This is a genomic window from Hoeflea sp. IMCC20628, assembly GCF_001011155.1.
In the GTDB taxonomy this organism is placed as follows: Bacteria; Pseudomonadota; Alphaproteobacteria; order Rhizobiales; family Rhizobiaceae; genus Hoeflea.
The window spans coordinates 4,549,290-4,602,812 of the sequence record NZ_CP011479.1; the positions used below are offsets into that span (position 1 = coordinate 4,549,290).

Here is a 53,523-nt window from a genome sequence, read left to right on the forward strand (position 1 = left end):
GCGTGGCCAGGGGTGTCGACGATGTTGATGCGGTTACCCTTCCAATCCACCGAAGTGGCCTTGGCGAGAATGGTGATGCCCCGCTCTTTTTCGATGTCGCCCGAATCCATCGCGCGTTCCTGAACGCGTTCGTTTTCGCGGTAGACACCGGACTGCTTGAGCATTTCGTCGACGAGCGTGGTTTTGCCATGGTCAACGTGGGCGATAATCGCAATATTGCGCAGGGACATAGGTAAGGTCTCATTCTGGAGAATACAAAAGCGCCGGATGTGGATCCGGCGCCGGCCGGCAAACGCCGGAATTCGTGCGGCTTATACAGGGTTTTTCGCAGTTGCGAAAGAGGTTATGACCACAGAGCTGCTCTCTCGTCAAGAAAGGGCGCAGATCGCCCTCTCTGATCATATCATACCGGTCACGTAACAAATGCCCGGATCCCGCTGACCGGATCAATTGTGATTTTTCAGCGTTTGCCGCCGGCCCGATCCGTCAGATCCGGCTCAGGCCAATCCACGCTTTTCAAGCATCGCCGTGGCGTCGGGCATGCGGCCGCGGAAAGCCTTGTACAGCTCTGCCGGATCGCGCGATCCACCGGCCGAATAGACATAGGAGCGCAGCTTTTCGGCGGTTTCCGGGTCAAACGGATCGCCGGTCTCCTCAAAAGCAGCAAAGGCGTCGGCATCGAGCACTTCCGACCACATGTAAGAATAGTAGCCAGCCGAATAGCCTTCGCCAGAGAACACATGCAGGAAATGCGGGCTGGCGTGACGCATGGCAATGGCCTCGGGCATGCCGAGTTTCTTCAGCGTGTCAGCCTCGAATGTTGCCGGATCGGTTTTCTCGCCGGCGGTGTGCCAGGCCATGTCGACCAGCGCGGAAGCCGTGAATTCGACAGCGGCAAATCCGGCATTGAAGGTTTGCGCCGCAAGCACCTTGTCCAGAAGCGCGCGCGGGATCGGCTCATTGGTCTTGTAATGCCGCGCGTGTTTTTCGAGAATTTCGGGCACCGTCAGCCAATGCTCAAACAGCTGTGATGGAAGTTCGACGAAGTCGCGGCTGACCGATGTGCCCGACAGCGACGGATAGGTCACGTCCGACAACATGCCGTGCAGGGCGTGGCCGAATTCATGAAACAGCGTGCGCGCATCATTGAGGGACAGCAATGCTTCCTGCCCGGCTGCGGGCTTGGCGAAGTTCATCACATTGGTGATGATCGGCACTTCACCGGTTGAACCGTCCGGCATGGCCAGCTTGTGCTGGCTTCGCATGCCGCTCATCCAGGCGCCGGAGCGTTTTGAGGGCCGGGCGAAGTAATCGGCGATGAACGTGGCGATCATCTTGCCGCCGCGATCGGTCACCTCAAACACCCGAGCATCGGGGTGTGGACCACGGATATCCTTGCGTTCGGTCATCGTGATGCCGAAAAGCCGGTTTGCCACATCGAAACAGGCTTCGATAATCCTGCTCAGCGGGAAATAAGGCTTGAGCTCGGCTTCGGAAAAGTTGAAGCGGCGGGCTTTCAGCTTCTCGGCGTAATAGCGCCAGTCCCAGGCGGCCACTTCATGGTTGCCGCCTTCCTCGGTGATCAGCTTGGCCAGCTCGGTGCGATCGGTGTCGGCATGGGTGACGGCGCGGGCCCAGACATCGCCAAGCAAGGCTTCGACTGCTTCCGGCGTCTTGGCCATGGTGTCGTCGAGCTTGTAGGCGGCGTAGCTGTCATAGCCGAGCAGCAGGGCTTTTTCCGTGCGCAAGCTGATGATCTGTGAAATCAGCGCGGCGTTGTCGGTCTCGCCGTCGGTGCCGCGCGCTGTCCAGGCCTTGAAGGCGATTTCGCGCAGATCGCGACGTGCGCTGGTGCTCAGGAATGGCTCGATGATCGAGCGCGACAGGGTGACGGCATATTTGCCCTTGTGGCCGAGGTCTTCGGCAACGGCTGCCATGGCAGCGCGCAGATCATCGGACAATCCGTCCAGATCGGCGCCATCATCGAGCAGCAGGAGATAGTTCTTCTCATCAGCCAGCACATTCTGGCCGAACTGCGCCCCGAGACCGGCGAGCTTCTCGCCAACTTCAGCCAGCCGCGACTGTCCGGCCTCATCGAGTGCTGCGCCTGATTTGACGAAGGATTTCCAGATCCGCTCCAGCACGCGGTCCTGTTCCGGCGACAATCCGATCTCGGCACGCTTCTGGTAAAGGCTGTCGACGCGCTCGAACAGCGCCTTGTTCATGGCGATCTTCGAGTAATGCCGCGACATGCGTGGCGCAATGTCGCGTTCCAATGCCTGAATGGCATCATTGGTGTCGGTTCCGGCCCGGTTCCAGAACAGGCTTGAAACTTTCGACAGCTTGTCACCAGCCAGCTCCAGCGCCTCAACCGTGTTGGCGAAGCTCGGCGCCTCGGCATTGCCGGCGATGGCCTGAATGTCCGCATCATGCTCGGCAAGTGCTGTGTCAAATGCCGGTGCAAAATCCGTGACTGCGACTTTTGCGAATTCCGGCAGACCGAGCGGTCCGGTCCAGTCGAATACGGGTGAAGCAGGTGATGTCATGAAAGGCTCCTTGTTAAGGCAACATGTAGGCCCGGAGGCGGCTTCGAACAAGACGACGGGCAAATGCAAAGCCGGGCGCGCAAAACAAAACGGGCGGGACCTTGGCCGGTCCCGCCCGTGATTTTCAATGCTGTCTTCGAATTCAGCTCTTGCGGTTGCGCGCTGCCAGTGTCCGCAGGCGCAGCGCGTTCAAGCGGATGAAGCCTTCCGCATCCTTCTGGTCATAGGCGCCGCGGTCGTCCTCGAAAGTGACCAGAGCATCGGAATAGAGCGACTGGTCGCTTTCGCGGCCGGTAACCATAACATTGCCCTTGTAGAGCTTGAGGGTGACTTCACCCTCGACATGTTTCTGGCTCAGATCGATGGCCGCCTGCAGCATTTCGCGTTCCGGCGAGAACCAGAAGCCGAAATAGATCAGCTCGGCATAACGCGGCATCAGCTCATCCTTGAGATGGGCTGCGCCGCGGTCGAGCGTGATTGATTCCATTGCCCGGTGGGCAGTCAGCAGGATGGTGCCGCCGGGGGTCTCGTAGACGCCGCGTGATTTCATGCCGACAAAGCGGTTTTCGACCAGATCAAGACGGCCGATACCATTGTCGCGGCCATAGTCGTTGAGTTCGGCCAGGATTGTCGCCGGGCTCTTGCGGACGCCGTTGATCGAGACTGCGTCGCCCTGTTCAAAACCGATCTTGATGATCGTTGCCTTGTCGGGCGCGGCTTCCGGCGAAATCGTGCGCATATGCACATATTCGGGTGCTTCGACAGCCGGATCTTCCAGCACCTTGCCCTCGGATGAGGAGTGCAGCAGGTTGGCGTCGACCGAGAACGGGGCTTCGCCCATCTTGTCCTTGGCCACCGGGATCTGGTGCTCTTCGGCAAACTTGATCAGATCGGTACGGCTCTTGAAGGACCAGTCGCGCCATGGCGCGATGATCTTGATGTCAGGGTTGAGCGCATAGGCCGACAGTTCGAAACGGATCTGGTCATTGCCCTTGCCGGTGGCGCCGTGGGCGATGGCGTCAGCGCCGGTTTCATGGGCGATTTCCACCAGCCGCTTGGAAATCAGCGGCCGGGCAATAGAGGTGCCGAGCAGGTAGACGCCTTCATAGACGGCATTGGCGCGGAACATCGGGAAGACGAAATCGCGGACGAATTCCTCGCGGACATCTTCAATGTAGATGTTCTTGTCGGGGATGCCGAGCATCTCGGCCTTCTTGCGCGCCGGCGCCAGCTCTTCGCCCTGGCCGAGGTCGGCGGTGAAGGTAACGACTTCGGCACCGAACTCGGTTTGCAGCCATTTGAGAATGATCGAAGTGTCCAGACCGCCGGAATAGGCGAGAACGACCTTCTTGACGTCCTTGTGCGATGCCATGAATTGCTCTTTCTGTCTTGAAGCTTTGCCCCGGAAAGTTTTGAATTTTCAGGGGCCCTGAATTTTGCCGCACTTTTAGCGGGTTTGCAGCGCCATGCAAGGGTTAAGCCCGCTGCTGTGGAGCCAGCTGCAGACCACTGTGTTTGACGGGTGGTTGTCTCACGCATTATCTGTTCAACCAAACATTGAAGTAAGAGGGAGGCGGACATGGCTGATATTCAATCGGTGATGGACAAGGACAAGGTTGCGGTGGTGACGGGTGCCGCATCCGGCATCGGCCTGGCCGCAGCCAGGATCTTTGCTGCGCGTGGCATGTGCGTCGTGCTGGTCGACAATGACCGGGACAGGCTGGCAGAGGCCGAAAAGGCCGTGGCGGCACATTCAGCTAATCCTGCCACCGATATCGTGTCGATTGAAACCGATGTCAGTGATCTTGAAGCTGTCGAGGCGCTGGAGCGGGCGGTGCTGGAGCGGTTCGGCCGCGTCCACCTGCTGATGAACAATGCCGGCATCCAGCCCGGCAGCAGCGTGTTCGGGCCGCAGGCCAACTGGGACAAGGTGCTAAGCGTCAATCTCGTCGGCATCATCAATGGCAGCCGTGTATTCGGGCCTTGGCGACATTGTAAGCGGGATCGCCGGGCGGCGTGGTGATGCCCTGCTTGGAGCCGGTATTGATGATCATGCCGGGGTGAAGGCTTTCACCGAGGCGCTTGAGCATGAGTTGCGCAACACATCTGATTGCCAGATCAGTGCCCATCTGCTGATTCCGGGGTTTGTCTACACGCCGCTGACCTCACGGGGCCGGAGCGAAAAACCGGACGCGGCCTGGACGCCGGAACAGACCGTCGATTTCATGATCGACAGCCTGGAAAAGGGCGATTTCTACATTCTGTGCCCGGACAACGATGTCGACCGCGCCACCGATGAAAAGCGCATTGCCTGGGCCGCTGGCGACATCATCGAAAACCGCCCGCCGCTGTCGCGCTGGCACCCGGATTATGCGGAGGCGTTCAAGGACTACCTCAAGACCTGAGTAGGCTCCGGGAGCTTTCTGCCGCGCCGACCGGATCGACAAGGGTCTGCCTATCACATGAAAGGATTGGCAGCCCGGCCAAACCCGCCTACAAATCCCGCATTGCTGTTTCGAGCCATAGGGCTGCCCATGACTTTCGTCCCTGATCTCTCCACCCTGCTCGCCTTTTTCGTGGCCTCGATCGTGCTGGCGATCACGCCCGGGCCGGACATGACGTTGTTTGTATCGCGCGCACTGTCTGATGGGCGGGCTGCGGGGTTTGCCTGTGTCGCAGGCGCGATGAGTGGAATAACGGTGCACACACTGATGGTGGCGCTGGGGCTCTCGGCGCTGGTGGTGGCGTCGCCGGCAGCATTTTTCGCGCTCAAGGCAGTGGGTGCAGCCTATCTTATGTGGCTTGCCATTCAGGCCATCCGCAAAGGTTCCAGCCTGACGCTGCCGGTATCAGGTCCGTCAGGTCGCGGCGCCATGGCGAATTGGGCGCAGGGGCTCGGGGTCAATCTGCTGAACCCGAAGATCATCCTGTTTTTCATGACCTTCCTGCCGCAATTTGTCGCGGCATCCGATCCGCATATCACCGGCAAGCTGATTTTTCTGGGTATGTTCTTCGTGGTGGTTTCAACGCCGATTGTCATCGGCATCGTGTTGGGTGCCCACGGACTGGCAGGCTGGCTGAAGCGCAAACCGCAGGTGATGCGGATCGTGGACTATGTCTTCGCTGCGGTGTTTTCGGTTTTTGCGCTGAAGATCTTGCTGGCCCAAAGCCGCTGATCAGCTCTCGACGTTCTCGACATCTTTCGAGCTGGCGCGTTCGCTCGGCAGCCAGCGGCCGGCATTGCGTCCTGTAAAAAGCCAGTAGACGCTGGCGCCGATGATGCCGCAGGCGATGTTGATTGCGATCAACCGTCCCGGTTCGATTGATGCGGCTGAACCAGAGTTCATGCGTGTGACGAACGGCACGCTGGTCACCGCCAGCGCGATGACACCACCGGCCAGCGCGTAGCTCAGCCAGTCGCGCCGCCGCCAGAATTCGAAGATTGCGATGACGACAAGGGCAGGCAGCAGCACCGCGCGGGCAAACAGGCTGGAGACACCGATCACGCCGATCACCAGGGTCACGGTGAGCTCAAGCTCATTGATGCGGCCGAAATCCTCGGGCACCACCAGCCGGGCCAGAAAGGCGTAGGCGAGCCCTGCCGCCAGACAGCCGACGAAGAAGCCGAAGGCGATGGCAAACATCCGGACGAGAAGGCGGAGAATATCGCTCATCTGGTGCGTCAGTCGGCGCCGTGGCCGGCAATCATCACCGCTTCGAGCGCCAGGCGGTCGGTCTTGCGCATCCGCTCCGATTCGCTCTTGAGCTGACCGCAGGCGGCCAGAATGTCACGGCCGCGCGGCCGGCGGATCGGCGAGGCATAGCCATTGGCATTGATGAAATCGGCGAATGTTTCGATCGTGTCCCAATCGGAGCACTCATAGTTGGAACCGGGCCAGGGATTGAACGGAATCAGGTTGATCTTGGCGGGAATGCCCTTGAGCAGCCGCACCAGTTCCTTGGCGTCGGACAGGCTGTCATTGACGCCCTTGAGCATCACATATTCGAATGTGATGCGCCGCGCATTGGAGACGCCGGGATAGGTCCGGCAAGCGTCGAGCAGTTCCTTGAGCGGGTATTTCTTGTTGATCGGCACCAGTTCATCGCGCAATTCATCGCGCACAGCGTGCAGCGAAATCGCCAGCATGACGCCGATTTCTTCGCCGGTGCGAACGATGCCCGGCACCACGCCGGAGGTCGACAGGGTGATTCGACGCCGCGACAGGGCCAGCCCGTCGCCATCGGCGGCAATCAGCAGGGCTTTCTTGACATGGTCGAAATTATACAGCGGCTCGCCCATGCCCATCATGACGATATTGGTGACCTTGCGGCCTTCGGTCGGCACGATTGCGCCCTGCGGTGTATCCCGGTGCGGAAAGTCGCCGAGCTTGTCGCGGGCGACGAGCAACTGCGCCAGAATTTCTTCGGCGGTCAGGTTACGCACCAGCTTCTGGGTGCCGGTGTGGCAGAAGGTGCAGGTTAGCGTGCAACCGACCTGGCTGGAAATGCACAGCGTGCCGCGGCCTTCCTCGGGAATATAGACAGTCTCGACCTCGACCGGACGGCCGGCGCCGCGCGGGGGAAACCGCATCAGCCATTTGCGGGTGCCGTCATTGGAGATCTGCTCTTCGACAATTTCCGGACGTGCAATGGTAAACTTGGCATCAAGCTGCTCGCGCAGGTCTCGCGAGATCGTGTGCATGTCGGCAAAATCGGACGAGCCGCGCACATAGAGCCAGTGCCAGATCTGGTTGACCCGCATCTTGCGCTGACGCTCGGGCACGCCGGCGTCGGCCATGGCGGCGACCATCTCCTCGCGGTTCATCCCGACAAGCGTCGGCTTGCCGTCCATCGCCTGGTTGGTGGCTGGCGGGGTCGAAGGCCGCACGGGACGCGCGGAAGGGTCTGTCAGATCTATCGTGGCTGGCATCGGAAGTTGGTGCTCTTGTTGGATAAGAACCGGGCTTTATCAGGTTTCGCCGGGTTCGTCACCATCAGCGCCGTTCACAAGGGCTCACAGCACCGCGATTGTGGCACCCGCCGCCGTTTCAGCCGCTGCCACAGCCGTGCAAACACGCCAGGCGCCGTGTGGCGGACAACCGGGCAGGCCATCTCGTGATGCCGCGTGAGCTCGCGGTCCACCATGCTGGCCTGTCGCGCGCCTGCATCCGCCCAGGGTCCCAGTCTGTGGGCCATCAATGTTGCGTGATCATAGTAGCTCATGGGTCTTGTCCTGTTGAGTTCAGGCATTTTTTGCCACGACACTGCTGACACCCTGTTGTCAGTGGATGGTGCTAGAGTGTCAGCAGTGTTGTCGAGGATTTGCAGATGCACCGTTCAAACCGCCTGTTCGAAATCATCCAGATTCTGCGGTCTGCCAGCCGGCCTATGACGGCTGAGGTTCTGTCCGGAAAACTGGAAGTCTCGGTCCGGACGGTCTATCGCGACATTTCCGCACTGCAGATGATGAGCACGCCGATCGAGGGCGAACCGGGCATCGGCTATGTGATGCGCCGCGGCTATGATCTGCCGCCGCTCAATTTTGATCTTGAGGAGGTCGAGGCGCTGCGCGTCGGGCTGGCATTGTTGTCGCGCACCGGCGACAGCGCCCTGTTGCGGGCCGCCGGCCGGATCCACGAAAAGATTGACGCGCTGCACGGCCCGGCTGACTGGCTGCAGGTTGCGCCCTGGGGAGCGCCGCCGGATGATCCGGCCAAGGGATGCGTGTCCGTGTCGGTACTGCGCGATGCGATCCGCAACGAACGCAAGCTCGAGCTGACCTATCAGGATGAACAGCGCTGCCAGACCATCAGGACGGTGCGGCCGCTGGCGCTGGTTTACCACCTGGAATGCGTCATGCTGGCGTGCTGGTGCGAGTTTCGGGCGGCGTTCCGGCATTTCCGCACCGACCGGATTTACGGCTGTGAGCTGCTAGAGGACAATTTTGCCGGACAGGGCGATGTGCTAAGGGCGATGTGGCCTGATCTCAATCGCTGGGACGCCGCGGCCGCGCTGCCTGCCAACCCGGTTTGATCGGCGGATCTCCGCGCCTCAACGCAAAAAGGCCGGTTGCCCGGCCTTTCTGAAATTGTCGGATGACTGCAACGGCTTATTTGCAGCTTGCAATCTGGTCGAGTGCGGCGGTCACGCCCTTCAGCGAATAGCTGTAGGAGGTGTCGGTGCCGCGGCGCGAAACGGCCTTGACCGTCATCGAGCTGCCGGCCTTCATTGCCGCAACCAATTGCGGTTCCTGGGCGGCGTTTTCCACCCAAGCCGAATTGCCGCGTGTAAACAGGCTGAAGTTACGCCCGTCGACATTGACAGTGACCTTCGATGATTCCTGCAGCGGATAGCCCATCATGGCATTCGGTTCGTAGCTGACATTCTGGCCTGGCCGCTGTGAGATCAGGAAAAACATATCGCCATGGTCAACATTGGTCGGTGCAGAACTGATCGGCAATGACAGCACATAGCAGACCTTGCCGCCGGCTGAATCGTACGAATACGCTCCCCAGGCATCAAACTGCTTTATTCTGGTCGGCGATTGCGCGGCGGCGGCGGCGGTCAAAACGAATAACGCCGTCACTGCGGTTGCGATTGTCTTCCCAAACATAGCTTTCCTACCGGTTCTTAATCTGATTCTCTGGACCTCTGGTCCTGACAGTTCCCGCTCGTTGCGAGGTGATTGTTTCATTTTGACTTAATCCTGGTTACCAAACCGTCAATATCGCCCACGTCATTTGGCAAGCTTGTCGCAGGCGCGGTTGGCCGTGTCCCTTACTCACCGTTTGTAACAACCTGAATCTGGCAACAGTTTGACCTTTGTAAAATTCCGTGTCCGTGTTGATATGATGGCAACGGGGTGGCATTTGGTTACCACCATGCATAGGGGCCGTGCAGTCTTAGATGTCGGATGAGTTGAAAATGCGGTTCGCCCGTCTCGCAGAGGCGGTTGCCGTCAGGCGGGATCAGAAGGCTTTTGCCGAACTTTTCGATTATTTCGCACCGCGGCTCAAAGCCTATCTGCGGCGGCTCGGCATGGAACCCTCCCAGGCCGAGGAAATGACCCAGGAGGTCATGATCGTGCTCTGGCACAAGGCGGCGCTGTTTGATCCGGTCAAATCCTCGCTCGCAACCTGGTTGTTCCGGGTGGCGCGCAATCGTCGCATCGACGCGCTTCGACGCGACAAATCGAGCCTGCTCGATCCGGACGATCCGGCATTGCAGCCCTCGCAGCCCGAAGCAGCCGACGACGCAATGGACGCCGAGCACCGCGACGAGCGGGTTCGCAAGGCGATGCTTGATTTGCCCGAAGAACAGGCTTTGCTGGTCCGGCAGGCATTTTTTCTGGGAAAGTCGCACAGCCAGATCGCCGATGACACCGGTTTGCCGCTGGGCACGGTCAAATCGCGCATCCGGCTGGCATTTTCACGGCTGCGCCGGACTCTTGAAAATGATGATGGCGACATGACATTGCATTGAGGCGTCAGACGCAGTCGCAGGCTAACGGAGATTCCGCCGTGTAAGCCGGTCAGTCCGGCTTCTTGTTGGCGGCGAAATTAGCCAGTGATGTGCGGGCTGCAATCCGGTGCGCTTCGGTCAGGTTCGAGCGCACGGTGGCAATGGCGAGAGACAGCACCGCAATATCATCGGAAAATCCGACAAAGGCCAGAATGTCCGGGATCGCGTCCATCGGCATGATGAAATAGGCCAGCGCGCCAAACAGAACCGCCTTGGACTTGCCCGGCGTTCTTGGGTCGAGCGCGCAATAGTAAGATGCCACCACATCCTCGGCGAAAGGGATCTGCCCGGCAGCCTTGCGAAAGGTGCGCCAGAACCCGGCCTTGATCGAGGTTTCGTCCGCACCTGCGCCGGTGTCGCCGGTTTTCTGACCCGGCTCGAGGATTTCGCCTTCCAGAGTGGTCATGCTGTGTCCTCCGTGTTTCATCTTGCATTATATGGCTATTTGCCCGGCCTGCTTCAATACCGGGGCATTCCGAGCAGCTTTCGGTTTTGGCGCGTGTTTTTGCCGAAAACCGGTTCCCGCTTTTCGGAACACGCTTTAATGCCCGGAACTGCCGACGATGCGGTCCATGGCGATGGCCAGATCGAAATCCAGAGCGGTCAGGCCGCCGGCATCATGGGTGGTCAGCCGCACTTCGACGGTGCGGTAGACGTTCTTCCACTCGGGATGATGATCGAGCTTTTCCGCCACAAGGGCTGCTCGCGTCATGAAGCCGAAGGCCTCGCTGAAATTGGCGAATTTGAAGGACTTCGACAGCGCTGTCTCGCCCGCGTCGATTTCCCAGGAAGAAACTGTGGCAAGCAATTCGGAAATGGCTGTGCTATCGAATTTTTGGCGCTTCATGGCGTCCTCCAGGATTAACAGGGCAAGTTCACAATGGAACCTAACGCATCGGATGGCGGAAAAAAGGTGCAAATTTCGGTTCTTTTTGTCTGCATGGGCAATATTTGCCGTTCACCCCTGGCCGAAGGCATCCTGCGGCGTGGCCTTTGTGATGCCGGACTTGCGGAACATGTGCACATCGATTCGGCCGGAACCGGCAATTGGCATCAGGGCGATGCGCCTGACCCACGTTCGGTTGCCACAGCCGCCAATCACGGCATCGACATTTCCGCCCAGCGGGCGCGAACGGTGGTGCCGGAGGATTTTGATCGTTTTGACCTGATCCTGGCGATGGACCGCTCCAATGAAGCCGGTCTGATGGCGCGGGCGCCCTCTTCGAGGCGGGACAGGGTTTTCCTGTTTCTCGAGTACACGCTGGCTGGCCGTGCCGATGTGCCTGACCCCTATCATGGCGGCGCCACCGGTTTTGAGGACGTCTATCAGTTGTTGCTTGAGGGCTGTAGCGAGCTGGTCCCCAGGCTCGGCAGGGAATTGCGCCAGCCGAGCGGATAGGCTTCCTCGACGATATAGGGGCCGCCGCCGACCGAATCACGTGATGACATCACCACGAATCGCCCGACTTCGAAGGGCAATGTGCAGAAATTGCCGCGGCCGCCCAGATATTCGACCACATCGCCCACCCGCGGATTGCGCAGCCGTGCCAGCGAGACATGCGGCGCGAACCGGCGCGGATCCGGCGGCAGGCCGTGGCGCTGGCAGATCCGCTCGATCTCGGCCTGCAGTGCCTTGAGTTCATTTGACGGAGACACGCCGGCCCAGATCGAATGCGGCCGCTTTGAGCCGAAAGACCCCATGCCTGATAGCGATAGTGAAAAGGATGACCGGTCGATCCGGTCGAAGGCGCTGACCAGTTCATCGGCGGTGGGACCGTCGACGTCTCCGATAAAGCGCAAGGTGATGTGGTAATTCTCGACATCCATCCAGCGTGCGCCGGGTAGTCCGCCGCGCAACAATGACAGCGACATGGCTGCATCGCGCGGGATCTCGAGAGCGGTAAAAAGCCTTGGCATCGCTGTTTCCCCCGAATCGTCGGATGTGCCCAGCGAATCACGACATGGCCGTCAGGGCAAGTTCCAAGATCAAGGGTTTTGACCGCCAAAATGCCCTATGGGTTCTTGATCTGCTCAATGAACTGCTCCGCCACAGGCAGGATGTTTTCAACCATCTTGTTGATTCCACTTGCATTCGGATGCATGCCGTCAGGCAATTGCAGGGCTGAATTGCCGGTCACCCCGTCGAGAAAAAAAGGATAGAGCAAAAGTTCATGCTCGCTGGCCAGTTCGGGATAGATCGCATTGAACGCCGTTTCATAGTCGGTGCCCAGATTGGGCGGGGCGAGCATGCCGGCGAGCAGCACCGGAATGCCGCGTTCCTTGAGCCGCGAGATCATTGCCTCGAGGTTTTCACGGCTGGTTTCGGGCGGCAGGCCACGCAGTGCGTCATTGGCGCCGAGTTCGAGAATCACGCCGTCAACACCGTCGGGGATCGACCAGTCGAGCCGCGCCAGGCCGCCGGATGTGGTGTCGCCCGACACTCCGGCATCAATGATTTCAACATCGTGCCCGCGTTGTTGAAGTGCCGCCTGCAATTGTGCGGGGAAGCCTTGATCGCCTTGCAGCTGGTAACCTGCCATCAGGCTGTCGCCAAAGCCGACCAGCTTCAATGGAGCTTCGGCGAAGGCGCGTTCGGGCATGGAAACCATGCCCAGTGTCAAAAACAATGCGGCCGCCAGTCCGGCAATCGCATGGGTCAAACCTTTAAATTGCATGGCAAGGGTCCTAAGTGCTCGTGATCAACTGGCTCGCGCCCGCCTGTTTCTTTCATATAGGATGTTCATCCCGTGTCTCAATCCATTGCCGAACCCATTGTCACACTCAGGCAGGCTCATCTGACGCTGGGCAAGGGCGCGTCGTCCGTACATGTGCTCAAGGGCATCGACATCGATATCGCCGCGGGCGAATCAGTCGGCATCGTCGGACCGTCCGGATCGGGAAAATCTACGCTTCTGATGGTGATTGCAGGGCTCGAACGGCTGGATTCGGGAGAAGTCAATGTCGCAGGCAATGCGCTGCATGGGTTGAGCGAGGATGCGGTCGCGGCTGTGCGGGGCCGCTCGATCGGCATCGTGTTCCAGTCATTTCATCTTATTCCCAACATGACGGCGCTCGAAAACGTCGCCGTTCCGCTCGAGCTGGCTGGCAAACCCGACGCTTTTGAGCGGGCGCGGGCGGAATTGATCGCGGTCGGCCTCGGTGACCGCCTGACCCATTATCCGGGCCAATTGTCTGGCGGCGAACAACAGCGCGTGGCGATTGCCCGGGCACTGGCGCCGGATCCGGCGCTGATCGTGGCCGATGAGCCCACCGGCAATCTCGATGGCGAAACCGGACGGCAAATCACCGACCTGTTGTTTGCCAAGCAAGCCGAGCGCGGCACGACCCTGATGCTGGTGACCCACGACGTGACGCTGGCGGCGCGCTGCGACCGGCAGATTGCGGTGCGGTCGGGCCGGATTGTCGGCGAGGAAACCTCATCGGCCCAGTCCTCCAGCAAGGTCGTGGCCTGATGGCCGCGTCATCTTCGCAGACTGGTACTCAAACCGGGGCAAACCGTCTGCGGCTCGGGCTTGCCGCCCGTCTGGCGCTGCGTGAATTGCGCGGCGGCCTTTCCGGGTTCTACATTTTTCTCGCCTGCGTGGCGCTTGGCACCGGGGCGATTGCCGGGGTCAATTCGGTCTCGCAGATGATGACCGGCTCGATTGCCTCGGAAGGCAAGACCATCCTGGGTGGCGATATCCGCTTTGAAATCGACAACCGTGACATCGGTGAAGTGGAACGGAGCTATATTGACGGGCTTGGCACCGTGTCGGAAGGCGTCAACATGCGCACCATGGCGCGAAAGACCGACGGCTCCGACCAGTCGCTGGTCGAACTGCGCGCCGTTGATGAGGCCTATCCACTGTATGGCGCCTTCGAGACGATGCCAGCGATGCCGATCGAGGCGGCATTTGCTGCCGAGGATGGTGTCTATGGCGCAGCCGTCGCGCAGATCCTGCTTGATCGTCTCGGCCTTGAAGTTGGCGACACAGTGCTTGTCGGCCAGGCCAGCCTGCAGATCCGCAGCGTCATTGCCACAGAGCCCGATGCGCTGTCGGAAGGTTTCGGCTTTGCGCCGCGGCTGATGATGTCACGCGATGCACTTGATCAGGCCGGTCTTCTGCGCCCGGGCAGTCTGGTGGAGTTCAGCTACCGGGTGCGGCTTGCCGATCAAGCTTCTGCCGCAGAGCTTGCGGGTTTGCGCGATCAGTCGACCGAGCGCTTTCCCGATGCCGGCTGGCAGATTCGAACCAGCCAGAACGCGGCACCCTCGCTGACCCGTAATATCGAGCGTTTTTCGCAATTCCTTACCCTGGTCGGCCTCACGGCGCTGATCGTCGGCGGCGTCGGCATTGCCAATTCGGTCCGGGCCTGGCTCGACGGCAAGCGCGGCGTCATCGCCACGCTGAAATGCGTCGGCGCGCCCGTCAGACTGGTGGTGGCGATCTATCTGATCCAGGTGATGCTGATTGCCGGTTTCGGGGTGATTCTGGGGCTGCTGTTCGGCGCCGCGACCCCCTTTGTTGCCGCTGGCGCGCTGTCCGGCGTGATCCCGATTGCGGTCGAGGCGTCATTCTACCCGGCGTCGCTGGCCATTGCCGCGGGCTTCGGGCTGGTGACGGCGTTCGCCTTCGCCGTGCTGCCACTGGGCCGGGCCGGCGAGGTTCCGGCGACGGCGCTGTTTCGCCAGCAGGGGCTTGAGACAAACGGGCTGCCACGCTGGCCCTATCTGCTGACCGCGGGTCTCACACTTGCTGCACTGGGCGCGGCTGCGATCTGGTTTGCCGATGACCGCCGCATTGCCATGGTGTTTGTTGCCGCCGTGATTGCGGCCTTCGTGGTGCTGCGTCTGGTCGGGTTTGCCGTGCAGGCAATAGCCAGAAGGTGGCCTGCTGTCCGGTCGACGCCGCTTCGGCTGGCGATCGGCAATATTCACCGCCCCGGCGCGCTGACCCCTTCGGTGGTGTTGTCGCTCGGTCTGGGTCTGGCGCTGTTGGTGACATTGGCGCTGATCGACACCAATCTCAGGCGTGAACTCTCGGGAAACCTTCCGGAGAGGGCGCCAAACTTCTTCTTTGTCGACATCCAGTCCAACGAGATCGACGGGTTCGAGAAAGTTGTCACCGATCTGGCACCGGGCGGTAAGGTCATCAAGGTGCCGATGCTGCGCGGTCGCATCACCCAGCTCAAGGGTGAAGACGTCAATGCGGAGAATGTGCCGGCCGAAGCCCGTTGGGTGCTCCGCGGCGATCGCGGCGTCACCTACGCCAAGAATCTTCCGGAAAATTCGAAACTGGACGCCGGTACATGGTGGGCGCCGGATTATGAAGGCGAACCTCTGGTTTCGTTTTCGGCCGAGGAAGCGCGCGAAATCGGCCTCGATGTCGGCGACAGCATCACCGTATCGGTGCTCGGGCGCTCGATCACGGCGAAAATTGCCAATCTGCGCGAAGTCGAATGGGAATCGCTGTCGATCAATTTCGTCATGGTGTTTTCACCCAACACGTTTGCCGGCGCGCCGCATTCTTGGATGGCGACATTGTCCGATCCGGGTGCGGATGCTGCGCTCGAGGGTGAGATTTTGCGCAGCGTGACCCAGGCCTATCCGACGATCACCAGTGTCAGGGTCAAGGATGCGCTCGAGCTTGCCAACCGGCTGGTCGGGCAGATCGGCATTGCCATCCGTGCCGCAGCACTTGTGGCGCTGGTGGCGTCGGTGCTGGTGCTGGCCGGGGCACTGGCCGCCGGAAACCGCTCCCGCATTCACGATGCCGTGGTTCTCAAGACGTTAGGCGCGACAAGGGCGACGCTGATTCGTGCCTATGTCTATGAATATGGCCTGCTCGGGCTGGCCACTGCCATTTTCGCGCTGGCTTTCGGTGGCGTGGCGGCCTGGTTCGTGGTCAGCCAGATCATGACACTGCCGTCGAAGTTCATGCCCGACATCGCGCTGGCAACGCTTGCTGGCGCACTGATCCTCACCGTCGGCATCGGATTGCTGGGCACCTGGCGTGTGCTTGGACAAAAAGCCGCACCGGTTTTGCGGGAACTTTGAGGTCCAGCTGACGGGTTTATTAAGCAAACACATAGGTTTCGGCGAAACTTGGACCACAAGGGGTCTTGTCGTGGGCGCTGATCATGCTCATATTGTAAGGCAGGCATGCTGGAGCCCCACAGCGGCGCCTGGGATCTTGAACCCGACACCGTAACCAACATCGGGGCTTATAAAGAGGAAAACATGGCTGACCTTCGCAATTCGAATGTCCGCACAGCAAACGGCGCCTATGCGGGTGCCGACATTGATGCAGGCCTTCGCGCCTACATGCTGCGCGTTTACAACCTGATGGCACTGGGCCTCGGCATCACCGGTGTCGCAGCCTATGCGATCGCAATGTTCGCAACCACCAATGATCCGGCCGCTGCAGTTGCAACGCTGGGCAATGGCAAGATGCTGACCGGCCTTGGCGCCGCGCTCTATGGCTCGCCGCTCAAATGGGTGGTCATGCTGGCTCCACTCGGGATGGTGTTTTTCCTGAGCGCCCGCATTGAAAAGATGAGCGTCTCTGCTGCGCAAACCACTTTCTGGGTCTTTGCCGCAATGATGGGCGTCTCGCTGTCGTCGATCTTCCTGGTCTACACCGGTGCATCGATCACCCAGACGTTCTTCATCACCGCTGCTTCTTTTGGTGCGTTGTCGCTTTACGGCTACACCACCAAGAAGAACCTGTCGGCGATGGGCTCGTTCCTGATGATGGGCCTGTTCGGCCTGATCATCGCCATGGTGGTCAACATCTTCCTGCAGTCGCCGATGATGGAATTCGTCATCTCCGGTCTTGGCGTGCTGATCTTCGCAGGTCTCACCGCCTATGACACTCAGCAGATCAAGTCGATGTATTACGAGAGCGACAGCCACGACACGGCTGGCCGCAAGGCTATCATGGGCGCGCTGCGCCTGTATCTCGACTTCATCAACCTGTTCATGTTCCTGCTGCACTTCCTCGGCAATCGCGAGTAGTTCTCGGAACAGATCAATCTGATCAGGAAAAGGCGGTCTTCGGGCCGCCTTTTTTGTTGGCTGTGATCCGGTGGGACGATACACGGGTGGCCTGACCCATTTGGACCGGTGCCCATGATCATCCGCGACCCCACGCCAGCAGACCTGCCCGAGATCACCCGCATCTATGCCGACAGCGTACTTTACGGCGTCGCCAGCTACGAATTGCTCGCACCCAGCCAGGCGGAGATGGCGGAGCGGATGGCGGCGATCACAGACAAGGGCTATCCCTATCTGATCGCCACAGACGATGAGGGCGGGGTGCTGGGCTATGCCTATGCCTCGGCGTTCCGGACGCGCCCGGCCTATCGCTGGCTGGTGGAGGATTCAATCTATCTGGCACCCGAAGCGCGCGGCCGGGGCGTTGGCGGGGCTTTGCTCGAAACCTTGATCGGTCGGTGCGAGGCGCTCGGATTCCGGCAGATGATCGCAGTGATCGGCGGCGCCCACCCGGCCTCGATCGCAGTTCATCAAAAGGCGGGTTTTGTCAGCTCCGGCATGATCACCGGCTCCGGTCACAAACAGGGCCGCTGGCTTGATACCGTCTTCATGCAGAGGCCGCTGGGTCAGGGCAAGGCAACCGATCCGGACCCGACGATTTATCCCGGCACATTGTTCGGCGGGTAACGCTATCAACGGACCACGCGCGGTGCCTTGTCGAAATATCTCAGTACGGTTTGCAGTTCGTGGCCGCGTTTGAGCACCACGCCGGCGGCCGAAATGATGGCGAAGGCGCCCTGCTTGCGAGCTCGGGAGGGGTCTTTTTCGATGCGGTAGAGCGGCACTTCGCTGGTGCGGCGAAAGGCGGAGAAAATTGCCCGGTCGCGCAGATGGTCTATGGCGTAATCGCGCCATTGGCCCTCGGCAACCATCCTGCCGTACACCTGCAGGATGCGATCCAGCTCGCGGCGCTGGAATGTCACCGGCTCTGGCGTGTTACGGCGGCGGTGTTCAGACAGGTCAACTGTCGCGGCGCTGCCGCCCGCACTGCGGCTCGCTGAGTAATCCGCCCCGTCAGCCATTATGTGGACTGCAAATCATTGCTCATAAGTCCAGTTTGCCTGACACAGTCGCAAATTCAAGGCTGGCGGCGGATTTTCCAGCGTCTGTCGCTTTTCAGGACAATCCCGCGTTGCACCATCACGAAACGATTCACCTCGTTGCGGTTGTTTACCGTGTTCAGGGGTGAAACCGGACACCGGCATAATTGGGCCGCATTTCCGCCAAATCCGCGCCCGATTTGGCGGCAATTGTTGCCGCGTTGCCTCAGACGGTTCGAACCGGGGACTTCGATTTACAGCCCCCCAGCCCCCCTCGGGGTTCCCGGAACGGATCTTTCGCAAGCGTTCGGTCTCTGATCGTAACTGATTTGATGATTGATGCGCCTTGCAGCTTCAGGCCGTTCCCGCGACTGATGCGTGAGGCAGCCCCCTATCAACTGGACCGGCTTCATGCCGGTCCTTTTTCGTATGGTGTGTCTTTTTACGTGGAAGCATCCGGTTCGATCATGGCGGCTCCAAGAATACGTCCTGGCGAACCGTCCTCGCCGACCACTTGCAGCAATATCGCGCAGCCGCGCCCGGGGTAGGCGGACATGACCGATACGGGCAGTATCAGGCTGAGTGCCTCTCCGTCCCACATTCCGATGGTTTCCATGTCCCGCACACTGTGGTGATAGGTGATCGAGCGGCCGCTGTTTTCGCCGCGCTTGATGTTCACCTCGGTGGCGTCATCGAAATAGACCGCAACGATGTTAGCCTTGCCTTCGCCCGCACCGACCGAGATCTTCAATCCGACCGAGTCGATCTTGGCCGCCACGTCAACGGTGAGTCCGGCGCCGCTGTCGGACAGGGTCTTGACGATCTTGTCGACCGCTTCGCGGTCAGCGCCGTTGGTATGGTCCTGGCCATTGATGACCATTTGCGGCGTGTAGACATTCTTGCGCCGGAGCGAGAGGGCATAGCCATATTGCCGCTCGGTGCTGGCGGCGCTCGACAGCGTGTCGGCCCAGCCGAGATAGTTCCAGTAGTCGACATGGTAGCTGAGCGCCAGAACCTCTCCCTGCTTGACCATCTTGGCAATTTCCGCGTCGGCTGGCGGACAGGAGGAGCAGCCCTGGCTGGTGAACAGCTCGACGACACCGGTGAAGTCGCCCGCTCGTGCGATGCCGGGGGCGGCAATGCTGGTTGCCACCGTCAGCAGGGGAAGGGCAAAAGCGAGAAAGCAGGCGCGGGCGGTCATGCGGGTGGGTCCGTTTCTGTCAGGGTGATACTCCAGATACTGACAAAAGGTAACGCGGAGTCCCGGACACGTCCAAATCACGTTGCGGTGAGGCTGGAGTGCAGGGTTCTCAAACGAAAAACGCCGGGGCAATGTGCCCCGGCGCCGGTTGTTGATCAAGCTGAAATCGGTCAGGCGGCCAGATCGCGCAGAACTGTCTGCAGGATGCCACCATTCTTGAGGTATCCGAGTTCATCGAGCGTATCGACGCGGCAGATCAGAGGCACATCCTTGACCGTGCCATCGGCGAAGGTGACCTTGGCGACCTTCTTCTCGCCCGGCTGGATATTGGCCAGCCCGTCGATCGACACCGTCTCGTCGCCCTTCAGGCCGAGGCTTTCCCAGGAGGTGCCGTCTTCGAAGACGAACGGGATCACACCCATGCCGACCAGGTTGGAGCGGTGAATGCGCTCGTAGGACTGGGCGATGACTGCGCGGACGCCCAAAAGGTTGGTGCCCTTGGCAGCCCAGTCACGCGACGAACCATTGCCATATTCGGCACCGGCGAAAATCACCAATGGTACGCCTTCGGCCTTGTACTGCATGGCCGCATCGAAGATCGAGATCTCCTCGCGGCTCGGGTAATGGAACGTATAGCCGCCTTCGCGACCATTCGGTCCGAGCATGTAGTTGCGCAGCCGGATATTGGCGAAGGTGCCGCGCATCATCACTTCGTGATTGCCGCGACGGGTGCCGTACTGGTTGAAGTCCATGACGCCGACGCCATGATCCATCAGATAGGCGCCTGCAGGGGATTGTGCCTTGATCGAGCCTGCCGGAGAGATGTGGTCGGTGGTGATCTTGTCACCGAACAGACCCAGCACGCGGGCACCCTTGATGTCGGAAATGCCGGCGCCGGTCTTGCCCATGCCCTCAAAGTAAGGCGGGTTCTGCACATAGGTTGAGTTGTCTTCCCAGGCATAGGTCTGGCTGGTCGGCACTTCGACGGCCTGCCAGTTTTCGTCACCCTTGAACACGTCGGCATATTTGGCCGCGTAGAGTGCGCGGGTGACGTATTTCATGATGAATTCCTGGATCTCCTGCGAGGAGGGCCAGATGTCCTTGAGGTAGACCGGGTTGCCGTCCTGGTCTTCGCCCAGCGGCTCGACGGTCAGGTCCTTCTGAACCGAACCGGCCAGCGCATAGGCCACCACCAGCGGCGGTGAGGCCAGGTAGTTGGCCTGCACGTCAGGCGAAATACGGCCTTCGAAGTTGCGGTTGCCCGACAACACGCCGGCGGCAATCAGGCCCTTGTCGTTGATGGTCTTGGACACCGGTGCCGGCAACGGGCCGGAGTTGCCGATGCAGGTGGTGCAGCCAAAGCCGACCAGGTTGAAGCCAAGCGCATCGAGATCGGTCTGCAGACCGGATTTGGCCAGATACTCGGCCACCACCTGGCTGCCGGGAGCCAGCGAGGTCTTCACCCATGGCTTGGTCTTGAGACCCTTGGCCAGCGCGTTGCGGGCCAGCAGGCCGGCGCCGATCAGCACGCTCGGATTGGATGTGTTGGTGCAGGATGTGATTGCGGCAATGGCGACGTCGCCATGACCCAGATCGTAATCCTCGCCCTCGACCTGATAGCGATTGTTGAGCTGACCCGGCTTCTTGTATTCATCTTCCAGCGACTTGGCGAAGCCGGTGGCGATGCCTTCGAGCGGAATCCGGCCTTCCGGACGCTTCGGACCAGCCATCGACGGCACGACGGTGCCGAGATCAAGATCCAGCGTGTCGGTGAACACCGGCTCGGCTGCAGCGGTTTCGCGCCACATGCCTTGCGCCTTGGAATAGGCTTCAACCAGCTTGATGCGGTTTTCTTCACGGCCCGATATGGTCAGGTAGTTGATGGTTTCGCCATCAACCGGGAAGAAGCCGCAGGTGGCGCCGTATTCCGGGCCCATATTGCCGATGGTGGCGCGGTCGGCGAGTGACATCGAATCAAGGCCGGGGCCGAAGAATTCGACGAATTTCGAGACAACACCCTTCTGGCGCAGCATCTGCACAACAGTCAGCACCAGATCGGTGGCGGTGACGCCTTCCTTGAGTGCGCCGGTGAGGCGGAAGCCGATGACTTCGGGCAGCAGCATGGAGATTGGCTGGCCGAGCATGGCGGCTTCGGCTTCAATCCCGCCAACGCCCCAGCCCAACACACCAAGACCATTGATCATGGTGGTGTGGCTGTCGGTGCCGACGCAGGTGTCGGGATAGGCGGTGATTTCGCCGTCTTCTTCCTTGGTCCACACGGTCTGGCCGAGATATTCAAGGTTGACCTGATGGCAGATGCCGGTGCCGGGAGGCACGACGCGGAAATTCTTGAACGCCTGCTGGCCCCACTTCAAAAAGCGGTAGCGCTCGCCATTGCGCTCATATTCGCGCTCGACATTGTGCGCCAGCGCCTGCGGTGTGCCGAATTCGTCGACGATGACCGAGTGGTCGATGACCAGATCGACCGGTACCAGCGGGTTGATCTTCTGCGGATCGCCGCCGAGCGCCACCATGGCGTCGCGCATCGCGGCCAGGTCGACCACGGCGGGAACGCCGGTGAAATCCTGCATCAGCACGCGGGCCGGGCGGTAGGCGATTTCAGCGTCGGCCTTGCCCTTGTTGGTCAGCCAGGCGACGACGGCGAGGATGTCGTCCTTCTTGACTGTCTGGCCGTCTTCATTGCGAAGCAGGTTCTCGAGAATCACCTTCATCGAGAAAGGAAGCGTCGAGATCCCGGTCAGGCCGTTCTTCTCCGCCTCAACGAGGCTGTAATAGACATAGTCCGTGCCCTCGACATCGAGGGTGGAACGGCAGTTGAAGCTGTCGAGTGATTTGGCCACGAGCAACCTGCTTTCATGAGTTCGGCCGAACATCGAGGGCGAACACCTTACACGCTGACTGCGTGGACAAGGATGCGGGTACGGTCATTTCCGCTGTCCGCCCGTGATGCTTGGGGCATCATGTTCGGCGCTAGATTGAATTCACGCCGACCGCTGGCGTGGTTGCGGGCCTTATAGATTCTTTCGCGTGAACGTGCCAGATCAACCAAAGGCCCATTTCAATATTTTTTGACGAATGTTTTCTGGGCGATGGTATGGAACACGACAGCCGGGCTCGTTGAGCGGGCCGAATGCGGGGGCCGATGCAGGCGACAGCTTTGAAACTCAAGGGACGGCGCGGCGACAGCGTCCTGTTCGAAGACATCGGCTTTACCATTGCGCGTGGGCAAGCGATGGTCATCACCGGACCCAACGGATCGGGAAAATCAACGCTTTTGAGAGTGCTGGCCGGATTGCTGGCGGCCGATTCGGGCAGTTTCGTGCTCACCGGCGACGACGGTGTGGCGCTGCCGGTTTCCGAATTCGCCCATTATCTCGGCCATCGCAACGCCATGAAGCGCGAGCTTCGGGTCTCGGAAAATCTGCAATTCTGGAAAAATTTTCACCACACCGAAAACGCAGAAGGCCTGTCAGTCGATGCGGCGATTGATGCGGTCGAGCTTACCGGCGTGGCGCATCTGCCGTTCGGCTATCTTTCTGCCGGTCAACAGCGCCGCATCGCGCTGGCGCGGCTGCTGGTTTCGGCGCGGCCGCTGTGGTTGCTCGATGAACCGACGGCAGCGCTCGACAAGCGCTCCGATCAATTGTTTGCCGATCTGGTCAGCGATCATCTCGACAATGGCGGACTGGCGATTGCCGCCACACATCAGCCGCTAGGGCTGAATAATATTCAGTCGCTGGAATTGACCGGCGTTCATCGCCCGGCCTCAAGCTCCGGGGAGTCCTGGACATGATGGCGCTGCTGAGGCGCGATCTGGCAATTGCCACCCGCTCCGGCGGGGCGGCGATGCTCGGCGTGTTGTTCTTTCTCGCAGTGGTGGCGGTGATTCCCTTTGGCATCGGCCCGGATCTCAATCTCTTGGCGCGGATCGGCCCGGCGATCCTGTGGATCGGTGCGTTGCTGGCCTCGCTGCTCGGTCTCGACCGGCTGTTTCAGGCCGACCGCGAAGACGGCTCGCTCGACATGCTGGTGATGCAGGACTGGTTCTCGCTGGTGCTGACGGTGTTCGTCAAAAGCCTGGCGCATTGGCTGGCCACCGGCCTGCCCCTGGTGCTGGCAGCCCCGCTGCTGGGGCTGTTGATGAACATGAGCGCCACCTCCACCGGTGCTGTCATGCTGACACTGCTGGTCGGCACCCCGGCGATCTCGTTCATCGGCGCTGTCGGCGCTGCCGTCGCCGTTGTCTTGCCGCGTGGCGGGTTGCTGGTCTCGATCCTGATTCTTCCCCTGGCGATCCCGATCCTGATTTTCGGCGTCAGTGCGTCTTACGCTGCAGTCACCGACCCGGATCCATTCATGCCGCCGTTCATGATCCTGTCGGCAATCGCGCTGTTTTTCGCCGCTCTCGGCCCGGTTGCGGCGGCTGCGGCGCTCAAAGGAGCCTCTGATTGATTTGCCGCATTGAAACCACACGCAGCAAGCATTAGAAAAAAGCCATGAGTGACACCACAGCATCCCAGGGCTGGTTTACCAGCCTCGCCAATCCGACCCGGTTTCTTGCCCTCTCCGGCAAGATTCTGCCCTATCTGGCCACAGCAGCGGTTTTGTCGCTGCTGGTCGGGCTCTACATGTCGTTTGCCGCGCCCGAGGATTACCAGCAGGGCATCACCGTCAGGATCATGTTCATCCACGTGCCTGCGGCCTGGCTTGCGATGATGTGCTATTCGGTGATGGCGATCGCCTCGATCGGCACCCTGGTCTGGCGACATCCGCTGGCCGATGTGGCGGCCAAGACGGCGCTGCCGATTGGTGCAGCCTTCACCTTCCTGTCGCTCTTGACCGGCTCGCTATGGGGCCGGCCGATGTGGGGCACCTGGTGGGTCTGGGACGCGCGGCTGACCTCGGTCTTCGTGCTTTTCCTGATGTATCTGGGGCTGATGGCGCTGCACAAGGCGATGGATGATCCGGCCCGTGCCGCCCGTCCGGCTGCGGTTCTCACACTGGTTGGTTTCATCAATATCCCGATCATCAAGTTTTCGGTCGAATGGTGGAACACGCTGCACCAGCCGGCCAGCGTGATGCGGCTTGACGGCCCGACCATTCACCCGACGATGCTCTATCCGCTGCTGGTGATGGCAGTGGCCTACACGCTGATCTTTTTCACGCTGCATCTGATGGCGATGCGCAACGAGATCCTGCGGCGCCGGGTGCAGGCAATGCGGCGTCAGGCCGCGCAAGCAATTGGCGCTGGAGGTGGGCGCGCATGATGAGCCATCAAGCTTTCGTGTTTTTGTCCTACGCAGCCACAGCCGTGACGCTGGCCGGATTGCTGATCGGCATCCTGCTTGACGGCCGCGCCCGCAGAGCCGAACTGGCCGAGTTCGAGGCGCAAGGTGTGCGGCGGCGCTCCAAGGCGGAAGGCGGGCCGCGGTCATGAGCGAAGAGACCCATGACGCGACACCGGCTGCCCCCAACCGCAAGCGGGCGCTGATTGCCTATTTGCCGCTGGCGCTGTTCATCGCGCTGGCAGGGGTGTTTCTCTATCAGCTTGGCTCCGGCAAGGACGCCAGCGAAATTCCCTCGGTGCTGATCGGCTCGCAAGCCCCGTCGCTGAGCCTGCCGCCGCTTGAAGGTTTGATCGCGGATGGCAAGCCGGTGCCGGCGCTGACCGATGCGGCGATTGCGGGCAAGCTGTCACTGGTCAATGTCTGGGCGTCGTGGTGCGTGCCCTGCCGCCAGGAGCACCCGGTGCTGCTCGAACTCTCGCAAGATCCGCGGCTCGAGCTTGTCGGCATCAACTACAAGGACAAGAACGACAACGCGCTGAGGTTTCTGGGCGAGCTCGGCAATCCGTTTTCCGCCGTCGGCATCGACCCGGTGGGCAAATCGGCGATCGACTGGGGTGTTTACGGCATTCCGGAGACCTATCTGGTGGCGCCGGACGGAGAAATCCTGTTCAAGCAGATCGGCCCGTTCACCACCGAAAGCCTGCGCGACAAGCTGTTGCCGGCGATTGAAAAGGCGATGGCGCCCGCAAGCTGAGTTTTTTGACATTCTGTCAGCGGATTGATCTCGCCGTGCATGTCTCTGCGCTCTATGTTTGAGCGATGAGCACCGAGAAACACTTCGACCGTCTGGTTCCCGCTGGCGACACCCATGCACGCGATGTCTGCCAGACATGCGGCTTCGTCGATTACCAGAACCCGCGCATTGTCGTCGGATCGGTGGTCCGGCACGAGGGCAAGGTCTTGTTGTGCCGCCGCGCCATCGAGCCGCGCCGCGGCTTCTGGACCGTGCCGGCAGGCTATCTTGAACTTAATGAAACACCCGAGGATGGCGCCCGCCGCGAGGCGCGCGAAGAGGCGCTGGCCAATCTCAAGCTCGGCGAATTGCTGGCCATCTATTCCGTCCCGCGCCTGAGCCAGGTGCAACTGATCTGGCGCGCTGAACTGATTGATCCGGGTGCGGGTGCTGCCTTGTTCGGCATTGGCGAGGAAAGCCTGGAAGTTGAGCTGTTCGACTGGGACAAGCTGCCGATGGACGAGATCGCCTTTCCGACGGTGCACTGGATGCTCGGCCACGAGCGCGAGGTGATGGCGCGGGGTTATTCCGGGCCGTTCGGGAATGCGGGTTAAGCCAATCAGAGGCGCCGCTCTCGGGCTTCTCCGCATGACATGATCGTGTGGGTGCCGGGGGGTGTGATCCCCCGGCAATTTCAACGCCTCATTGCGCGGCCAGCAACTCGGGCACGCTCAGCAGCACCACTTCATTGTCCGCCGCGGCGTCGAGCTTGCGGCCTGACGAGAACGGCAAATTGTTGTCTATCGCCACCATGATATGGGTATCGTCGACCCGCATCACATCCTCGATGGTGAAGAAGGGCAGGCTGAATCGGCCTTCTTCACCGCCATCCGTGGTAATCCGCGCCCGTCCTTCGGGATCGGCGATGTTCATCAGGTCGATCTGCCCGATACGGCGCACATAGCCATCCGCATCGACGCTTGCGGTATCGATCAGCACGACGTGCTTGACCATTGCCGGGTTCGGGAAACAATCAGCCGCCGGCTCACCGGCGCATTTCAGGCTTGGCTCACCCTCGCCATTGTCGCGCTCGATCACCAGCGCACGTGTGTCGTCGATGAAGTTGAAATCACCGATCGCCGTTGCACCTTCGGCAAGCTTGAACTTGAAGCTGTCACCGGTCCATTCGCGCTTGGCCGGATCGAAGGCCAGCACGCGCAGGAAATCGCCTTCACTCTTGCCGTCTTCACCTAGTAGCGGCTTCTCCAGCATTGCCCACAAAAGACCGGTGCCGGGCTGCAGCGCCATGCCCTCGTAGCCGCCCGAACGCGGAACGGTCCAGTCCTTGCCGATCACGGATGTGGCCGAGATGCCCGGCGTGTCAGCGCCCTTGAGTTGTTTGCCGTTCATCATCGTGGGATAGACACCCTTCACCCGGCCATCAAGGTCGGCTTCAATCAGGTAAGGCCCGAACTCTTCGCCGATCCAGATCGAATCGCCAATGCGCTGGATGCTTTCGAGGTCGAAATCGGCCCCCGTCAGATAGCGGTTGTCGGTTCCGTCCCAGGAGATGCGGAAGGGCACCTTGAAATCGGGGTCATGCAGGAAAACGGTTTCCTTGATGTCGACTTTTCCGGTCTCGAAATCGGCCATCATGCGGCTGAAAAAAAGCATTGTGTCAGGGCTGTTGGCCTTCGAGCCAAAGCCGTTGTCGGTCAGCACATAGACCGAACCATCTTCGGCCTTGTCCATGGCAAAACCCGAAAATCCCTGCAGCGGCTGGCCGATGAAGGGCAGGCTGATTCCGGTCAGGCGTTTGCCGTGCATGCCGCCGGTGTCGCCCGGCACGGACAGAGGCACTCCGTTGCGGCCAACGCCGGTAAACTTGCCGCTGATCCAGCCATCGCGGGGTGCATCGGCAGGCGGTGCCAGCAGGCTTAGAGCAGGCAGATAGGCGTGGCCGGCCAGAGTGGCGGGAAAGATCTCCTGGGCGGTGGCCGGGGATGCCAGGGCAAGGATGGCGAGGGATAGAATACGAGCTTTCACGAGGATCTCCTTTTGTGAGAAGCCTCTCATGCCCGGACCGGATTACAGCCCGATGACGCGCGCGTTATGGTTCTGTGACAGCCCCTGGAGACGGAACTATCCGACATGGAGGAGCTGCATTTACCCACCCGCCACAAAAATACCTAGCAACATTGCTAACTGTCCCTTGACGGCGCCGCGCGGTCGAGATACTTAGCTGTATGGCTAAGCATGATACTGATCTCTCGAACCTGTTTCACGCACTGGCGGACCCGACCCGGCGCTCAATCTTGACGCGGCTGGCGCAGGGATCTGCACCGGTGACCGAGTTGGCCAATCCGACAGGACTGCGCCTGCCCACGGTGATGCGGCATCTTTCGGTGCTGGAGGAAGCTGGGTTGATCGCAACCTCGAAGGACGGGCGGGTGCGCACCTGCGCCATCGTGCCTGAGGCGCTGGCGCCGATGCGGACATGGCTCGATGAGCAGAGGCAAATCTGGGAATCCCGGCTCGACCGGTTGGACGATTATGTGAAAACGGTGATGGAGGAGCAAAAGACATGACACTGAAACTGGAGCTGGATCCGGCCACGGACTTGAGCTTTACCCGCACGCTGGCCGTGCCGCGGCATCTGATCTGGGAATGCTGGACGCTGCCGAAGCACATCCCGCACTTCTTCATCCCCGCCCCCCACAAGGTAACCTCGGTGGAGATCGACTTGCGGGTTGGTGGGCGGTTCAACACCACCTTCGATGTCGAAGGCAATGTCATGGAAAATCTCGGGGTTTATCTGGAGGTGGTGCCGGAGGAGAAACTGGTGTTCACCGATACCTATAGCGAAGGCTGGAAACCGGCGCCCGACCCTTTCATGACCGCGATCCTGCTTCTCAAGGATACGCCCGACGGCGGCACCAGCTACACCGCGATTGCCCGTCATCGCAATCCGGAGACCAGGGCGACGCATGAGCAAATGGGCTTCTTTGATGGCTGGGGCACGGTGGTGACGCAACTCGAAGCCTATGCGAAAGGACTTGTGAGATGAGCGGACGTTTTGCGACGCTGACATTTGAACGGCAGTTTGCGGCCCCTGTCACAACCCTGTGGGAAGCCTGGACTGCGCCGGCCGCGCGGGCAGTATGGGCACCACCTTCGCCCTTGGTTACTGTGGAATTTCTCGAGGCCGATACCCGTGTCGGAGGCCGCGAAGTCTCGCTGTGCAAGGTGGAAGGATTTCCCGACACGCGCTGCGAGGCCGGATGGCTGGAGTTGCAGCGGGCTGCGTGCAGCGTCAATTACGAGGTGATCTCGACTGAAGGGGTCACCCAGTCGGCGGCATTGATCACGGCGGATTTCTCCAGCGTGGGCGAGGGCAGCCGGGTGATCATGACCGTGCAGCTTTCTTCACTGGCTGAAGACATGGAGGACGGCTACCGCGAGGGATTTGGCGCCGGGCTGGACAATCTGGTGGCGGTGAGCGAGCGCACGATGCTGCTGAGCCGGGTGATCGAGGCGCCGCGCAATATCGTCTGGGGCGCCTGGCTCAACCCGGAATCCCTGCCCAAATGGTGGGGGCCGGACGGGTTTACCTGCCGTACCAGGCGAATCGACCTGCGGGCCGGCGGCGAATGGGTGTTCGACATGATCGGGCCGGACGGTACGGTCTACCCCAACCACCACATCTATGGTGATGTCAAAACCGAGGACCGGATCAGCTACACGCTGCTTTGGGGCGAGAACGGACCAAAGCATGCCGATGCCTGGGTTTCGTTTGAGAATCAGGGCGGGGCCACGAAAGTCACATTGGGCATGGTGTTCAGCACGGCAGCGGAATTTCAGCAGGCCAAGGGTTTTGGCGCGGTGGAACTCGGCCAGCAAACGCTGGGCAAGTTGGCACGCAGTGTCGGCGCGGCTTGATATGTATTGATCTGTTGCCTCTGCCAGCATCGTCCGGGCGGCTGCCATTGATGATCAGACAGCCTAACTTTCTGCGCTTTCCACACCCTCTTCCGGCAGTGCATGCCGCTGCATCAGCGGCAGTTGCGCCAGCGTGAAGACGATCGACAGCGGCATGTTGCCCCAGACCTTGAAGGTGATCCAGAAGTCGGTGGAGAAATTGCGCCAGATCACCTCGTTGATCACCGCCATCAGCAGGAAGAACAGGCCCCAGCGGAAGGTCAGGATGCGCCAGCCTTCGGCGTCGAGCTTGAAGGCGGAATCAAACACGTAGCCGAGGAACGATTTCCCGAACAGCAAGCCGCCCAGCAGGATGGCGCCAAACATGGTGTTGATGATGGTCGGCTTGACCTTGATGAAGGTCTCGTCCTGCAGCCACAGCGTCAGCGCGCCGAAGATCAGCACGATGACGCCCGACAAGAGCGGCATGATCGGCAGGGTGCGGGTCAGGATCCAGGATGCGGTCAGCGCAATCGCCGTGGCGATCATGAAGCAGGCAGTGCCGACAAAGATCGGACCGCCGATATCGGCCAGGAACGGCACCCGTTCGGCAATCCAGGCGCCCTTGGAATTGGCGAAGAAAAACACCAGCAGCGGTCCGAGTTCGAGCACCAGCTTGAGCAGCGGATTGACGTGCTTGCGCTTCGGGTCGCCAGGATCACGCTCGAATATATGGATGTCTTGGTCGGCAGCCTCGGCTTCGAGTGGCTTGCGGTCGCTCATTTGACTTCTCCGGTCGGTTGTCCGGCAATGGCTGATGCGAAATCAGCCGCCTCAAAGGGTTCGAGATCGTCTACACCCTCGCCGACACCGACGAAATAGACAGGCAATTTATGTTTGGCGGCAATGGCGACAAGGATGCCGCCGCGGGCGGTGCCGTCGAGCTTGGTCATCACCAGCCCGTTGACGCCGGCGACATTGCGGAAGATCTCGACTTGGCCCAGCGCATTCTGACCGGTGGTGGCGTCGAGCGTCTGCAGCACCGTGTGCGGTGCGTCGGGGTCGAGTTTCTTGATGACCCGAACCACCTTGGCCAGCTCATCCATCAGCTCGGTGCGGTTTTGCAGCCGTCCGGCGGTGTCGATGATCAGCACGTCGGCGCCGTCAGTGCGGGCGGACTCGAAGGCCTCATAGGCCAGGCCAGCGGCATCGGCGCCAAGCTTGGTCGAAACCACTTTCGAGCCGGTGCGGTCGCCCCAGATCTTCAGCTGCTCGATGGCAGCAGCGCGGAATGTGTCGCCGGCAGCAAGCATCACCTTCAGCCCGCCGGAGCTCAGCTTTGCGGCGAGCTTGCCGATGGTGGTGGTCTTGCCGGTGCCGTTGACGCCGACGACCAGAATCACATGTGGCTTGTGGCTCAGATCAAGTTCAAGCGGCCTGGCCACCGGCTCCAGAACGCGTGTGATCTCCTCGGCCATGACCTTCTCCACTTCCGCCGGCGAAATGTCCTTGCCGTAGCGGGTGGCAGACAACACGCCGGTGATCTTCATTGCGGTCTCGACGCCCAGATCGGCCTGAAGCAGAATGTCTTCCAGCTCTTCCAGCGTGTCATCATCCAGCTTGCGCTTGGTGAAGATGCCGCTGATCTGGCCGGTCAGCTGACCGGAAGTGCGCGACAGGCCCTGGCGCAGACGCTGCCACCAGTTGGATTTCTCTTCCGCCACCGGCTCAGGCGCAACAACCGGCTCCAGCGGGGACACGGTATCGCGAACAACCACGCTGCGCTGCGCCGGCTCCTGTGTGGGCTCTGGCGTTTCGTCGGGCACGGGCGGGACGGCCGGATCGGCGGACAGTTCTTCCGGGGTCAGCCCGTCCTCGGGGCCTTCTTCCACGGGTTCGGCGTGAATCGGGGCTTCGGTCGCATGGTCTTTATCAACCGGAGCGGCCGGTGGCAGCTCATCGGTGGCCGCCATTTCCGGGGTGACCTGCATGCCGCCGCCATCCTGAGGCAAGGCCTTGGACGCCGTGTCTTGCGATGCGGGTTCCGGTGTTTCGTCGGGCACGGGCGCGAGGACCGGATCGGCGGACAGTTCCTCCGGGGTCAGCCCGTCCTCGGGGCCTTCTTCCACGGGGTCGGCATGTATCGGCGGTTCGCCCGCATGCTCTTTGTCAGCAGGCGCGGGCGGTGACAGCTCATCAGCAACCGCTGTCTCCGGGGTGAACTGCATCTCGCCGCCATCGTGCGGGAAAGACTGTTCTGGCGCAGCTGCGGGCGTGGCGGATGCGAGCGGCGCCTCGGGTTCGGATGCTGCCTCGGGTGCGGTTTCGGCCGCTGAATCCGGCGCCGGTTCAGCCGCGGGGTCCGGCGCGACTTCCTTGTTTCGCCCGAAGGAGAAAACTTTCTTGATGAAGCTGAGCGCCATGCCTGTCTGTCGTCCTTGCTGGGGTCAGCCTGCGGCGCGGGCCGGGGTGGTGTTCCCCTCCGCTGCCGTGCCAACCAGTTCGCCGGTCAGGTGATCGCCATCCCGTCCGGTCACCCTTATCACCGCCATCTGGCCCCTTGGCGCGTTTGACGCAACCACCGGGGTGAAATTTTCCGTCCGCGCCGTGCCTGAAAACTCGACCAGCACCGAATGGGTATCGCCGTTTTCGACCATTTTTGCGAGATGCGCGTCATAGGCTTTTTCGCCATGCGCCCGCAGCCGTGCAGCGCGGGTCTTGATCAGTCCGCGGTCAAGCTGCGGCATCCGTGCGGCCGGTGTTCCCTCGCGCGGCGAATAGGGAAACACATGCAGGAAGGCAATGCCGCACTCGTCGATGATGTCGAGCGAGCGGGCGAACATCTCTTCCGTCTCGGTCGGAAATCCGGCAATCAAATCGGCGCCGAAGGCAAATCCCGGCCTCAGATCGCGCACCGTGCGGCAGAACTTGATCGCGTCATCGCGCCTGTGCCGCCGTTTCATCCGCTTGAGAATCATGTCGTCGCCATGCTGCAGCGACAGGTGCAGATGCGGCATGAAGCGCGGTTCATCCGCAATCAGATCCATCAGCGCGTCATCGACCTCGATCGAATCAATCGACGACAGCCTGAGCCGCTTCAGCTCCGGCACTTGCCTGAGAATCGTCGCAGCCAGCGTTCCGAGCTTTGGCTGTCCGGGCAGGTCGGCGCCATAGCTGGTGGCGTCAACGCCGGTGATGACGACTTCGTCATAGCCGTTGTCGACCAGCTTGGCGATCTGCTCGACAACCGCACCCATCGGCACCGAGCGGGAATTGCCGCGGCCAAAGGGGATGACGCAGAAGGTGCAGCGGTGATCACAACCGTTCTGCACCTGGACGAAGGCGCGGGCATGGCCGGACACCGCCTCGATCATCTGCGGCGCGGTTTCGCGCACCGACATGATGTCGTTGACGCGGATCTTTTCGCTGTCGTCGACGCCGAAGTCCGGCAGTTTCTTGTAGGTCGAAACCCGGCCCTTGTCGTCATTGCCGATCACCGCGTCAACTTCGGCCATCGCCGCAAAGGTCTCCGGCTCGGTCTGTGCGGCGCAGCCCGACACGACGATGCGGGCATGCGGGTTTTCGCGTCGCGCCCGGCGGATCGATTGCCGCGCCTGGCGCACCGCGTCAGCGGTCACCGCGCAGGTGTTGACCAGAATCGCATTGTTGAGCCCGGCGGTTTCGGCCGCATTGCGCATGGTCTCGGATTCGAACGTGTTGAGCCGGCATCCGAATGTCAGGACGCGGACACCGCTCACGCCGCCGCCTCATCAGTCAGCCAGCCGCCGGTTGCCGGGTTGATGCGGCCTGAAAATTCCCATTCGGCCGGGCCGGTCATGACCACGTGATTGTTGGCGCGCCAGTCGATCTTCAGCGGACCGCCGGGCAGATTGACGGTGACCTGGCGGCCGGTGCGGTCGGTGCGCGACGCCGAGGCCGCCGCAGCACAGGCCGCCGAGCCACAGGCGCGGGTGAGGCCGACGCCGCGTTCCCAGGTTCGCAAATCCATGTTGGACGCATCGATCACCCGGGCAATCGAGATATTGGCGCGCTCGGGAAAGATCGGATGGTTTTCCAACAGCGGTCCGAAGCGTTCCAGATCATAGGACCAGACATCGTCCTTGACCCAGAAAATCGCATGTGGATTGCCCATCGACATGGCCGACGGCGAGTGCAGCACCGGAGCGTCAATCGGACCGATCTGCAATTCGATGCGGGTGGTGTCGTAAAATTCTTCGGCCAGCGGGATCTTGTCCCAGGCAAATTCCGGCACGCCCATGTCGACCGAGATCAGCCCGTCGTCATGCTCTTCGGCATTGAGAATTCCGGCCAGCGTCTTGAAGGTGAAACTCTTGCGCCCGGTTTCACTTGCCAGCGCCTGCACCACACAGCGTGTGCCATTGCCGCAGGCCTGGGCGCGGGAGCCGTCGCGGTTGAGAATGTCGATGCGGTAATCGACGCCGTGGATCTCGGTATCGTGGATCGCCATGATCTGGTCGAAGCCGGTTTTTTCACCCGCCGCCAGCGCGATTGCCGCTTCCGCGGTTACGGCATCGCTGCGGCCGCGCATGTCGATGACGACAATGTCGTTGCCCAGTCCGTTCATCTTGGCGAAAGGGACCATCGGTTCCATGCTGCGCACCCGTTGCTGTTGACGGCCTATATGGCAAAAATGCACCGCAATTACCAGTGCCGGGCAGCCGGGCTCAGCGTCTAGACGCTTGTTGCTGGCGCTTCCCAGGTCTCGCCAACATGCAGCGGCCGGAACCGGTCCTTGGCCACACCCTTTTCGGCCAGCTTGGCATGAAGTACTTCCGCAGGCGCGTCGCGGCCTTCGTCGGTCAGCTGGAAGGTGCCCCAGTGATGGCCCAGCGCATGGTCGGCGCCCGAAAGCAGGAAACCGTCAATCGCCTCGTCGGGATTCTGGTGCTGATCCTTCATGAACCAGCGCGGCTCATAGGCGCCGACCGGCAGGATCGCGGCGCGGAACTTGCCATGCTTGTCGCGGGCGTTCTTGTAAGGCCGGCCATTGTCGAAGCCGGTGTCGCCGATATGCAGAATCTTGCCGCCCGGCGTCTCGATCACAAAGGCCGCCCACAGCGCCATCGAGCGGTCATTCATGCCGCGCGCCGACCAATGGTGGCAGGGTTCGAAATGCACCGTCGCCGGGCCGGATTCGACCGCCTGGCCCCAGTCGGCGGTGATCACCCGCATTGTCGGGGTGTGCGCCTTGATGATGGTGTCATTGCCGAGCGGCGTGATCACCAGCGGATTGTGCGCCTGTCTCAGCCGCGCCAGCGTCACCAGGTCGAGATGGTCGTAATGATTGTGCGACAGCAGCACCAGGTCGATGTCCGGCAGATCCTCGAAAGCGATGCCGGGGGCGGTCACCCGCTTCGGTCCGGCAAAGGTGAGCGGACTGGCGCGATCAGACCAGACCGGATCGGTCAGAATGTTCAGCCCGGCGGTCTGGATCAGCATGGTGGCGTGGCCGACCATTGTAATGCGCAATTGGTCGCCTTCGACGCGAGGCTCGGGCCGGGCAGGGGCGAACGGGCTTCTGACTGTGGCTGGCCAGCTCACTTGCTTGCCGTTGAACTTCCATCTCAACAGATCGGAAAAGCCTTTTGGCGCCGCGCCATCGGGATTGAAGAACCGCACCCCGTCGAAATGGTCGCTGACCGGACCGGAGTGATAGCGGTTGGAGTTGCGGGCTAAAGCCATTGCGGTCCCCGATGCGCCAAGGCCGAAAACGGCGGCGAGGGCTGAAAATTTGAGAAAGGAGCGGCGTTTCATCGACAGAATATGGTGCGAGGGGGAGCGGGATCAAGTGAAGCCAGCGATTGCCAGCCCGGATAGCGGATCTGGCTATCAAGGAATCGCTGCGATCAATTCGGGCCATTGCTTGATAAAAGCGGTCTCCGCCCGGATCCCGGCCGAGCCTTTTTCGCGTTTCTCGTCCTGGTTGAGGCGGGTAAAGACCAGCCTGCGACCATCCTTTTCAGCCCAGCCGACAAACCAGCCCCAGCCCTTTGCCCGGTCAAAAGATCCATCTGCCAGCCGGGGATAGGCGGAGCCGGTCTTGCCGGAAATCATCCAGCCACCGCTGGCGGGTGTGGTTTCAACAATTGCCATGGTCAGGTTGAGGGCTTGGGGTGTGGCGGGCAGTGTGCGGTTCGTGAGATTGCGCAGGAACGTAACCTGCTCCAGCGGCGCGATCTTCAGGGACGAACTGATCCATGCGCGTTCCAGCGCGTTGTTCTTGCCCGGGTCACCGCTGAAGTCGGCGTTTCCATAGTCGAAGGTTTCGGCGTAGCGCTGCAGTTTTTTGACCCCCAGAGCAGAGGTGATCTGTTGGGAATACCAGACCACCGAATATTTCATCCATCGGGTTGGATCGGTTGGCTGGGTCCAGCTCGACCCGCCCCAATCGGGATACCCCTGTTTGAACGGCAGGACCGGTGCGTTGACGCCGGTGAGAAAGCCGGACTCAAACCCCATCAGGCTCAGCGCAATCTTGAAGGTTGAGGCCGGCGTCACCCGGGAGCGGCAATCACCCTGCTCAAGCAGCACGTCTCCGGACATTGCATCTGCAATGACGGTGCAAATGGTCTTTGCGCTGGCAGGTGCCGCCGATAACAGGAGAACGACGAGCGACGGGAGAATATGTTTCATGGCTGCATGATCTACAATTTCAGCTCGTTTGGCAGGGCGAAAATGCGATTTATGCACTGGTTTTGTGATTTCGCAGATCGAAAGGCTGACACGGGGCATCGACCAGACGAACGGCCCGGACGAACGGCGTGAACCGGTGATGAACGGGGACTTCAGAAACGGTTCAACCGGCGTGGATCAGGGTGGCGTTATTGAAACCCACACACCGGAGACAGAGCATGTTGACCAAATCCATTCTCACCCTCGCCGCCGCCAGCCTCGCAACCATCCTTATCCAGGCACCGGCTCAGGCCAGCGATTCCTCCCGCAACGTCCGTGATCATCGTGCCGCCGCCGAAGTTCAGGTGCGTGACCACCGCATCGCCACACAGCCCAAGGTTCGCGATCACCGGGCAACCCGCAAGAATGAGGTGGTGAAGGTATCGCGCAAGGATTGCCGCGCCGGTGCCGAAAACCTGCGTCGTTCGGGCTACAGACAGATCAAGATGCTCGACTGCCAGGGCACTGAATATTCCTATCTGGCGCAGAAGCACCACGCCCTGTTCGGTGCCAGGATGAATGCCTATTCCGGCACGCTGAAGGTGTCTTACATCGGTCCGGTGAAGAAGCACTGAGCTCGACCTCAGGAAATTGCCACGAAAAAGCGGGATGCAGCGTCGGGGAGCCTTCTCCCGGCGCTGCGTCTTGCCATGTCCGGAAACAACTATCGGCCACCAAACAAAAACCCTTGCATTTGCATGTAAATCCTGTTGAATGCGCCTCACCACAGGGGTGCCGCGTAGAGCCGCGGCTGAGACGCGGGCGCCATGCCCACGGACCCTCGAAGCTGATCTGGATAATGCCAGCGTAGCAAGGAGGAACCAAGATGTTCGCAGGCGCGCAAGTATCCCTTTATCCGATGACCGATGGGTTCGTCGACGTGATCGTGTCATCGCTTTCGGCGCTTGATCCGTACCGTGACCGGCTCAGGATCGAGACCGACGATATCTCGACGCTGATTGTCGGTCCGCCCGAAGTGCTGTTCCCGGCGCTGCGTGATCTCTATGTTGCCGCCGCCGCATCGCGGCAGCATGTGGTGCTGCGGGCGACGCTGTCGCGCGGATGTCCCGGCGAGCCGGATGACCCGATCTGCCAGACATCTTCACTGGCCAATCCATCCGAATCGCTTGAAAGCCGTCAGGCCGGGGCGCAGGCCGTACTGGCCGAAACCGCTATGACCGGGGAAGTCGCCCGGGCACAGTTCTCGCTCTATGTGATGGGCGCCGGCGACCACATGGCCGAGATCATGGGCTGTATCGATTTTCTCAAATCAAGCGGCTGTTTCGACCGGTCGAAGAATTTCTGCACCCGCCTCATCGGCGATTCAGGGCCGGTGTTTGCCACGCTGCAGCAGGCCTTCTGCCGCTTCGGCCCGCCGCAAGGCCACGTCACCATCGATCTGACGGTTTCCGCCAACAGCCCTTCGATCCGCTGATCCCATGGCTCGTTTACCGTCCGGGCTACCGGCGGCAAGGCTTGTTCAAGGCCTGCCGGCCATTCTCAGTGTGCTCACCGCGCTTTGTGTGTGGGAAATCTATGTCCGGCTGTCGGGCATCTCGGCGCTGGTGCTGCCTGCGCCCTCGCGGGTGGCGCAGCAGATCGTGGTCAACCGCGACATGCTCTGGGCCAACACGCTGCCGACACTTTATGCAACGCTGACCGGGTTCGCGTTCTCGGTCTCGGTGGCGTTTTTGCTGTCGCTGCTGATTGATTTCACCCCGAAGCTGCGCCGCGCGCTGTTTCCAGTGTTCGTCATCAGCCAGACCCTGCCGCTGGTGGCGATAGCGCCGCTGGTGGTGCTGTGGTTCGGCTTCGGGCTGACGCCAAAGATCCTGCTGGTGGCGCTGGTCACCTTCTTCCCGATGCTGGTGGCGCTGGTTGATGGTTACGAGTCCACCGAACCCGACATCGAGGCGCTGCTCGGCTCGATGGGGGCATCCCGCTGGAGCATCTTCCGCCGTGCCCGGTTCCCTTCGGCGATGCCCTATTTTTTCGCCGGGCTTCGGATCTCGATCACCTATGCGGTGGTGGCGGCAATCTTCGCCGAATATGTCGGCGCCCGCGCCGGTCTCGGCATAGTCATCCTCAACGCCAAGAACAGTTTTCGCCCCGACCTGATGCTCGCCGCCGTGGTGATCAGCTCGTTGCTGACGCTGCTGCTGTTTGGCGCCACCGCGCTGTTGCAGCGCCTCGTGTTGAGCTGGCGGCATGCGGGGGCAGCGCCATGACCGCTTTGCAAATCCAAAACGTTTCACTCACGCTGGGCGGCACGCCGGTGCTCGACGATATCTCGCTGCAGGTCGGCAAGGGCGAATTCGTGTCGATCCTCGGACCGTCCGGATGTGGCAAGTCGAGCCTGTTCCGGCTGCTCACCGGTGCGCTGTCGCCGGACCGGGGCACAATCGGGGTCAATGGCGCACCGCTCAGCCAAAACCCGCAGGCCTTTGCCTTCATGCCGCAGCGTGACGCGCTGATGCCGTGGCGGCGGATTATCGACAACGTCATCCTCGGGCTGGAAGTGCAGGGGATGGATCGTGACGAAGCCCGCGCCAAGGTACTGCCGCTGTTTTCAACCTTCGGGCTGGATGGTTTCGAGCAGCATTACCCGGCGCAACTCTCCGGCGGCATGCGCCAGCGGGCAGCCCTTTTGCGCACCATCGTACAGGACCGGCCGGTGCAATTGCTTGATGAACCGTTCGGCGCGCTCGACGCACTGACCCGCGCCGAGATGCAGGGCTGGCTGGAAAGCCGCTGGCAGCAGGCCCACTGGACCACATTGCTGGTCACTCACGATGTGCGCGAGGCGGTGGCGCTGTCGGACCGGATCTATGTGTTCTCACGCAGGCCGGCCCGGATCATCGCCGAATTTGCTGTCTCCGGCCCGCGCCCGCGCCTTGGCCGTCCCCCCTCCGCCGAGGCCGTCCAGCTTGAAGCCCAGCTCCTCGACACCCTTCTCACCCAAACCGGAGACTGATCATGAAACATCTTCTCACTGCCCTGGCCCTGCTCATTGCTGTGCCGGTACAGGCCGCGGAAAAGCTCACCGTGGCGCTCGACTGGACGCCCAACACCAATCATGTCGGGCTTTACGTCGCCCAGGCCAAAGGCTGGTTCAAGGAAGCCGGTCTCGATGTCGAGATCCTGCCCTATACCGACACCTCGTCGGGCACGCTTGTTGCGACCGGCGTTGCGCAGTTCGGAATCTTGAGCGCCGTCGGCTTCCACAGCCAGCGCTCGATGGGCGCCGACATGACGGCGGTGATGGCGGTGGTTCAGCACGAGACCGGGCGTCTCGTCTTCAATGGCGAACGCGAGGACATTCAACGTCCCGCGGACCTTGATGGAAAGATCTATGCCGGTTTCGGCAGTGCCTGGGAAAATGCGCTGATATCCTCAATCATAAAGCACGATGGCGGCGAGGGCACATTCGACACGGTGACGCTCGGCACCTCGGCCTATGAGGCGCTGGCCAATGGCTCGGTCGATTTCACCCTTGAAGTCAGTACCTGGGAAGGTGTGAATTCCGTGCTGCTGAACCGGCCGCAGCGGACGTTCAGCTATGCCGATTACGGCGTACCGGACCAACACACCACTTTTCTGGGCGGCAACGGCACCTGGCTTGCGGCCAATGCGGAAACGGCAACTGCTTTCGTTCAGGCAGCGCAGCGTGGTTACGCTTTCGCCGCCGACAATCCGGATGCCGCCGCCGACATGCTGATCTCCGGGACGGGCGGCATGCTGTCCAACCCGGACCTGGTCCACGCCTCGATGAAGGCGCTGGTCGAGGGAGGGTTCCTGCGTGATGCGGGCGAGCCCGTTGGCCTGATCGACGCCGATCTCATCACCGGCATCACCGGGTTCCTGTTTGAGGCCGGCATCTTGCGTGACGCCAATGGCGATACACTTACCGAGATGCCGGACGTGTCGGGCTGGTACACCAACGCCTGTCTGGCTGAGTAGGGTCTAAGTAAACCGGAGCCGGCAAAGCGGCTCCGGTTGATCTGCATGCGCATTGCGGAATCCAGTTGACCCAAAATTCCGGCCATGTAACCCAAGTCGTAACTGTGCACATTGCACGCCGCGCAACGGGATGGGTTTCATGACCACCGACCAGATCATGCTGTTTGGAATTCTTGTCGTCCTGTTCGGGATGCTGGTCTGGGGCCGGGTCCGCTACGATCTTGTTGCCTTCGTGGCGCTGCTGGTCACGGTGCTGGCCGGGTTGATCGAGCCGGACGAGGCGTTTCACGGCTTTGGCCACCCGGCCGTCGTCATCATCGCGCTGGTGCTGATCGTCTCGCGCGGGTTGATGAATTCCGGCGCGGTCGAATTTATCGCCCGCTTCGTCACCAGCCCCGACCGGACCCTGCCGGTGCATATCGGTATCATGGCGGTGGTCGGCGCAATTCTGTCGGCGATCATCAACAATGTCGCAGCACTTGCGCTGCTGATGTCTCTCGACATGGATGCGGCGCGCAAGGCCAAGCGGGCGGTGTCTCTGACGCTGATGCCCTTGTCCTTCGGCACCATCCTTGGCGGCATGATCACCCTGATCGGCACGCCACCCAACATCGTCATCGCCCAATACCGCCAGGATGTGCTGGGCGAGCCGTTCTCGATGTTCGATTTCGCGCCGGTCGGCATCGCCGTGGCGATTGCCGGCATTGCCTATGTCGCCTTCATCGGCTGGCGGCTGATACCGGCCCGCGCCGACGCGATGTCGCTGGAAGGCGACGCCGGGCTTTATGTTGCCGAAGCCCGGGTCAAGGAAGATTCCAAATCGATCGGTCAATCGGTGGGCGAGCTCTATCCGGTTGCCGAAGAAAACGATGTGACCATTCTGGGGCTGGCGCGGCAGGGCAAGCGCCTGCCCGGTCTGTCGCAGAGCCGCGAAATCCGTGAAGGTGATTTCCTGGTGCTGGAGGGCGATCCGAAACAGATCGAGGCCTTCATGGGCGCCGCCGAACTCGATGTCACCGGCACCGAGGAGCACAAGGGCCTGATGGGCAAGTCGCTCTCGCTCGTCGAGGCCATTGTACCGGAAGAGGCCAATGTCGTCGGCCGCACCATGCTGGGAATGCGGCTGGTCCAGCGCCACGGGGTGACGCTGCTCGGCATCTCACGCCAGGGCAGACGGTTCCGCGAGCGGGTCAGCAGCCTGCCGATCAAGGCCGGCGATCTGCTGCTCTTGATCGGGCCCGACAAGAACATCGCCGCCGCCAGCCAGTGGCTCGGCGTGCTGCCCTTGGAAAACCGCCGGCTCGAGGTTCTGCAGCGGACCAAGGCGCTCTTGGCCATCGGCATTTTCGCAGCGGCGATCGCGCTGTCGGTTCTCGGCATCACCTCGCTGGCAATCGCCTTGGGGCTTTGCGTGGTGGCCTATCTGCTGCTCGGCATCATCAGCGGTCGCGATTTCTATACGCTGATCCAGTGGAAGGTGATCGTGCTGCTCGCCTGCCTCATTCCCGTCGCCGCGGCGCTGGAAGACACCGGCGGCAGCCAGCTGATCGCCAATCTGATCGTCACCCAGACCGCCAATTTGCCGGCTTGGGGCGTGCTGGCCGTGCTGATGATCATCACTATGACACTGTCGGATTTTCTCAACAATGTCGCGACCGCGCTGATCGCCGCGCCCATCGGCGTCTCCGTCGCCAATTCCATCGGCGCCAATCCGGATCCGTTCCTGATGGGTGTGGCGGTGGCCGCCTCCTGCGCCTTCCTCACCCCGATCGGCCACAAGAACAACACCATCATCATGGGCCCCGGCAACTACAAGTTCGGCGACTACTGGCGCATGGGCCTGATGCTGGAAGTGATCGTCATCGTGGTGGGTGTGCCGATGATTGCCTGGGTCTGGCCGTTTTAGAGGGCGGGAATTGCAACAGGCTTTGGTTGCATTGCTCCGTTGTCCATTGGGGCTAATGGGCACACCCGGAGCCGCACGAACCTTGATAATTCAATGTGGTTCACCTACAATCATGGTGAACCAAAGAAGGTCATCACCATGTCCGCCTTTACCGTCCGCGTGCCCGACGAGACTGCCGAGCGGCTTGACCAGATCGCCGAAAAACAGGATCGGTCCCGCTCCTACATGGCTGCAAAAGCCATCGAGGATTTTGTCGCCCGGGAAGAATGGCAGCTTGCTGAAATTGAAGCGGGGCTTGCCGAAGCCGAGAGCGGGCAGTTTGCCAGCCCCGATGATGTTGCCAGCGTGATTGCCAAATATGTGCAGCCTGCCCGCCAGCCATGACGCGCCGGACGATCAGGTGGACGCGCCTTGCGCTGAGGCGTCTGGACCAGATTGGTGCGTATATTGCCCAGAATAACCCCCAAGCGTCCGCCCGCGTCCTATCCCGCATCGTGACTGCGGTGGACGCCTTGGCAGCGCAGCCCGCGATGGGCCGTGCCGGCAGGATCAAAGCCACGCGTGAACTGGTGCTGGCCGATATTCCCTACATCATTGCCTACCGCGTCACGGACAATCACGTGGATATCCTGACCGTGATGCAGGCTGCCCAGAAATGGCCTGAGACGCTTTAGCAAGGCATCGGCCTGATGTGCCGGCGGAATCTTCTGGCGCATGGGCCTGATGTTGGAAGTGCTGATGGTCGCAGTGCCGATGATTGCGTGGATCTGGCCTTTTGAGGGGCACATCCGGCACTTTCATCCGGATTGGAGATGCCGCTACACAGAACCCTGTTGTGTCGCCAAGAACGTGATGGCTGCAAAGAAGCAGGTGGAGGCGGCGATGACAAATCCATGCCAGATCGCGTTGGCGAACTTCATCGTCTTGGACGCATGGAAAACCACGCCAACGGTGTAGAGCAGCCCGCCGGCAATGATATAGCCGAAAGGCAGCACCGACCATGACGACCAGATCAGGATCATGCTCATCCAGCCCATGATCAGATAAAGCGTGGGGCCAAAACGGCCGGGCGTGCTCCAGAACACCAGCTTGAGCGTCATGCCGATGATCGCCAGCGCCCAGACAACGGCAAGAACAACATAAGCCAGACCGCTGCCGATCATGACGACCAGCGGCGTATAGGTGCCGGCGATTTTCAGATAGATCGCCGCATGATCGATCCGCCGCAGGACCGGCCGGATGCTCTCCCACGGGGTCATGTGATAAAACGCCGAGGCCGTGAACGTGGCTATCAAGGTGAGCGCATAGATCGTTATTGCTGCAATTTCTCCAGGCGAGGCGACCGGGGCTGACCACATCAGCAACAAAGCGGCCCCAAGCACCGACCCGATGACGCCGATGGCGTGCATGCTGCCGTCAGCAACGCGTTCTGATCTTGTGTAATCGGGATACATGCTTCGCCTTCATTCTTCGGATTGATATCTGAAGATTGCCGCCCAGCCGCGCAAATTCAAGGGCGACGGTACTGAAATTCCTGCCGCCAGTCGAGCGAACCAAGGTAGCAGATTGTCACAGGGGCCACGAAGCCTGTCGGCTATGAGTCTGAAGACGAGAGCGTGTCCCATTCCGTTCGCGTCAGTTCGTACCAGACCTCACCTTGTTCGCTACCCGGAATGGGATGGGGAAAGTCGATATGGAGCGTGCGTGCGTACTGCATGCCGATCTTCTCCATCACCCGGCGCGAGGCCTGGTTCGCCGCCATCGTGGTCGCCGAGATCCTGTCGTAGCCGGCGCTTCCGAACCCCCAGTTGATTAAAGCCAAGGCGCCTTCCGAGGCCAGCCCCTGACCCCAGTCCAACCGGCGCAGGCGATATCCAATCTCGGCCAATTCAGAACTTTCAGGCCATAAGCAGAACCACCCGACGAAGGCGCCATTGGCGGTGCGGCGCGCCGTCCAGACATGCGGCTCGGTTCCCCGGGGCATAAGGAACTCTGCGTTTGGATCACTCTCCTCATGGTCGATGGCGTGTCCGCCATTGAGAAAGCGCATGATCTCCGGATCACGCTCGAGGGCGATGAAATCAGTCCGGTCTTCCGGGCTGCAAGGGCTGAGCGTCAGATGCCTTGTCTGCAACACGACCATTTTCGAACCTCAATTCATCGCCTTGGCGCAGCTATGTGTTGCCAATACAGCGCGTCCAGTTCCCCTGCAAGAATCCTCCTTTTTGAGATCACAGCAAAACCCAGGTTGGCCCCAACGCCATAATCTTGATTTCCCATCTCGTTAGGCGGATATATATATGCGCATAAAGAAGCGTTTCCGATGGAGCGGAGCAGTCGGCAGATCATTCGGCGTCTTGAGAAGGACGGGGACAGGGCCTTTGGCGTTCATTTTCCCGATGTGCCGGGCTGTTTTTCCGCCGCTGACGAATTGGATGACTTGCTGGCCAATGCCAGCGAAGCCTTGGCGCTGCATCTGGAGGGCGAAGTATTGCCGCAAGCGCGCACCCTTGAGGTCATGCGCGACGATGCGGACGTGGCGCGCGATCTCAAGGAAGGCGCGTTTCTTCTGGCGGTGCCGGTGATCCGTTTGAGTGGACGCACCACCAAGGCCAACATCACCATGGATGCAGGGTTGTTGGCGGCAGTGGACGCGACGGCACGGGAGCGCGGGCTGACCCGCTCGGCATTTCTCGCGGATCTGGCGCGCCGGGAAATTGCTGGCTGAGCCCTCCCAGACACCCCCAACCTTGACTCCACCGCGCTTTTCCTGTTTATCCCGCTCAAATCTGCGACGAGCATGACTCCGAGCCGCCGACCGGGACCCTAATTGGTATAAATCGATCCCGGAGGCCAACACCCGACAGCGCGATGCGCCCTCGGGTGCTGTTTGGCTTTGCATGACGCTCGCCCCATATCTGTTGAAGTGTTTCCTTCAGCAACAACAGGACGACCCTATGTTTGATACTCTCCAGGACCGGCTCGGCTCCATCCTCAACAATCTGACCGGGCGCGGCGCCCTGTCGGACAAGGATGTGTCGGAAGCCATGCGCGAGGTTCGCCGCGCGCTGCTGGAGGCCGACGTGGCGCTGGAAGTGGTGCGCGGTTTCACCGACCGGGTGCGCGAGAAGGCCGTCGGTGCCGAGATCGTCAAGTCGATCAAACCAGGCCAGATGGTGGTCAAGCTGGTTCATGACGAGCTGGTGGCGCTCTTGGGCGAAGAAGGCGTGCCGATCGATCTCAATGCGGCCGCTCCCGTCGTCATCATGATGGTCGGCCTGCAGGGCTCGGGTAAAACCACGACGTCGGGCAAGATCGCTGCGCGGCTTGAAAAGCGCGACCGCAAGAAGGTCCTGATGGCCTCGCTCGACACGCGCCGGCCGGCAGCGCAAGAGCAGCTCAGGCAATTGGGCGAGCAGACCGGTGTGGCAACGCTGCCGATCATCGCCGGGCAGTCGCCAACCGATATCGCCGCGCGCGCGGTGCAGGCAGCCAGGCTCGGCGGCCATGACGTGGTCATTCTCGACACCGCCGGCCGTACCCATATTGACGAACCCTTGATGGCCGAAATGGCCGAGATCAAGAAGCGCACCAATCCGCATGAAATCCTGCTGGTCGCCGATGCGCTGACCGGCCAGGACGCGGTCAATCTGGCGCGCAGCTTTGACGAGCGCGTCGGTATCACCGGTCTGGTTCTGACCCGCATGGACGGCGATGGCCGCGGCGGTGCAGCACTTTCGATGCGGGCTGTCACCGGCAAGCCGATCAAGCTGATCGGTACCGGCGAAAAGATGGACGCGCTCGAGGAATTCCATCCCCGCCGCGTTGCCGACCGCATCTTGGGCATGGGTGACATTGTCAGCCTGGTCGAGAAGGCGGCGGAAAATTTCGACGCCGACAAGGCGCAGGTCATGGCCGCCCGGATGAAGGCGGGCAAGTTCGACCTCAACGACATGGCCGATCAGCTCGGCCAGATGCAGAAGCTCGGCGGCATGGGCGGCATCATGGGCATGATGCCCGGCATGGGCAAGATGAAGGACCAGATGTCGGCGGCCGGCATGGACGACAAGACATTCGCCCGCCAGCTCGCCATCATCGGCTCGATGACCAAGGCCGAGCGCGCCAATCCGGACGTGCTCAAGCACTCGCGTAAAAAACGCATCGCCAAGGGCTCGGGCACCGATGCGGCGGCAATCAACAAGCTTCTGAAGATGCACCGGCAGATGGCCGACATGATGAAAGCCATGGGCGGCAAGGGCAAGGGCGGCGGCATGATGCGTGCGGCCATGGGCGGCCTGGCCTCGAAGATGGGTCTTCCCGGCGGCATGGGTGGCGGAATGGGCGGCATGCCGGATCTGTCGAAGATGGATCCGAAACAGCTCGAAGCGCTGCAGAAACAGGCCGAGGCTGCGGGTCTTGGCGGCGGCATGCCCGGCGGATTGTCCGGCATGGGTGGCGGCAAACTGCCCGGATTGGGCGGTCCGAAACTGCCGGGTCTTGGCGGCGGCCTTCCCGGCCTGCCGAAGAAGAAGTGAGGGACGGGACATGAGCACAGATACCGAAGCACTGGCCAAACTGCAGCAATTCCGCCGTTCGATCGACAATTTCGACGCGGCGCTGATTCACATCCTGGCCGAGCGCTTCCGGGTGACCAAGGCTGTCGGCGCGCTGAAGGCGTCGGCCGATCTGCCGCCATCTGATCCGAACCGTGAAGCCGAGCAGGTTGCCCGTCTGCGCGAACTGGCCAAATCCGCCGATCTCGATCCGGATTTTGCCGAAAAGTTCCTTGAATTCGTCATTCGCGAAGTCATCCAGCATCACAAGCAGGCCGGCGCGAAATGACCACACAGATCTGGCGCTGAGAAGCGCCCGAAGACATCCACTCAACCAACCAATCAACACACTTGTTAAAACGAAGGAAAAGAAAATGGGATTGAAAATTCGTCTGGCCCGCGGTGGCTCCAAGAAGCGTCCTTACTACCACGTCATCGTTGCTGACGTGCGTTCGCCACGCGATGGCCGCTTCATCGAGCGTCTGGGCTACTGGAACCCGATGCTGGCCAAGGACGACGCCACCCGCGTCAGCCTCAACCAGGAGCGCATCCAGCATTGGCTCGATCACGGCGCGCTGCCGACAGACCGCGTTGCCCGTTTCATGGCCGAAGCCGGCATGATGACCCGCGAAGCCCGCTCCAACCCGAACAAGGCGCTGCCAGGCAAGAAGGCCCAGGAACGCGTTGCCGAGAAGAAGCAGAAGCAGGACGACGCAACCGCCGCTGCAGCCCAGGCTGAAGAAGATGCGAAGGCTGCCGTCATCAAGGCTGCTGAAGACGCCGCTGCTGCCGCTGCAGCACCAGCTGAAGAAGCTCCTGCTGAAGAACCCGCTGCGGAATAAGTTTCGCCCGCACAGATTGTGCAATCCTGCGGGCGGCATCATGCCGCCCGTTTGGCGTTTGGAATCCATCCGGAGCTGTCCATGACCAAGCTTGACCATCCCGTTCTCATCGGCGTCATCGGCGCAGCACAGGGAATTCGCGGCGAGGTGCGGATCAAGCCGTTCACCGAGGATCCTATGGCGCTCGCCGATTACGGTGCGCTCTACACCAAGGACGGCCGCCGTTTCGAAATTCTCGATCACCGCTTCGCCAAGACCGTTGTGGTGGTGCGCTTGCGCGGCATCAATGATCGCAACGCAGCCGAAGCGCTGAAGGGGCTGGAGCTGTTTATCGACCGCTCGAGCCTTGACGATGAAGAGCTCGAAGAGGGCGAATACTTCCACGCCGATCTCGAAGGACTGGAAGCCTGGGATGCCGACGGCCAGTTTTGGGGCACGATCTCCGGCGTGCTGGATTTTGGTGGCGGCGACCTGCTGGAATTGCGCGACGAGGGCAAGAAGCCGGTGGTGATTCCGTTCACGCTGGCCGCCGTGCCGAATGTCGATCTCGAGGCCGGCCGCATTCTGGTTGATCCGATTGCAGCCGGTCTTATCAGCACCGGCGAGGACGACGAGGGTGATGAGGGTGACGGCCGTTCCGGTGGAGACCGGTAGAGATGAGTTTTCGCGCCACCGTGCTAACGCTCTATCCCGACATGTTTCCTGGCCATCTGGGCCATTCGCTGGCGGGCCGGGCGCTGGAACGCGGCGATGCGCTGATCGAGCCGGTCAATATCCGCGACTATGCCACCGACAAGCATCGCTCGGTCGATGATACGCCGGCGGGCGGTGGTGCGGGCATGGTGCTCAAACCCGATGTGCTGGCGGCTTGCATCGATGCGGTCAGCCCGGCGGGCGATACACGGCCACGGCTGCTGATGAGCCCGCGCGGGCGTCCACTGACGCAATCGCGGGTCCGTGAGCTTGCAGCGGGCCCCGGCGTGGTGATCATCTGCGGCCGTTTCGAGGGCGTTGACCAGCGGGTGATCGAGGCGCGCAACCTCGAGGAAGTCTCGATCGGTGATTATGTGCTGTCAGGCGGCGAACCGGCAGCACTGACGCTGCTCGACGCGGTGATCCGGGTGCTGCCCGGCGTCATGGGCAATGCGGAGTCGGGCACCCAGGAAAGTTTCGAGACCGGCCAGCTCGAACATCCGCACTACACAAGGCCGCAGGTCTTCGAGGGGCGCGAGATCCCCGAGGTTCTGACCTCGGGCAATCACAAGGCCATCGAAAGCTGGCGGCAGGCGCAATCGCTGCAATTGACGCGTGAGCGCCGGCCCGATCTGCTCGAGTCCGACGATTCTGCTTGAAGTCAGCTGGTGAAATAATACCAGGTCAGCAGCAGGCCGACGGCAACGACGGCACCGCGGATCACCGTTTGTGGCACCCGCCGGGCTGCCCAGACCCCGGCATGGCCGCCCAGTGCGCCGGCCGGAATCATGATCAGCGCCGGCAGCCAGGCCACCACCCCACCGCTTGAAAACACCACAATGGCGACGAGCGCGATGATGACCGCGACAAAATTCTTCAGCGCATTGAGCTTGTGGTAATCGCCGCCCTTGGTCACGCCGAGCACGGCCAGCATCATGATGCCCATGCCGGCGCCGAAAAACCCGCCATAGATCGAGGTCAGGAACTGGAAGGCCAGCCCGATCCGGGTGATCGGTTGTTCGGCATGCAGCGTCTTGGGACGCAGATAGGGGCCGGCGGCAAAAATCAGTGTCGCTGCCAGCAACAGCCAGGGCACCAGCTGACGGAACGAGGGGTTGGACATCGACACCAGGATCAGCGCGCCTGCGAGACTTCCCAGCAGGGACAGTCCGGCCAGCACCCAGGCCTCGCGCCCGGCCTCGCGGATTTCGGTGCGGTAGGCCAGCGCCGAGGTGATGTAGCCGGGAAACTGGGTCACCGACGAGGTGGCATTGGCCATGATTGGCGGCACGCCGACCAGTGTCATGGCGCCGAAGGTGAGGAATGTTCCGCCTCCGGCAATGGCGTTGACGACGCTCGACAAAAAGCCGGCACTAAACAGAAGCAGTATCTCGGGAAATGACATGACGCGCCAGCCAACTATTGATCAAGCCGGTCTTAGAGCATCGGGCAGAAGCCGTCGCAAGGCTTTCAACAAAATTGCCGCGCGGGGCGTGACAAATCCCGGGTGATGGTGTATCTGCCCGCGATCGGCAATGTCCGACAGCCGTGCAACACGGTGCCTGCCAAACAATGAATGGTGAACCCGCTCCTGCCTTCACCGGCATAGCCACCGAGGATGATCCCAAGAGGGACATGCCAAAGTGGCGAGTTGAGAGCGCTCTGACCGTTTGAGAAAAAAGAAAGGTCAAGGACCATGAATATCATTGCTCAGCTGGATGCCGAACAGGCAGCCAAGATTGAAGAAGCCCGCAAGTTCCCTGAATTCTCCGCCGGCGACACGCTTCGGGTTCAGGTGCGCGTGACAGAAGGCAAGCGGACTCGTCTGCAGGCCTTTGAAGGCGTTTGCATCGCGCGCTCCGGCGCCGGCCTGAACGAAAACTTCACCGTTCGCAAGATCTCCTACGGCGAAGGCGTGGAACGCGTGTTCCCGATGTTCTCGCCGCTGGTTGAAGCCGTTGAAGTTGTCCGTCGCGGCAAGGTTCGTCGTGCCAAGCTCTATTACATGCGCGATCGTCGCGGCAAGTCGGCTCGTATCGTCGAGAACACCGGCACCCGCGCTCGCAAGCTCAACGACACCGAGCGTCAGGCATTTGCTGCCGAGAAGGTCCGCATCGAAGCTGAAAAAGTTGCCGCAGCCCAGGCTCTGGCCGCTGAAAAGTCAGCAGCAGAAGCCGCTGAAGCAGCAGCAGCAAAGGCAGCAGCAGCAGAAGCCGCCGCATCGGCTGACGAAGCCAAGGGCGAATAAGCCGCTCCATCCGAATTTGACGGTCCTTCGGGGTCGTCCCTCAAAGCGCTGGGCACCCGGCGCTTTTTGCGTTTTGGGGGTGTTGCACGGGAGCCCGGAGTTCGCGTGTCCGTTGACCGCCACCCCTACCGTCGTCATCCTCGGGTCAAGCCCGAGGATGACGAATTGAGAGGCCGAGGATGACGACGGAGGGAGAACGGGAACCAACGCACGGCCTGCGGCGTTTCACAGCTTTACAGGAGAGTGTGATGACCCCGAAACCCGACACGCAGACAGACAAGCCCGAAACCGGCCCGGCCAAGCCCGAGCGCGAGGTCTCCGACCCGCATCCCGGCAGCGTCTCCGACGGCACCCACCCCGAAGCCAACGAAGACAAATCCAAAGATTGAGTGGAGTTGTCACGCCGGTCTGTCCCCTGGCCCCTCTGTTGTCGGCGAGTGGCGTAATTGGCGCTTGGTACTGGCTTCTGGAGATATCTAGCAGTTGATCAAAGTATGATTTTTGTAAAGCTCGCTAAGCTTGACTAATTCAGTTGAAATGGCAATGCTGGTTGCATTGGCCGCTGTGACACCCTTCAGTTGAGGGCGATATTCGTCATAATTGAAAAAATGGGATTTACCCTACATATTGGAGAAGAAACGTGCCGGTTCGGGATGCTAAACTTCTCATTCTTTGCAAGACCTACCCTTCGCCAAGCGGTAAATATGCTGAAACATCCTGTGTCGCAGGAATGGATGAAAATGGAAATCTAGTAAGGCTATTTCCGGTGCCATTTCGAATGATTACAAAGGAACAGCAATTCAAAAAATGGCAATGGATTGAAGCCAAAGTAGATACTGCGCGAGCTGATCATAGGCCTGAAAGTCTCAATATTAAGGTGGACACCATTGAAGGTGGTGAGGAGGTCTCAACTCGAAGGGAATGGGCCGAACGCAGAGAGTTGCTGCAAAAAATAAAACTATTTACGCATTTTGATGAAATAGAAATTGAGAGGCTGACTGCGGATCGTTCGTTGGCGTTGCTGAAGCCATCGAGGATTGTTGGCCTTGATGTTGTTCCAGTAGCAAAGCCTGAGTGGACTAAAGAGGAAATAAATAAACTCGAGCAGCAGCAACGGCAGGGTGGCCTGTTTGATGAAGCTGAGAAATCTAGCGTCAGAACTCTGAGAAAACTCCCATACGATTTCTATTACCGTTATGAATGTGAGTCAGAGTCCGGAGTTTTGCTACACCGCCATAAAATCGTGGATTGGGAAATAGGTGCGCTCTTCTGGAACTGCCGTAAACACAATCGAGATAATTGGGAGTCTGCATTCCGAAGCCAATTGATGGAAAGCCTGCCATCAAGGGACCTAATGCTCTTAATGGGAAATATTCATCGTTTTCCGGATCAATGGCTCATAATCAGCCTCATCTACCCGCCAACTCAAGTTCACGGAAGTCTGTTTTAGACTATTGCGGAGTTAATTGTCGGAAGTTTTTCTTGATGTCTTATGTATCGCTTCGGATCGTCTCCATATAAATGAAACATCTCGTACCCAAATGGAGCCATGCGTTCGCCAACAATTTGTCTATGACATGTTTTTGGATCTCGTTCAAAGCAAAGAAGGCAAACTATATTTGACTCAGCGATCGTAGCTAGTTTTTTCAAGGCAGATTTAGGCTCTTCCTGATCCACATGCGCAGAGTAAAGTTTTCTGAATAATGTATAATTACCAGCCTTCGCTGCGTCTCTTCCTGGTTTCGGATCACCCAATTCCTTCATCGCAATATAATCAATGCCAGCTTGGTTTAGTTGGTCTTTGAGCGCGTTCTTCGAGAATCCCTTTTTCCGGGATAGCGGGAGTGCTCTCACATCAGCAATGGCTTCTACGCCTACTGCCTGAAGAGTCTCCACAAACCGATGAATATCGGTTCCTTCGTATCCGATTGTGTAGACTGTCTTCATAAATTTGTCCTTTTGACAGACGATTAGCTGCACCAGCTTGCCCGACGCTTGTCTGTGATCTTTCATTTTGGATGCGTGTTTAATGCATGAGAGTAATAAGACCTAGTCACTTTTTCCCCACCCGCCACCCCGATGCAATACTCATGCCGCTCCCGCTCCCGCTGCCGGATGGTTCGCGAACGTGTTCGACCATGCGGGAGGAAGGCCTTTCGGGATCTGTCGTAACGTGCGGCTAAAACCGGAGGGAGGCGGAGGCCATCGGGGTTCCGCTGGCGGGCGGTCGGATCGACCGTGCAAAGCCAGCCACCGGGCCGGGTCGTCCCGTGCCAGCCGCAAGGCAGGTGCCGCGGCGCTGACACCGGTGCGGGCCTGTGGCGGACATGACTGGCCGGAAGCGGCCTGCGCAGCGTCCGTGCCGGACCTCGCCAGACCCACTCCCGCGGTCTGTCCTGATCGCGGCCGGAGCAATCCGGACGGGGATAAACGCCCGGGGGTGCAAGGCACCGCCTGTCGGATGCGGACATCATCCGGCGATAATCGGGCCGCGCGCATGCTGCGCCACCCATTGTTAAACTTCCAGAGGCAAAGCCTGCGTGCGGCCCTCCGGACTATCAACCTGATCAAACCCCGGCGTTTTGGCGCGCGGCAACGAGATCTGCTGCCTGCTCCGATCTCCCCCCTTGCGGGGGAGATGTCACAAAGTGACAGAGGGGGGTAAAGCCTCAGCGCACACCGATCCTTCCGAATGAAACGAAACATGCCTCCCACTGTCGGCGATGCCGACATCTCCCCCGCAACGGGGGAGATTGGCCGCCGAAATGCCCCGTCCCATGCTCATTCCGTGTCCACCCCTTGCGGCGTGCGAAGCCGCATTGCAAAGTGCAAACCAAGCGCTGCACGTCAACAGGCGGCACGCTGCAATGTTATCCCGAGACCTCATCAGGGAGAGTGTCATGTCATTTTTCAAAGTTTCCATGGCTGCAGCAGCAGCTGTCATCGGCCTGGGTGCGGCCAGCCTGCAGGCGCAGGATCTGCCCGATCTAGGCGGCAAGGCCGTCGTGGTCGTTACTGAGAACGCCTATCCACCGCTGCAGTTCATCGATCCGAAGACCGGCGAGCAGATCGGCTGGGAATATGATGCGATGAACGAGATCGCCAAGCGGCTCAATTTCAACGTCGAGTATCAGAACACATCCTGGGATGCGATGATCCAGGCCGTCTCCGACGGTCAGTACGAACTCGGCATGACCGGCATTTCGATCAAGGAAGACCGCAAGGAAAAGGTCGATTTCTCCGATCCCTATCTGCGCTCGGAAATGTTCATGCTGGTGCGCA

Annotated in this window: 60 protein-coding genes, 1 pseudogene and 1 riboswitch (2 of these 62 running past the window's edge); of the genes and pseudogenes, 36 read left to right on the plus strand and 25 right to left on the minus strand. The window is 60.7% G+C overall.

Annotation, left to right across the window (positions count from 1 at the left end; genetic code table 11):
* From typA to IMCC20628_RS21285, 3 genes are all read right to left on the minus strand, one after another.
* Window positions 1-230, minus strand: the 5' end (the start) of a protein-coding gene (gene typA / locus IMCC20628_RS21275) for a translational GTPase TypA (protein ID WP_047031865.1). It extends 1,597 nt beyond the left edge of the window; only the first 230 of its 1,827 coding nucleotides appear in the window; its start codon is at window positions 228-230; its stop codon lies beyond the left edge, outside the window.
* Between the two features lie 267 nt (window positions 231-497).
* A complete protein-coding gene (locus IMCC20628_RS21280; protein ID WP_047031866.1) occupies window positions 498-2,546 on the minus strand; it encodes a M3 family metallopeptidase in 2,049 nt (682 codons plus the stop codon).
* A gap of 142 nt (window positions 2,547-2,688) precedes the next feature.
* Complete coding sequence (locus IMCC20628_RS21285) at window positions 2,689-3,918, minus strand: argininosuccinate synthase (protein ID WP_047031867.1); 1,230 nt, start codon at window positions 3,916-3,918, stop codon at window positions 2,689-2,691.
* Window positions 3,919-4,125: 207 nt separating this feature from the next.
* Between IMCC20628_RS21285 and IMCC20628_RS21290 the strand changes: the two are divergent.
* Together IMCC20628_RS21290 and IMCC20628_RS21295 are read left to right on the plus strand one after the other, a co-directional pair.
* Window positions 4,126-4,951 (plus strand): annotated as a pseudogene (locus IMCC20628_RS21290) (SDR family NAD(P)-dependent oxidoreductase).
* A 129-nt stretch (window positions 4,952-5,080) separates the two neighbouring features.
* Entirely contained in the window at window positions 5,081-5,722 is a 642-nt protein-coding gene (locus IMCC20628_RS21295) for a LysE family translocator (RefSeq protein WP_047031868.1), read from the plus strand.
* Here IMCC20628_RS21295 and IMCC20628_RS24435 read toward each other — a convergent pair whose 3' ends face one another.
* The 3 genes from IMCC20628_RS24435 to IMCC20628_RS21310 form a co-directional block, all read right to left on the minus strand.
* A complete protein-coding gene (locus IMCC20628_RS24435; RefSeq protein WP_052766582.1) occupies window positions 5,723-6,220 on the minus strand; it encodes a hypothetical protein in 498 nt (165 codons plus the stop codon).
* An 8-nt stretch (window positions 6,221-6,228) separates the two neighbouring features.
* Window positions 6,229-7,398 (minus strand): 23S rRNA (adenine(2503)-C(2))-methyltransferase RlmN, encoded by a 1,170-nt coding sequence (rlmN, locus tag IMCC20628_RS21305; RefSeq protein ID WP_245307972.1) that lies wholly within the window; start codon window positions 7,396-7,398, stop codon window positions 6,229-6,231.
* A gap of 152 nt (window positions 7,399-7,550) precedes the next feature.
* Window positions 7,551-7,769 (minus strand): hypothetical protein, encoded by a 219-nt coding sequence (locus tag IMCC20628_RS21310; protein ID WP_047031870.1) that lies wholly within the window; start codon window positions 7,767-7,769, stop codon window positions 7,551-7,553.
* A 105-nt stretch (window positions 7,770-7,874) separates the two neighbouring features.
* Here IMCC20628_RS21310 and IMCC20628_RS21315 point away from each other — a divergent pair, with 105 nt between their 5' ends.
* On the plus strand, window positions 7,875-8,579 hold the full coding sequence (locus IMCC20628_RS21315) for a YafY family protein (RefSeq protein WP_047031871.1): 705 nt from the start codon (window positions 7,875-7,877) through the stop codon (window positions 8,577-8,579).
* A gap of 76 nt (window positions 8,580-8,655) precedes the next feature.
* On the opposite strand, the gene IMCC20628_RS21320 is transcribed toward IMCC20628_RS21315, so the two are convergent.
* Window positions 8,656-9,159, minus strand: coding sequence for an invasion associated locus B family protein (locus tag IMCC20628_RS21320; protein WP_047031872.1), 504 nt, complete (start codon window positions 9,157-9,159; stop codon window positions 8,656-8,658).
* A gap of 293 nt (window positions 9,160-9,452) precedes the next feature.
* Here IMCC20628_RS21320 and IMCC20628_RS21325 point away from each other — a divergent pair, with 293 nt between their 5' ends.
* Entirely contained in the window at window positions 9,453-10,028 is a 576-nt protein-coding gene (locus tag IMCC20628_RS21325) for a sigma-70 family RNA polymerase sigma factor (RefSeq protein ID WP_047031873.1), read from the plus strand.
* Between the two features lie 49 nt (window positions 10,029-10,077).
* Here the strand turns inward: IMCC20628_RS21325 and IMCC20628_RS21330 are convergent, their stop codons facing one another.
* Window positions 10,078-10,473: a YkvA family protein gene (locus IMCC20628_RS21330; RefSeq protein WP_047031874.1), complete on the minus strand. Its 396-nt coding sequence runs from the start codon at window positions 10,471-10,473 to the stop codon at window positions 10,078-10,080.
* A 135-nt stretch (window positions 10,474-10,608) separates the two neighbouring features.
* Window positions 10,609-10,914 carry a 4a-hydroxytetrahydrobiopterin dehydratase gene (locus IMCC20628_RS21335; RefSeq protein ID WP_047031875.1) on the minus strand — a complete coding sequence of 102 codons (306 nt, stop codon included), beginning with the start codon at window positions 10,912-10,914 and terminating at the stop codon, window positions 10,609-10,611.
* A gap of 93 nt (window positions 10,915-11,007) precedes the next feature.
* Between IMCC20628_RS21335 and IMCC20628_RS21340 the strand changes: the two genes are divergently transcribed.
* Complete coding sequence (locus IMCC20628_RS21340) at window positions 11,008-11,466, plus strand: low molecular weight protein-tyrosine-phosphatase (protein ID WP_082128372.1); 459 nt, start codon at window positions 11,008-11,010, stop codon at window positions 11,464-11,466.
* Here IMCC20628_RS21340 and thpR read toward each other — a convergent pair.
* A complete protein-coding gene (gene thpR / locus IMCC20628_RS21345; RefSeq protein ID WP_047031877.1) occupies window positions 11,394-11,984 on the minus strand; it encodes an RNA 2',3'-cyclic phosphodiesterase in 591 nt (196 codons plus the stop codon). The two genes, IMCC20628_RS21340 and thpR, sit on opposite strands and share 73 nt — an antisense overlap.
* 95 nt (window positions 11,985-12,079) lie before the next feature.
* Entirely contained in the window at window positions 12,080-12,676 is a 597-nt protein-coding gene (locus tag IMCC20628_RS21350; protein WP_047032855.1) for an arylesterase, read from the minus strand.
* A 150-nt stretch (window positions 12,677-12,826) separates the two neighbouring features.
* On the opposite strand from IMCC20628_RS21350, the gene IMCC20628_RS21355 reads away from it, so the two are divergent.
* From IMCC20628_RS21355 to IMCC20628_RS21370, 4 genes are all read left to right on the plus strand, one after another.
* Window positions 12,827-13,540, plus strand: a complete 714-nt coding sequence (locus IMCC20628_RS21355) for an ABC transporter ATP-binding protein (protein ID WP_047032856.1) — start codon at window positions 12,827-12,829, stop codon at window positions 13,538-13,540.
* On the plus strand, window positions 13,540-16,125 hold the full coding sequence (locus tag IMCC20628_RS21360; protein WP_082128269.1) for an ABC transporter permease: 2,586 nt from the start codon (window positions 13,540-13,542) through the stop codon (window positions 16,123-16,125). Before IMCC20628_RS21355 ends, IMCC20628_RS21360 begins: the two co-directional genes overlap by 1 nt.
* 183 nt (window positions 16,126-16,308) lie before the next feature.
* Window positions 16,309-17,085, plus strand: coding sequence for a Bax inhibitor-1/YccA family protein (locus IMCC20628_RS21365; protein WP_047032858.1), 777 nt, complete (start codon window positions 16,309-16,311; stop codon window positions 17,083-17,085).
* A 108-nt stretch (window positions 17,086-17,193) separates the two neighbouring features.
* A complete protein-coding gene (locus tag IMCC20628_RS21370) occupies window positions 17,194-17,751 on the plus strand; it encodes a GNAT family N-acetyltransferase (RefSeq protein WP_245307835.1) in 558 nt (185 codons plus the stop codon).
* Between the two features lie 5 nt (window positions 17,752-17,756).
* Here IMCC20628_RS21370 and IMCC20628_RS21375 read toward each other — a convergent pair whose 3' ends face one another.
* The 3 genes from IMCC20628_RS21375 to acnA form a co-directional block, all read right to left on the minus strand.
* Window positions 17,757-18,146: a DUF2794 domain-containing protein gene (locus IMCC20628_RS21375; protein WP_047031879.1), complete on the minus strand. Its 390-nt coding sequence runs from the start codon at window positions 18,144-18,146 to the stop codon at window positions 17,757-17,759.
* Window positions 18,147-18,606: 460 nt separating this feature from the next.
* Window positions 18,607-19,365 carry a DUF1223 domain-containing protein gene (locus IMCC20628_RS21380; protein WP_047031880.1) on the minus strand — a complete coding sequence of 253 codons (759 nt, stop codon included), beginning with the start codon at window positions 19,363-19,365 and terminating at the stop codon, window positions 18,607-18,609.
* A gap of 170 nt (window positions 19,366-19,535) precedes the next feature.
* Window positions 19,536-22,226, minus strand: coding sequence for an aconitate hydratase AcnA (gene acnA, locus IMCC20628_RS21385; protein ID WP_047032859.1), 2,691 nt, complete (start codon window positions 22,224-22,226; stop codon window positions 19,536-19,538).
* A gap of 302 nt (window positions 22,227-22,528) precedes the next feature.
* Between acnA and ccmA the strand changes: the two genes are divergently transcribed.
* The 6 genes from ccmA (at window position 22,529) to IMCC20628_RS21415 (ending at window position 26,021) form a co-directional block, all read left to right on the plus strand.
* Window positions 22,529-23,179, plus strand: a complete 651-nt coding sequence (ccmA, locus tag IMCC20628_RS21390; RefSeq protein WP_047032860.1) for a heme ABC exporter ATP-binding protein CcmA — start codon at window positions 22,529-22,531, stop codon at window positions 23,177-23,179.
* Window positions 23,176-23,838, plus strand: coding sequence for a heme exporter protein CcmB (gene ccmB, locus IMCC20628_RS21395; protein WP_047031881.1), 663 nt, complete (start codon window positions 23,176-23,178; stop codon window positions 23,836-23,838). Before ccmA ends, ccmB begins: the two co-directional genes overlap by 4 nt.
* A gap of 44 nt (window positions 23,839-23,882) precedes the next feature.
* On the plus strand, window positions 23,883-24,653 hold the full coding sequence (locus tag IMCC20628_RS21400; RefSeq protein WP_047031882.1) for a heme ABC transporter permease: 771 nt from the start codon (window positions 23,883-23,885) through the stop codon (window positions 24,651-24,653).
* Window positions 24,650-24,823, plus strand: a complete 174-nt coding sequence (ccmD, locus tag IMCC20628_RS21405) for a heme exporter protein CcmD (RefSeq protein WP_047031883.1) — start codon at window positions 24,650-24,652, stop codon at window positions 24,821-24,823. The genes IMCC20628_RS21400 and ccmD overlap by 4 nt, the downstream gene beginning before the upstream one ends.
* A complete protein-coding gene (locus IMCC20628_RS21410; protein ID WP_047031884.1) occupies window positions 24,820-25,428 on the plus strand; it encodes a DsbE family thiol:disulfide interchange protein in 609 nt (202 codons plus the stop codon). The genes ccmD and IMCC20628_RS21410 overlap by 4 nt, the downstream gene beginning before the upstream one ends.
* 65 nt (window positions 25,429-25,493) lie before the next feature.
* A complete protein-coding gene (locus IMCC20628_RS21415) occupies window positions 25,494-26,021 on the plus strand; it encodes an NUDIX hydrolase (RefSeq protein ID WP_047031885.1) in 528 nt (175 codons plus the stop codon).
* Window positions 26,022-26,109: 88 nt separating this feature from the next.
* Here IMCC20628_RS21415 and IMCC20628_RS21420 read toward each other — a convergent pair whose 3' ends face one another.
* A complete protein-coding gene (locus tag IMCC20628_RS21420) occupies window positions 26,110-27,453 on the minus strand; it encodes an esterase-like activity of phytase family protein (RefSeq protein WP_047031886.1) in 1,344 nt (447 codons plus the stop codon).
* Between the two features lie 200 nt (window positions 27,454-27,653).
* Between IMCC20628_RS21420 and IMCC20628_RS21425 the strand changes: the two genes are divergently transcribed.
* The 3 genes from IMCC20628_RS21425 to IMCC20628_RS21435 are packed head-to-tail and all read left to right on the plus strand — an operon-like array spanning window position 27,654 to window position 29,346.
* Window positions 27,654-27,995 carry a metalloregulator ArsR/SmtB family transcription factor gene (locus IMCC20628_RS21425; protein WP_047031887.1) on the plus strand — a complete coding sequence of 114 codons (342 nt, stop codon included), beginning with the start codon at window positions 27,654-27,656 and terminating at the stop codon, window positions 27,993-27,995.
* A complete protein-coding gene (locus IMCC20628_RS21430) occupies window positions 27,992-28,474 on the plus strand; it encodes an SRPBCC family protein (protein ID WP_197078359.1) in 483 nt (160 codons plus the stop codon). Before IMCC20628_RS21425 ends, IMCC20628_RS21430 begins: the two co-directional genes overlap by 4 nt.
* Entirely contained in the window at window positions 28,471-29,346 is an 876-nt protein-coding gene (locus IMCC20628_RS21435; RefSeq protein ID WP_047031888.1) for an SRPBCC family protein, read from the plus strand. The genes IMCC20628_RS21430 and IMCC20628_RS21435 overlap by 4 nt, the downstream gene beginning before the upstream one ends.
* 63 nt (window positions 29,347-29,409) lie before the next feature.
* On the opposite strand, the gene IMCC20628_RS21440 is transcribed toward IMCC20628_RS21435, so the two are convergent.
* The 6 genes from IMCC20628_RS21440 to blaOXA form a co-directional block, all read right to left on the minus strand.
* Complete coding sequence (locus IMCC20628_RS21440; protein ID WP_047031889.1) at window positions 29,410-30,108, minus strand: septation protein A; 699 nt, start codon at window positions 30,106-30,108, stop codon at window positions 29,410-29,412.
* Window positions 30,105-31,748: a signal recognition particle-docking protein FtsY gene (gene ftsY, locus IMCC20628_RS21445; RefSeq protein WP_047031890.1), complete on the minus strand. Its 1,644-nt coding sequence runs from the start codon at window positions 31,746-31,748 to the stop codon at window positions 30,105-30,107. The genes IMCC20628_RS21440 and ftsY overlap by 4 nt, the downstream gene beginning before the upstream one ends.
* 24 nt (window positions 31,749-31,772) lie before the next feature.
* Window positions 31,773-33,083, minus strand: coding sequence for a tRNA (N(6)-L-threonylcarbamoyladenosine(37)-C(2))-methylthiotransferase MtaB (gene mtaB, locus IMCC20628_RS21450; RefSeq protein WP_047031891.1), 1,311 nt, complete (start codon window positions 33,081-33,083; stop codon window positions 31,773-31,775).
* The gene (gene dapF / locus IMCC20628_RS21455; protein WP_047031892.1) at window positions 33,080-33,958 is read right to left on the minus strand and encodes a diaminopimelate epimerase; all 879 of its coding nucleotides are present in this window, start codon (window positions 33,956-33,958) and stop codon (window positions 33,080-33,082) included. The genes mtaB and dapF overlap by 4 nt, the downstream gene beginning before the upstream one ends.
* Before the next feature lie 80 nt (window positions 33,959-34,038).
* Window positions 34,039-35,121, minus strand: coding sequence for an MBL fold metallo-hydrolase (locus IMCC20628_RS21460; RefSeq protein WP_047031893.1), 1,083 nt, complete (start codon window positions 35,119-35,121; stop codon window positions 34,039-34,041).
* Between the two features lie 75 nt (window positions 35,122-35,196).
* A complete protein-coding gene (blaOXA, locus tag IMCC20628_RS21465) occupies window positions 35,197-36,000 on the minus strand; it encodes a class D beta-lactamase (RefSeq protein WP_047031894.1) in 804 nt (267 codons plus the stop codon).
* A gap of 218 nt (window positions 36,001-36,218) precedes the next feature.
* Between blaOXA and IMCC20628_RS21470 the strand changes: the two genes are divergently transcribed.
* The 8 genes from IMCC20628_RS21470 (at window position 36,219) to IMCC20628_RS21505 (ending at window position 42,579) form a co-directional block, all read left to right on the plus strand.
* Window positions 36,219-36,614 (plus strand): hypothetical protein, encoded by a 396-nt coding sequence (locus IMCC20628_RS21470; RefSeq protein ID WP_047031895.1) that lies wholly within the window; start codon window positions 36,219-36,221, stop codon window positions 36,612-36,614.
* Window positions 36,615-36,757: 143 nt separating this feature from the next.
* A riboswitch (TPP riboswitch) is annotated at window positions 36,758-36,871 on the plus strand.
* Window positions 36,866-37,474, plus strand: a complete 609-nt coding sequence (locus IMCC20628_RS21475) for a YkoF family thiamine/hydroxymethylpyrimidine-binding protein (RefSeq protein ID WP_047031896.1) — start codon at window positions 36,866-36,868, stop codon at window positions 37,472-37,474. Its footprint overlaps the riboswitch before it by 6 nt.
* 4 nt (window positions 37,475-37,478) lie before the next feature.
* Window positions 37,479-38,267, plus strand: a complete 789-nt coding sequence (locus tag IMCC20628_RS21480) for an ABC transporter permease (protein ID WP_047031897.1) — start codon at window positions 37,479-37,481, stop codon at window positions 38,265-38,267.
* Window positions 38,264-39,013, plus strand: a complete 750-nt coding sequence (locus tag IMCC20628_RS21485; protein ID WP_047031898.1) for an ABC transporter ATP-binding protein — start codon at window positions 38,264-38,266, stop codon at window positions 39,011-39,013. The genes IMCC20628_RS21480 and IMCC20628_RS21485 overlap by 4 nt, the downstream gene beginning before the upstream one ends.
* 2 nt (window positions 39,014-39,015) lie before the next feature.
* Entirely contained in the window at window positions 39,016-39,999 is a 984-nt protein-coding gene (locus IMCC20628_RS21490) for an ABC transporter substrate-binding protein (RefSeq protein ID WP_047031899.1), read from the plus strand.
* A gap of 139 nt (window positions 40,000-40,138) precedes the next feature.
* Window positions 40,139-41,905, plus strand: a complete 1,767-nt coding sequence (locus IMCC20628_RS21495; protein WP_047031900.1) for an SLC13 family permease — start codon at window positions 40,139-40,141, stop codon at window positions 41,903-41,905.
* 138 nt (window positions 41,906-42,043) lie between these two features.
* Window positions 42,044-42,289, plus strand: coding sequence for a CopG family ribbon-helix-helix protein (locus IMCC20628_RS21500; RefSeq protein WP_047032862.1), 246 nt, complete (start codon window positions 42,044-42,046; stop codon window positions 42,287-42,289).
* On the plus strand, window positions 42,286-42,579 hold the full coding sequence (locus IMCC20628_RS21505; RefSeq protein WP_047031901.1) for a type II toxin-antitoxin system mRNA interferase toxin, RelE/StbE family: 294 nt from the start codon (window positions 42,286-42,288) through the stop codon (window positions 42,577-42,579). The genes IMCC20628_RS21500 and IMCC20628_RS21505 overlap by 4 nt, the downstream gene beginning before the upstream one ends.
* 144 nt (window positions 42,580-42,723) lie before the next feature.
* Here the strand turns inward: IMCC20628_RS21505 and IMCC20628_RS21510 are convergent, their stop codons facing one another.
* Both IMCC20628_RS21510 and IMCC20628_RS21515 read right to left on the minus strand, forming a co-directional pair.
* Window positions 42,724-43,359, minus strand: a complete 636-nt coding sequence (locus IMCC20628_RS21510; protein ID WP_047031902.1) for a hemolysin III family protein — start codon at window positions 43,357-43,359, stop codon at window positions 42,724-42,726.
* 140 nt (window positions 43,360-43,499) lie between these two features.
* A complete protein-coding gene (locus tag IMCC20628_RS21515) occupies window positions 43,500-44,048 on the minus strand; it encodes a GNAT family N-acetyltransferase (RefSeq protein WP_047031903.1) in 549 nt (182 codons plus the stop codon).
* Between the two features lie 180 nt (window positions 44,049-44,228).
* Here IMCC20628_RS21515 and IMCC20628_RS21520 point away from each other — a divergent pair, with 180 nt between their 5' ends.
* The 6 genes from IMCC20628_RS21520 to trmD all read left to right on the plus strand — a co-directional run bounded on the left by IMCC20628_RS21520 (window position 44,229) and on the right by trmD (window position 48,652).
* Entirely contained in the window at window positions 44,229-44,633 is a 405-nt protein-coding gene (locus IMCC20628_RS21520) for a type II toxin-antitoxin system HicB family antitoxin (protein ID WP_047031904.1), read from the plus strand.
* Between the two features lie 229 nt (window positions 44,634-44,862).
* The gene (ffh, locus tag IMCC20628_RS21525; RefSeq protein WP_047031905.1) at window positions 44,863-46,440 is read left to right on the plus strand and encodes a signal recognition particle protein; all 1,578 of its coding nucleotides are present in this window, start codon (window positions 44,863-44,865) and stop codon (window positions 46,438-46,440) included.
* Window positions 46,441-46,450: 10 nt separating this feature from the next.
* Entirely contained in the window at window positions 46,451-46,747 is a 297-nt protein-coding gene (locus IMCC20628_RS21530) for a chorismate mutase (RefSeq protein WP_047031906.1), read from the plus strand.
* 85 nt (window positions 46,748-46,832) lie between these two features.
* On the plus strand, window positions 46,833-47,300 hold the full coding sequence (gene rpsP, locus IMCC20628_RS21535; protein WP_047031907.1) for a 30S ribosomal protein S16: 468 nt from the start codon (window positions 46,833-46,835) through the stop codon (window positions 47,298-47,300).
* An 81-nt stretch (window positions 47,301-47,381) separates the two neighbouring features.
* Window positions 47,382-47,954, plus strand: a complete 573-nt coding sequence (gene rimM / locus IMCC20628_RS21540) for a ribosome maturation factor RimM (RefSeq protein WP_047031908.1) — start codon at window positions 47,382-47,384, stop codon at window positions 47,952-47,954.
* A 2-nt stretch (window positions 47,955-47,956) separates the two neighbouring features.
* A complete protein-coding gene (gene trmD, locus IMCC20628_RS21545; RefSeq protein ID WP_047031909.1) occupies window positions 47,957-48,652 on the plus strand; it encodes a tRNA (guanosine(37)-N1)-methyltransferase TrmD in 696 nt (231 codons plus the stop codon).
* A gap of 2 nt (window positions 48,653-48,654) precedes the next feature.
* Here trmD and IMCC20628_RS21550 read toward each other — a convergent pair whose 3' ends face one another.
* Window positions 48,655-49,398 carry a sulfite exporter TauE/SafE family protein gene (locus IMCC20628_RS21550; protein ID WP_047031910.1) on the minus strand — a complete coding sequence of 248 codons (744 nt, stop codon included), beginning with the start codon at window positions 49,396-49,398 and terminating at the stop codon, window positions 48,655-48,657.
* A gap of 291 nt (window positions 49,399-49,689) precedes the next feature.
* Between IMCC20628_RS21550 and rplS the strand changes: the two genes are divergently transcribed.
* The 3 genes from rplS to IMCC20628_RS21560 all read left to right on the plus strand — a co-directional run bounded on the left by rplS (window position 49,690) and on the right by IMCC20628_RS21560 (window position 51,691).
* A complete protein-coding gene (gene rplS, locus IMCC20628_RS21555) occupies window positions 49,690-50,241 on the plus strand; it encodes a 50S ribosomal protein L19 (protein WP_047031911.1) in 552 nt (183 codons plus the stop codon).
* A gap of 248 nt (window positions 50,242-50,489) precedes the next feature.
* Window positions 50,490-50,630: a hypothetical protein gene (locus tag IMCC20628_RS25215; RefSeq protein ID WP_156174608.1), complete on the plus strand. Its 141-nt coding sequence runs from the start codon at window positions 50,490-50,492 to the stop codon at window positions 50,628-50,630.
* Between the two features lie 251 nt (window positions 50,631-50,881).
* Window positions 50,882-51,691: a hypothetical protein gene (locus IMCC20628_RS21560; protein ID WP_047031912.1), complete on the plus strand. Its 810-nt coding sequence runs from the start codon at window positions 50,882-50,884 to the stop codon at window positions 51,689-51,691.
* Here the strand turns inward: IMCC20628_RS21560 and IMCC20628_RS21565 are convergent.
* Window positions 51,688-52,188: a DUF488 domain-containing protein gene (locus IMCC20628_RS21565; protein WP_047032863.1), complete on the minus strand. Its 501-nt coding sequence runs from the start codon at window positions 52,186-52,188 to the stop codon at window positions 51,688-51,690. The genes IMCC20628_RS21560 and IMCC20628_RS21565 overlap by 4 nt on opposite strands.
* 974 nt (window positions 52,189-53,162) lie before the next feature.
* On the opposite strand from IMCC20628_RS21565, the gene IMCC20628_RS21570 reads away from it, so the two are divergent.
* Window positions 53,163-53,523: the 5' portion of a transporter substrate-binding domain-containing protein gene (locus IMCC20628_RS21570; protein ID WP_245307973.1), read on the plus strand. The gene runs 419 nt beyond the window's last position; the window shows 361 of its 780 coding nt (coding positions 1-361); its start codon is at window positions 53,163-53,165; its stop codon lies beyond the right edge, outside the window.

What these genes read in the sequence shown, in the direction of transcription:
- IMCC20628_RS21280 (WP_047031866.1), bottom strand. Translation starts at nt 2,546, where the DNA reads ATGACATCACCTGCTTCACCCGTATTCGACTGGACCGGACCGCTCGGT.
- IMCC20628_RS21285 (WP_047031867.1), bottom strand. Translation starts at nt 3,918, where the DNA reads ATGGCATCGCACAAGGACGTCAAGAAGGTCGTTCTCGCCTATTCCGGC.
- IMCC20628_RS21295 (WP_047031868.1), top strand. Translation starts at nt 5,081, where the DNA reads ATGACTTTCGTCCCTGATCTCTCCACCCTGCTCGCCTTTTTCGTGGCC.
- IMCC20628_RS24435 (WP_052766582.1), bottom strand. Translation starts at nt 6,220, where the DNA reads ATGAGCGATATTCTCCGCCTTCTCGTCCGGATGTTTGCCATCGCCTTC.
- rlmN (WP_245307972.1), bottom strand. Translation starts at nt 7,398, where the DNA reads ATGGACGGCAAGCCGACGCTTGTCGGGATGAACCGCGAGGAGATGGTC.
- IMCC20628_RS21310 (WP_047031870.1), bottom strand. Translation starts at nt 7,769, where the DNA reads ATGAGCTACTATGATCACGCAACATTGATGGCCCACAGACTGGGACCC.
- IMCC20628_RS21315 (WP_047031871.1), top strand. Translation starts at nt 7,875, where the DNA reads ATGCACCGTTCAAACCGCCTGTTCGAAATCATCCAGATTCTGCGGTCT.
- IMCC20628_RS21320 (WP_047031872.1), bottom strand. Translation starts at nt 9,159, where the DNA reads ATGTTTGGGAAGACAATCGCAACCGCAGTGACGGCGTTATTCGTTTTG.
- IMCC20628_RS21325 (WP_047031873.1), top strand. Translation starts at nt 9,453, where the DNA reads ATGTCGGATGAGTTGAAAATGCGGTTCGCCCGTCTCGCAGAGGCGGTT.
- IMCC20628_RS21330 (WP_047031874.1), bottom strand. Translation starts at nt 10,473, where the DNA reads ATGACCACTCTGGAAGGCGAAATCCTCGAGCCGGGTCAGAAAACCGGC.
- IMCC20628_RS21335 (WP_047031875.1), bottom strand. Translation starts at nt 10,914, where the DNA reads ATGAAGCGCCAAAAATTCGATAGCACAGCCATTTCCGAATTGCTTGCC.
- IMCC20628_RS21340 (WP_082128372.1), top strand. Translation starts at nt 11,008, where the DNA reads ATGGGCAATATTTGCCGTTCACCCCTGGCCGAAGGCATCCTGCGGCGT.
- thpR (WP_047031877.1), bottom strand. Translation starts at nt 11,984, where the DNA reads ATGCCAAGGCTTTTTACCGCTCTCGAGATCCCGCGCGATGCAGCCATG.
- IMCC20628_RS21350 (WP_047032855.1), bottom strand. Translation starts at nt 12,676, where the DNA reads ATGGTTTCCATGCCCGAACGCGCCTTCGCCGAAGCTCCATTGAAGCTG.
- IMCC20628_RS21360 (WP_082128269.1), top strand. Translation starts at nt 13,540, where the DNA reads ATGGCCGCGTCATCTTCGCAGACTGGTACTCAAACCGGGGCAAACCGT.
- IMCC20628_RS21365 (WP_047032858.1), top strand. Translation starts at nt 16,309, where the DNA reads ATGGCTGACCTTCGCAATTCGAATGTCCGCACAGCAAACGGCGCCTAT.
- IMCC20628_RS21375 (WP_047031879.1), bottom strand. Translation starts at nt 18,146, where the DNA reads ATGGCTGACGGGGCGGATTACTCAGCGAGCCGCAGTGCGGGCGGCAGC.
- IMCC20628_RS21380 (WP_047031880.1), bottom strand. Translation starts at nt 19,365, where the DNA reads ATGACCGCCCGCGCCTGCTTTCTCGCTTTTGCCCTTCCCCTGCTGACG.
- ccmA (WP_047032860.1), top strand. Translation starts at nt 22,529, where the DNA reads ATGCAGGCGACAGCTTTGAAACTCAAGGGACGGCGCGGCGACAGCGTC.
- ccmB (WP_047031881.1), top strand. Translation starts at nt 23,176, where the DNA reads ATGATGGCGCTGCTGAGGCGCGATCTGGCAATTGCCACCCGCTCCGGC.
- IMCC20628_RS21400 (WP_047031882.1), top strand. Translation starts at nt 23,883, where the DNA reads ATGAGTGACACCACAGCATCCCAGGGCTGGTTTACCAGCCTCGCCAAT.
- ccmD (WP_047031883.1), top strand. Translation starts at nt 24,650, where the DNA reads ATGATGAGCCATCAAGCTTTCGTGTTTTTGTCCTACGCAGCCACAGCC.
- IMCC20628_RS21410 (WP_047031884.1), top strand. Translation starts at nt 24,820, where the DNA reads ATGAGCGAAGAGACCCATGACGCGACACCGGCTGCCCCCAACCGCAAG.
- IMCC20628_RS21415 (WP_047031885.1), top strand. Translation starts at nt 25,494, where the DNA reads ATGAGCACCGAGAAACACTTCGACCGTCTGGTTCCCGCTGGCGACACC.
- IMCC20628_RS21425 (WP_047031887.1), top strand. Translation starts at nt 27,654, where the DNA reads ATGGCTAAGCATGATACTGATCTCTCGAACCTGTTTCACGCACTGGCG.
- IMCC20628_RS21430 (WP_197078359.1), top strand. Translation starts at nt 27,992, where the DNA reads ATGACACTGAAACTGGAGCTGGATCCGGCCACGGACTTGAGCTTTACC.
- IMCC20628_RS21435 (WP_047031888.1), top strand. Translation starts at nt 28,471, where the DNA reads ATGAGCGGACGTTTTGCGACGCTGACATTTGAACGGCAGTTTGCGGCC.
- IMCC20628_RS21440 (WP_047031889.1), bottom strand. Translation starts at nt 30,108, where the DNA reads ATGAGCGACCGCAAGCCACTCGAAGCCGAGGCTGCCGACCAAGACATC.
- ftsY (WP_047031890.1), bottom strand. Translation starts at nt 31,748, where the DNA reads ATGGCGCTCAGCTTCATCAAGAAAGTTTTCTCCTTCGGGCGAAACAAG.
- dapF (WP_047031892.1), bottom strand. Translation starts at nt 33,958, where the DNA reads ATGGAACCGATGGTCCCTTTCGCCAAGATGAACGGACTGGGCAACGAC.
- IMCC20628_RS21460 (WP_047031893.1), bottom strand. Translation starts at nt 35,121, where the DNA reads ATGAAACGCCGCTCCTTTCTCAAATTTTCAGCCCTCGCCGCCGTTTTC.
- blaOXA (WP_047031894.1), bottom strand. Translation starts at nt 36,000, where the DNA reads ATGAAACATATTCTCCCGTCGCTCGTCGTTCTCCTGTTATCGGCGGCA.
- IMCC20628_RS21470 (WP_047031895.1), top strand. Translation starts at nt 36,219, where the DNA reads ATGTTGACCAAATCCATTCTCACCCTCGCCGCCGCCAGCCTCGCAACC.
- IMCC20628_RS21475 (WP_047031896.1), top strand. Translation starts at nt 36,866, where the DNA reads ATGTTCGCAGGCGCGCAAGTATCCCTTTATCCGATGACCGATGGGTTC.
- IMCC20628_RS21480 (WP_047031897.1), top strand. Translation starts at nt 37,479, where the DNA reads ATGGCTCGTTTACCGTCCGGGCTACCGGCGGCAAGGCTTGTTCAAGGC.
- IMCC20628_RS21485 (WP_047031898.1), top strand. Translation starts at nt 38,264, where the DNA reads ATGACCGCTTTGCAAATCCAAAACGTTTCACTCACGCTGGGCGGCACG.
- IMCC20628_RS21490 (WP_047031899.1), top strand. Translation starts at nt 39,016, where the DNA reads ATGAAACATCTTCTCACTGCCCTGGCCCTGCTCATTGCTGTGCCGGTA.
- IMCC20628_RS21495 (WP_047031900.1), top strand. Translation starts at nt 40,139, where the DNA reads ATGACCACCGACCAGATCATGCTGTTTGGAATTCTTGTCGTCCTGTTC.
- IMCC20628_RS21500 (WP_047032862.1), top strand. Translation starts at nt 42,044, where the DNA reads ATGTCCGCCTTTACCGTCCGCGTGCCCGACGAGACTGCCGAGCGGCTT.
- IMCC20628_RS21505 (WP_047031901.1), top strand. Translation starts at nt 42,286, where the DNA reads ATGACGCGCCGGACGATCAGGTGGACGCGCCTTGCGCTGAGGCGTCTG.
- IMCC20628_RS21510 (WP_047031902.1), bottom strand. Translation starts at nt 43,359, where the DNA reads ATGTATCCCGATTACACAAGATCAGAACGCGTTGCTGACGGCAGCATG.
- IMCC20628_RS21515 (WP_047031903.1), bottom strand. Translation starts at nt 44,048, where the DNA reads ATGGTCGTGTTGCAGACAAGGCATCTGACGCTCAGCCCTTGCAGCCCG.
- IMCC20628_RS21520 (WP_047031904.1), top strand. Translation starts at nt 44,229, where the DNA reads ATGGAGCGGAGCAGTCGGCAGATCATTCGGCGTCTTGAGAAGGACGGG.
- ffh (WP_047031905.1), top strand. Translation starts at nt 44,863, where the DNA reads ATGTTTGATACTCTCCAGGACCGGCTCGGCTCCATCCTCAACAATCTG.
- IMCC20628_RS21530 (WP_047031906.1), top strand. Translation starts at nt 46,451, where the DNA reads ATGAGCACAGATACCGAAGCACTGGCCAAACTGCAGCAATTCCGCCGT.
- rpsP (WP_047031907.1), top strand. Translation starts at nt 46,833, where the DNA reads ATGGGATTGAAAATTCGTCTGGCCCGCGGTGGCTCCAAGAAGCGTCCT.
- rimM (WP_047031908.1), top strand. Translation starts at nt 47,382, where the DNA reads ATGACCAAGCTTGACCATCCCGTTCTCATCGGCGTCATCGGCGCAGCA.
- trmD (WP_047031909.1), top strand. Translation starts at nt 47,957, where the DNA reads ATGAGTTTTCGCGCCACCGTGCTAACGCTCTATCCCGACATGTTTCCT.
- IMCC20628_RS21550 (WP_047031910.1), bottom strand. Translation starts at nt 49,398, where the DNA reads ATGTCATTTCCCGAGATACTGCTTCTGTTTAGTGCCGGCTTTTTGTCG.
- rplS (WP_047031911.1), top strand. Translation starts at nt 49,690, where the DNA reads ATGAATATCATTGCTCAGCTGGATGCCGAACAGGCAGCCAAGATTGAA.
- IMCC20628_RS25215 (WP_156174608.1), top strand. Translation starts at nt 50,490, where the DNA reads ATGACCCCGAAACCCGACACGCAGACAGACAAGCCCGAAACCGGCCCG.
- IMCC20628_RS21565 (WP_047032863.1), bottom strand. Translation starts at nt 52,188, where the DNA reads ATGAAGACAGTCTACACAATCGGATACGAAGGAACCGATATTCATCGG.